The sequence below is a fragment of the Marinobacter sp. genome, assembly GCF_033722735.1.
Classification (GTDB): Bacteria; Pseudomonadota; Gammaproteobacteria; order Pseudomonadales; family Oleiphilaceae; genus Marinobacter.
In genome coordinates this window covers 173015-230685 of the sequence record NZ_JAWVYN010000001.1, presented here as the reverse complement: position 1 = coordinate 230685, position 57671 = coordinate 173015, and the positions used below count along the sequence as shown (strand labels likewise).

The following is a 57671-nucleotide window of genomic DNA, read 5'->3' as shown; positions in this document are numbered from 1 at the left end:
GCGCCACCCATTTCATGGCGATCTGGACCATCTGGAACCCCGTTTACTGGCACCAGGGCTTCGTAAAAGCCATCACCGCCGTGGCCTCCACGATCACCGCGGTGTTGCTGGTCCGGTTGATCCCAATGGCGTTACGCATCCCCAGCCCCAGCCAGTTCGCCGAGGCCAATGAGCAGTTGGTCGCAAAGAACAAGGAACTCGTGCAGGCCAAGGAACGCGCCGAGGTAGCGATTCGGGCGAAAGACGCGTTCCTGGCCAATATGAGCCATGAGCTTCGCACCCCGATGAATGCGGTCCTGGGGTTCTCGCAAATCCTGAAACAGGATTCCAACCTGACCAATGCACAGGTGGGCAAGCTCGACCACATTCTTCAAAGCGGCAACCACCTGCTGGACCTGATCAATGATGTACTCGACCTGGCCAAAATTGACGCCGACAAGCTGGAGTTGGCCCCCCAGGCCATCGATCTGCCCTCGTTCCTGAATCAACTCGTTGAGGTGGCCGCCGTCAAGGCGGGCGACAAACCGCTGTCGGTGGCGCTCGAAGCCAGCCCGGACCTACCCCAAGGCATCTTTGCGGATGAAAAGCGGTTACGACAGATCCTGCTGAACCTCCTTGGTAATGCGGTCAAGTTCACCGACCGGGGCAGCGTGGTTCTCAGGGTCTCCAGCCGGACCATCAAACCCGGCGAGGATGAAATCGATTTTGCCGTATCCGACACCGGCGTGGGTATTGCGAAGCAGGACCTGGCCAAAGTCTTCCAGTCCTTCGAGCAGGTGGGGGAAGTGAATCGACGAGACTCCGGCACTGGCCTGGGTCTTGCGATCAGCCAGCGTCTGGCCAGACTGATGGGCGGGGATATCACCGTCAGCAGTGTGCCGGGCGAAGGCAGTTGCTTCCAGTTCAGTATTCGCTTACCTGCCATGGAGGCCGGGGCCGCCTTGAACACGCCCGTCGATACCCTGCCACTCGGATACTCAGGTCCCCGTCGCCGGGTGTTGGTCGTGGATGACATCGAGCCCAACCGGGCGGTCCTCGAGGACCTGCTGACCGGCCTCGGTTTCGACGTAGAGTCAGCAGAAAACGGACAACAGGCCTTGGAGGTGGCGATGCAGGTCCAACCCGACCTGATCGTCATGGACCTGGTGATGCCGGTCATGGGGGGCATCGAGGCAACCCAATCCCTGCGTTCAACCCCCGGCCTGGAAGCCACGCCGGTCATCATGGCATCCGCCAGCGCCCGGCCGCAGGACGAGAGCGCATCCATTTCTGCGGGCGCCAATATCTTCATCACCAAACCCATCGACCTGGAACAGTTCCTGTCCCAGGTAGGCCGGCTTCTGGAGCTGACCTGGCGATACAACGCTGAAGCAGCAACGGGAGTTCCGGAGGCGGACGCCACCGACACGCTGGAACCACCACCGGCTGCGGAGCTTGCGATTCTCCATCAACTGGCCCTCATGGGGGACATGGGATCGATCCGCAAATACGCCGATCACCTGCTCTCCATTGGCACCCAATACGCCAACTTTGCCAGAACGGTCAAACGAATGGCCGGTGGCTCCGAGTCCGAGGCCATCGTAGGGCTGGTGGAACGCTACCTCGACCACGGCTCGAGCGCTTGAACGCCGATCCGAGGGGACGCTACTCCCGGGTACCGAGGTGAATCCCCAGTGACTCGAGCCGGGCGCTGGCCTGCCCCTTCATCAACCTGCGCAACTCTGTCCGCGCCTCTGCGCTCGTCAAGCCACGCCGTTGCAGAACCTGCAACAGTTCGTCGAACTGTGCCCGGCGTCGGGCGCCGCTGGCGGTCGTGCTGCGGCGGTCGGCGAAGAAATCCATCAACGTGGAGCCGCACACGCAATTACGGAACAGCATGACCACCGGCTGATCGTCATCGTCGAGGGATTTTTTCAGGCCGCTGCCGGAGGACACCGACTCGGATTGCGCAATGAAAGTCTCGGCCGAATCGAACCAACGGCCACAGTTATTGCACTTCTTCGGGAACGTACCGTCGGATAATGCCTGCAACCCCTCGTAGAGTGCTTGTTCGTCCTTGTCCATGGCATACCATTCCGTCTTTTGAAGCCACCACCTGAAGCATAGCAGTCCCCGGCCTCCCCTACCGGTTCGCCGGGGAAATGCGTCAAATCAATGCATCTTTCCCTCAGCAGGCGGATAATTGAATGGTTCCCTTACCCGGAAGGATATGCCATGCCCGAGGAGCAACCCAAACAGCCCTCATTCAATTGGGTCCTGCTGTGGATCGCCATCGTCCTTGGCTACGCGGCCGTTCAGATGCTGGATTCGGACGGGCAGTCCGAGGTCGCGCCAATTCCCTACAGCGACTTCAAGACCTATCTCAGCCAGGACGAAATCGCTTCCGTGACCTTGCAGGGCCAGGAGATAGTTGGCGAATTCCGCGCGCCCCAGTACCTCTCCTCACAAAACACCAGCCTCGGCCGGTTCGAAACACGCATGCCGGAAACCGGGGACGACCAATTATTGCAACGGCTGGAAGAGCAGGGTGTTCGTATCGAGGTGGAGGCCAGCGAGGATCGCTCGCTGACCACCATTCTTATCAGACTGCTGCCCTGGTTGCTGCTTCTGCTCTACTTTGTCTGGCTATCCCGGCGCACCCTGAGCCGCTACGGGGGCGGCGGCACGCCCTTCGATTTCAGCAGGCGCCTGGAGGCCAAGATCAGCGGTTACATTCCCGAGACCCGCTTTGACGACATCGCCGGCCAGGACAATGCCAAGCGGGAGGTCATGGAACTCATCGAATTCCTGCGGCACCCGGAGGCGTTCCGGCGCCTGGGAGCCGAGGTGCCCCGCGGCGTACTGCTGATGGGACCGCCCGGCACCGGCAAGACCCTGATGGCCCGGGCCCTGGCGGGCGAGGCCGAGGTACAGTTCTATTCCATCTCTGCCTCGGAATTCATCGAGGTGTTTGTGGGGGTGGGCGCTTCCCGGGTGCGGCAACTGTTTGAGACCGCCAAGAAGAACACCCCCAGCATCATTTTTATCGACGAACTGGACAGCATCGGACGTGCCCGCGGCACCGGCCTGGGGGGCGGTCACGACGAGCGGGAACAGACCCTGAACCAGATCCTGGCGGAGATGGATGGCTTCTCCGGCCACGAGGCGGTGATCGTGCTCGCCGCCACCAACCGGCCGGATGTATTGGACCCGGCCCTGTTGCGGCCGGGCCGGTTTGACCGTCACGTCACCCTGGATTTGCCGGACCAGCAAGGCCGGGTGGCCATCCTGCAGGTGCATACGAAAAAGATCCGGCTCGGCGCGGACGTGGCCCTGGAACAACTCGCCGCCGGCACACCGGGCTTTTCCGGGGCCGACCTCAAGAACCTGGTGAACGAGGCGGCCATGCTGGGCGCCCGGGAAAAAGCCGACGCGGTCACCATGGCCCACTTCGACGAAGCCCGGGACAAGATCATCATGGGGACGCCCAGGGCCCTGGCCATTTCGCCGACCGAGAAACGCCGCCTTGCCGTCCATGAATCCGGCCACACCCTGGCGGCACACTTCCTGCCCAATGCCGATCCGCTCTACAAGGTCTCCATTGTACCCCGGGGCCAGGCCCTGGGCGGCACCCACCAGTTACCCATCGAGGAGCGTCACACCTACGCGGAGGAATACCTCCGGGACCGCCTGACGGTGATGCTGGCCGGCCGGGCAGCCGAGAAGGAACTCCTGGGCAGCGTGAGTTCCGGCGCCGACGATGACATCAAGCAGGCGACCGCCCTGGCCCGGTCCATGGTGGGCCGCTGGGGCATGTCCGACGCCGTGGGGCCGGTGGACCTGCGGGACAGCGAAGGCCACCCCTTCCTTGGCCGGGAGATCGCCCAACCGCGCCACTACAGCGAACACGCCGCCGAGGCCGTGGACGAGGCGGTCCGCCAACTGCTGGAGCAGGCGCAATCGGTGGCGACGGAGCTGATTCGCAAACACCGGGACGGCATGGACCGGCTGGTGGAGCGCCTGATGGCCGAGGAAACCCTGCTTAAGGACGACATCGAACGCTGTCTGGCGCCATCCACCCACTCCCAGCTCAGTTACTTTCCAGGGCCCCGGGCAAACGGCGATAATAAGGATAGATCCTCTACCAAGGGAGATTAGGTCATGACCCGATTCCCTTACCCCCAATCGGAAGACATCACCATCGATGCCGGCAACGTCCCCCTGCAAGGCACCCTCACCCTGCCCGAAATGAGTTCCGCCCTAGTGGTGTTTGTCCACGGCAGTGGCAGCAGCCGCTTCAGTCCCCGCAATCGGTATGTAGCGGAGGTGCTCCAGGATGCGGGACTGGCCACCCTGCTGTTTGACCTGTTAACGCCCGATGAAGAAGTCATCGACGAGCGGACCCGCGCCCTACGGTTCGACATCGCTCTGCTCAGCGAACGCATGGTGGCCACCGTGGACTGGATACAGAGCCGGAACCGGCTGAAACCGTTTCCCCTGGGGTTGTTCGGTGCCAGCACCGGGGCCGCGGCCGCCCTCAATACCGCGGCGGTCCGGCCAGATCAGGTGAAGGCGGTGGTATCCCGGGGGGGCCGGCCAGACCTGGCCATGACCGCCCTGCCCGACGTGCAAGCGGCAACGCTGCTGCTGGTCGGCGGCAACGACACGGTGGTGATCGATCTGAACGAACAGGCGGCGCAGCGGCTCAACACGCGCCACGAGCTGACCATCGTGCCCGGCGCCACCCATCTGTTCGAGGAACCGGGCAAGCTGGAGAAAGTGGCGGAACTGGCCCGGGACTGGTTCCTCCGGGAGCTGGTCTAGGGCGCCTTAACGCCCGTTCGCCGTTTGTCAGCGCGCCAGGTAACCGCCATCCACCGCAATGGCCTGTCCGGTTACAAAACTGGCCTGGTCCGAACAAAGCCACAGCAATACATCGGCTACCTCATTGGGATGGCCCGCCCGCTCCATGGGCTGAAAGTGCTGGAACTGCGCCTGTACCTCCGGATCGTTATGGGTAATCCGCTCGATCATTTCGGTCTGGATCACTGCCGGACAAACGGCGTTGATCCGGACATTACGGGTCGCATACTCCAGAGCCGCCGCCCGGGTGAGCTGGATCACGCCCCCCTTGGACGCACAGTAGGCCGGTAGCGTGGGGAAGCCCACCTGTCCTGCCACCGACGCCATGTTGACGATCGCCCCGCCACCCTGTTTCAGCATCAGCGGGATCTCTTCTTTCAGGCAGAGGAAGACGCCGGTGAGGTTGATGGCGATGGTGCGGTTCCAGTTCTCCAGCGTGCAGTCTGCGGTCTCGTTCATCTCCCCTTCAATGCCGGCATTATTGAAGGCGTAATCGAGACGGCCGTGGATGTCGACGATGGTCTTGAGCAGATGGGCGACGTCCACCTCCCGGGAGACGTCCGCCTGCACGAACTGCGCTTGCCCCTCTTCATGGCAGATGTCGTCCGCCAGGGCCTCACCACGGGACCAGTCCCGGTCACAGATCACCACCGTATCGCCGCGCCGGGCAAACGCCCAGGCCGCCGCCTTGCCAATGCCGGCGCTGCCACCGGTGACCAGGGCTACCTTGTCGGTTGGCTGAATCATCACCTTGTCCTCCTGATTCATCCGCTCATACCAACATAGTCGTCGGTGGCTCATCCGCCGTGATCTGGATCAGTGCTGGCGCAGGCGGGACGCCCCGGGGCAACGATGGCTTTCCGCGTTTGGCTGACCTATATCAGGGCCTCAAACACGGCTGGATATATACTTCTCAGTGGGGGCAGGCAGAGGCCACAAGCTCTTAATCCGTGGGTTGACGGCTTCTGCTTTTGCCAGGTCGTGAAGCGGTTTCACCATCCCAGGAGAGGAGAGCAGATCATGTCCCTGTTAAAACGCAAATCGTTGAGCAACTTTCCCCAGCTCCCCCTCGCCTCTCAGCTGAGCGACGAGATGAACCGGCTGTTCGAGCGGGAATTTCCGCTACTCGGCCGTCAGTGGGAGACACTGGGAGGCCAATGGCAGCCCGATGTCGACATCGAGCAGAAAGCTGACCGGTACATCATCACCGCGGACATTCCCGGTGTGGACCCGAAGGACATCAACGTCTCAATGGACAATGGCATGTTGACCATTGAGGGCAAGCGGGAGAGCAAGGTGGAGGAGCAGAAGGAAAACTACCGTTGCATCGAACGGGAATACGGGTCTTTCTACCGCAGTTTCAGTCTGCCGGATGCCACCGATGCGGACAAGATCAAGGCCCACGTCCATCACGGCGTGTTGGAAGTGACCGTGCCCAAATCGGAATCTTCCCAGCAGAAGAAGATCCGGGTAGAGGTGGATTAACACCGAAGATCGTCGGCCAGCGGTGAGTAATCCCGTTGGCCAGGTCTTGGGGCGGGAGCCGGATCAGCCGGCAAAGGGGCAAAGGTTATGACAACTTGGGTACTGGTTGCTGACAGTGCCCGGGCGAGGTTCCTGCAAACGGAATCGCCGGCCCGGGAGCTGAAAGAAATGCAGGTGTTGGTGAATCCCAGTGCGCGCCTGAAGGAACAGGACCTGGTTGCGGATGCACCGGGCAGCCATGGTGATGGTGCCATGCCCGGGCGACATCGTATGCCGCAACGGCAGGACGCCAAATCGAAGGCCAGAAAGACGTTTGCCAAAGAGATCGATCACCAACTCAATACAGCATTTGGCCAGGGTCAGTTCGACAAACTCTGTCTGGTCGCTGCGCCGAATTTCCTGGGCGAACTGCGATCGGGACTGAGCAAAGAAGTCAGACAACGGATTTCGGGGGAGCTATCCCGGGATATCACCACCTTAAACGTCACGGATATCTACGCGGCCCTGAAGCCGTTTCTGTAGGCCATACAACGCCCGGCTCAGTCCGATGCCTCGATCAGGGCGGTATCCAGCACGGTATCAACACGATCGGCGAGGACAAACTGCATGCTGTCGCGCACCGATTCCGGCAAATCGTCCAGGTCTTTCTCGTTTCGCTTGGGCAGGATTACCGTGCGTAAGCCGGCACGGTGAGCCGCCAGTACCTTGTCCTTGATGCCGCCGACGGGCAACACCTGCCCCCGCAGCGTCATCTCTCCGGTCATCCCCACTTCATGATGAACCGGGCGCCGGGTCAGCAGGGACACCAGGGCGGTGACCAGGGCGACACCGGCCGAAGGGCCATCCTTGGGAATGGCGCCGGCAGGGATATGGATATGGATGTCCTGATCCTCGAAAAAGTGAGCGTCGATTCCCAACGACCCGGCCTGTGATCGCACGTAACTCAGGGCAGCCTGGGCCGACTCCCGCATCACGTCTCCCAGTTGCCCGGTGATGGTCAGCCCCTTCTTGCCAGGCATTGCGCTGGCTTCCACAAACAGGATATCGCCACCTACCGCCGTCACGGCCAGGCCAGTGGCCACTCCCGGCAGGCCCGTGCGCTCGGCCAGGTCATAGAAAAACATGGGCTTGCCCATCAGCGTCTTCAGCATGGGCAGGTCAACCACCAGTGATTCAGCCGTCCGCTCGGCAATGCGTACCACCGCCTTGCGACACAGGGCGCCAATGCGTCGGTCCAGGCTGCGGACACCCGCCTCACGGGTGTATTCCCGAATGAGCGTTAACAGGGCATCGTCCTCGATGCGCAGTTCTTCCTCTCTTAACGCGTTTTCCCGTCGCTGACGGGGCAACAGGTAGCGTTGGGCGATGTTGAGCTTTTCGTCATCGGTGTAGCCTGGCAGGGTGATGACTTCCAGGCGATCCCGCAAAGGACCGGGAATGTTGTCGAGCACGTTGGCGGTGGCGATGAACATCAGCGAACTGAGGTCAAAGGCCACGTCCAGGTAGCGGTCGCGGAAGTCCCGGTTCTGTTCCGGGTCCAGCACCTCCAGCAAGGCTGCCGCCGGATCTCCCTGCCAATCGGCGCCCAGCTTGTCAACTTCATCCAGTAACAGCACCGGGTTGCGCGACCCCACATCCCGCAAGGCCTTGATAAACCGCCCCGGCATGGCCCCCACGTAGGTTCGGCGATGGCCCCGGATTTCCGCCTCGTCCCGAATGCCGCCCAGACTGATGCGATGCAGTTTCCGGCCCAGGGCCCGGGCGATGGAATGCCCGAGCGAGGTCTTGCCAATGCCCGGCGGCCCCACGAAACAGAGGATGGCGCCCTGGCGTTCCGGCCGAACGCCCTGGCCAGGCTCAGCGTTTTCAGCCTGCTTGGCCCGCTGTTGACGCAGTTGACGCACCGCCAGGTATTCCAGGATCCGTCTTTTGATCTTCTCCAGGCCGTAATGGTCCTCATTGAGGATGGTTTCCGCCTGCCTGGTATCGAGAATTTCTTCGGTGGCCTGGCGCCAGGGCAACGTGACCAGCCAGTCCAGGTAGGTCAGGATGACCCCATACTCGGACGACGCCTCCGGCAACCGCTCCAGCCTGGCCAGTTCCCGGTTTGCCTGGGCCTGGGCCTCCTCCGTCATGCCACTGGCCTCGATCTTGCCACGATACTCCTCCACCCGGGCCTGGCTGCCGTCGTCCTCCCCCAGTTCCTGGCGGATCGCCCTGAGCTGCTGGCGCAACACGTACTCCCGTTGGGCCTTCTCCATCTCGCCCCGGGTCACCGCCTGGATCTTCTTGCCCAGTTCCATGACTTCCAGCTCGTGGTGGATTAACTCGATCAGCTTGAGCATCTTGGCCAGGACATCGTCCTCCTCCAGAACCGCCTGCGCCTCATGGACTTCCAGATGGGTGCTGGAACTCACCAGGTAGGTTAGCTGCCGGTAGTCTTTCGTTTGGGCGACGGCTTGCAACAGCTCGTCCGGCAGGTAGGACAACGTCTCCACCAGTTGGCTGAAGGTGACCACCAGATTGTTCCGCACCGCCTGCGCTTCGATATCCCCCTGCTCCGGTTCAATTTCGCTGAGCACCTCAATCCTGGCTCGCAGGTAGGGCTCGTGGCTCACCCAGTCTTCTATCCGCGCCTTTTCCAATCCCTGGAGGGTCACGTTCAGCTGTCCCTCCTTGCGACTGGAAGTTTGCAGGACCTGGGCAACACAGCCCACCGGGTAAAGCTCGTCCGGCCCGGGTTCCGGCGACTTCGGGTCCTTGCTGGCCACGATGACCACCAGGCTGTCATCATCGAGTACATCGTCCAACAGGCGCAACGACCTGGGCTGGCCAACCACGATGGAGGTCACCGCGTAGGGATAGATCACCATGTTTCGAACCGGCAGGACCGGCAGGGTGTCCGGAATCGACGGCTGCGTTCTCTCGTCCTGTTGAACCGGCACCGGGTCGGGTTCGTTACCGTTCTTGATTTCAATTTCCACCACCATCCCCCTTTTTATGCCCAGGGCCTTCTCAAAGGATAGCGCCCGCCAAGCCGACGGCTACTGACTTTGATCAGTCAAAGACCGCCCCGGGGCGGTCAACTGCCGAGCGCTTAACCCATTGACCCGTCCCCGTCCACCAACCATATTGTTAAGGAGCCTCTCAATCGAACTGGAAGGCAAGCCCCTCATGAACAGGACAGACCTTTGCCTATTTGCCCTGGACGAGGCTGACCCGCTGGGCCGGGACATTGCCCAACACCTCGGCCACCCCCTTTCCCGGCATGAAGAACGCCGGTTTGAGGACGGAGAACACAAATGTCGCCCCCTTGAGAGCGTGCGGGACAAAGATGTCTATGTCCTGCAGTCACTGGTGGCCGACCGGGAACTGAGTGTGAACGACCGGCTCTGCCGACTGCTGTTCTTTGTCGGAGCCCTGGCGGACGCCTCCGCTGCCCGCATCACGCTGGTGCTGCCTTACCTGTGTTACGGACGCAAGGACCGGCAGACCAAGGACCGGGACCCGGTCATCACCCGCTACGTGGCCCAATTACTGGAAACGGCCGGCGCCTCGCGGGTATTAACCCTCGATGCCCATAACCTGGCCGCCTACCACAATGCCTTTCGCTGTCCCCGTGAGCACCTGGAGAGCCGCCTGCTGATGGTCGACTACTTTGCCTCCATACTCGATGACGAAGCCGTGGCCGTGGTCTCCCCCGATGTGGGTGGCATCAAGCGGGCCGAGCGTTTCCGCCGGTCCCTCGCCAACCGCCTGGGGCAGGAGGTGGACAATGCGTTCGTCGAAAAATACCGGAGTGAGGGACAAATCACCGGGGGCACCCTGGCGGGCGACATTCAGGACAAGGCGGTGATTATCATCGATGACCTGATCAGTACCGGTGGCACTCTGCTTCGCGCCGCCGAGGTGTGCCAGCAGCAGGGCGCCCAGTCCATTTACGGCGCCGCCAGTCATGGCCTGTTCACCGGAGACACCAACGAACTCCTGGGTTCACCGCTGTTCGACCGGCTGGTGGTTACCGACAGCGTGCTGGCCAGTCGCCGGCCCGCCGCCCCCCAGGACAGGCTGGTCATCCTGAGCGTGGCGCCATTGCTGGCCGAGGCCGTCGAACGACTTCATGGCGGAGGCTCACTGTCGGAACTGGTGGGCTTGGACGATTAGTCAGTGAGCTTCTATCCCTCACCGGAATCCCCCACATGGCCACGGCCCTCGGGAACGAACAGCCAAACACGGAAAGTGGCGTTTGCCGGCTGCGAGCAAGTCCTGCCTACCCGGGGATTGACGGGGGCCGCCAACTCGCTCAATGTGGTCAATACAGCGTGGACGCGCGGTTGTCGGCAAAGGTTGGTCATCCATCCTTGCCAACCAATGATGCGCTCACGCTGACTCTTGGCCAAGCTGGAGGATGCTGGGTTATGGATCGGCATCTGCATAACAACTCCCCCTGCTCGAGGAGTGACACCCAGGGTATCTCCCTGAACCAGGCCTCCGGTACCCCGCTGGAGCACAACCACTGCCGGTTCTGCCGAGCCAAGCCCTACTGCTTGCCGGGACAGTGTCACCTGGATCAGAGCCTTCTCAACCTTGCCAGGCTGGTTCAGCGGCACAGGGTGTTACACGCCCACCAGCACCTGTTCAGGCAGCACGAACGAGCGGACTTTCTCATGGTGCTCTCATCCGGGGTGTGCAAAAGCTACTTCCTGGACGGCAAAATCCGGGAGCATGTTTGCGCGTTCTTCTACCCAGGAGACCTGATTGGCATCGACTCACTGGACCATGAGAGCTATCAGGCTAACGCCGTCATGCTGGAAACCGGCTGTGTCTGCTTCCTGCCCATTGCATCGATCCACCAGGCGCTGACAACCTCGCCGGAATTGCAGCAACAGATGATACGGATGTTAAGCCGGCAGCTGTGGCATGAGTACGCCAGGGCAGGCAGCTTCACCGCCGAGGAACGGGTGGTGCAATTCCTGTTGGAACTCAGCCACAAACAGAAACGTCTGGGCTATTCCGCGTCGGAGCTGCGGCTGTTCATGGGCCGGAGTGACATCGCCAGTTACCTCGGGCTTCGTGCCGAAACCGTCAGCCGAACCTTAACCCGCTTGCAAAAGGACAACTTGATCAGGGTACACCGGGAGACCGTCTGCCTGTGTGACGTTGACCGGCTGCGGACGCTCTCTGCCCTGAGCGAATGATCGGCCTGGCCCCGGTTCCTGGCTGCCATGCCCCTGCTTTTATCAGGGACGCCCTAAATCAACCCTGCATCCAGACCTGCAGCAACATACAACCCCAACTCCCGGCACTGCTCTTCAAACTCACCACGGTATTCGCCCCGACAGACCAACGGCTCCTGAATCAGCCGCCAACGCAATCCGGTAGTAATGGACTCGATGGCCCGGCGGGTGCCGGTACCGTCATGGCCGGCTCGGATGTAGAAGGCGAAGGGTAGTCCCTGGGTTTTCTCCAGGCAGGGGTAGTAGCTGCGGTCGAAGAAATCCTTGAGGGCACCGCTCATATAGCCGAGATTCTCGGTGGTGCCGAGGATGATGGCGTCACAGGCCAGCACGTCGTCCGGGCCAGCCTCCAGCGGCGCCAGTACCTTGACGTCCACGGACTCGATATCCGGATGGCGAGCACCGTCGACAACGGCGTTGCGCAGGGTCAGGGTGTTCGGGGATGGGGCGTGGGCAACAATCAGCAATCGCTTGCGGTCAGACATGACGGGCTCCTGCTGGGTGGTGCGGGTAACAGGGAGGCGTGGAACCTCCCAGGTCGGGAGCGGTATCGGCTACGAGCAGGCGAAGCCGATACCGGCGAGCAGTCTTAGATCAGCTCGCCATTGGTTTCCGCCGGCTGAGCGGCTTCGGCACCCTTGCTGACCGGCTTGGGCATCAGCTTGTCACGAACCTTGGCCTCAATCTCGTGGGCCATGTCCAGGTTCTCTTCCAGGAACTTGCAGGCATTGGCCTTGCCCTGGCCGATCTTGTCGCCATTGTAGGCATACCAGGCACCGGACTTGTCCACGAAGCCTTCCTTCACGCCCATGTCCAGCACTTCGGCCATGTGGTAGATGCCCTTGCCGTACATGATCTGGAATTCCGCCTGACGGAACGGCGGCGACACCTTGTTCTTCACCACCTTGACCCGGGTTTCGTTACCCACCACCTCGTCACCGTCCTTCACGGAACCGGTGCGGCGGATGTCCAGACGAACCGAGGAGTAGAACTTGAGGGCGTTGCCGCCGGTGGTGGTTTCCGGGGAACCGAACATGACACCGATCTTCATCCGGATCTGGTTGATGAACACCATCAGACAGTTGGCATTCTTGACGCTGCCAGTCAGCTTACGCAGGGCCTGGGACATCAGGCGGGCTTGCAGGCCTACATGGGAATCGCCCATCTCGCCTTCAATCTCCGCCTTCGGGGTCAGGGCCGCCACCGAGTCGACGATGATCACATCCACCGCGTTGGAGCGGACCAGCATGTCGGCAATTTCCAGGGCCTGTTCACCGGTATCCGGTTGGGACACCAGCAACTCGTCCACGTTGACGCCCAGCTTCTCGGCATAGACCGGGTCCAGGGCATGCTCGGCATCCACAAAGGCACAGGTCTTGCCCTGCTTCTGGGCTTCGGCGATTACCTGCAGGGTCAGCGTGGTCTTACCGGAACTTTCCGGACCGTAGATCTCGACAATCCGGCCATAGGGCAAACCGCCGATACCCAGTGCCACGTCCAGTCCCAGGGAGCCGGTGGACACCGCCGGGATCGCCTCCCGGGGCTGATCACCCATTTTCATGACGGCGCCCTTGCCGAATTGGCGCTCAATCTGGCTCAGAGCTGCACCGAGTGCTTTCTTGCGGTTGTCTTCCATTGCTGCCATGCCCTCTTGAATCTTGTCTGATTATCATCTGGCCTGTCTTTCACACAGGCCTCAACCTGTATATTTGACCAGTATTAAAACACATGCAAAGAACCAGACCAACCCCCTTGTTTTAAGGGACACTAGCCTCAGGATTCCAGAAAATCCCTAACCCCCTGTAATACGTAGAGAACCGACTGACGGCGCACCGCCTCCCGGTCTCCCTCAAAGTGCTGAACTGTGGTCACGGTCTCCCCGGCGCTGGTGCCCCAGGCAAACCAGACCGTACCTACCGGCTTGTCAGCGCTGCCGCCGCCGGGCCCTGCCACGCCACTTATGGCGACGGCCACGCTGGTGCCCGTCACATGCAGGGCGCCTGCGACCATGGCCCGGACCACCGGCTCGCTGACAGCCCCGTGCTCATGGAGTAACGTCGCCTTTACACCCAGCAGGGCCTGCTTGGCCCGGTTGCTGTAGGTGACCAGCCCGCAGTCCACATAAATGGACGAGCCGGCCCGGTCGGTCAGCACTTTTGCCACCCAACCGCCGGTGCAGCTTTCCGCGGTGGCAATGGTCAGCCCCCGGCGCTCCAGCAGCTCTCCCAGACGGGAACCGGCATCGGCCAACTGCTGATCAGAAACTGTCATATTTACCTCACCTGGTGTCAGAAAAACTTACATTGCAGAATGTTAATGTAACGTCTAAATAGGGGAATTACCGGAAATCAGTTGGTTAAAAACCTGGCCCGTATACTGCTTAACCTTGAGTACACGAAAATATTAACGAAATTTAAGCAATACCAGAACGTGCGAAGCAGAGTCCATACAACGAAAAGAAGCAGTTTCCAGCCTGGGAAAGGCGCGGTGTATCAACAACAATACAGCTGCACTACCACGCAGGTTGTCCGCCCAGGTTGGAGTCACCTTAGAGGCAGTCGTAATGGATTATCCTGGTTGTGTCGTTATTATCGTCAGGAATTTGGAAACGTGCTCCGCTAACCAATACACAGAAACATTAAAAGAACACCATTATCAAGTCAGGTACGTGGCAGAGGGGGAGGACCCCATTCCAGCCATCCAGCAACATGATCCGGTAGCGGTATGCTATCAGTTCGATTACCCGGACCAGTCCGGCCTGCTCGAGCTGCGTCAGACCAAGCAGGCCCTGCCCTCGGTCCCGCTGCTGATGATCACCCAGTCCCACTCCGAGCAGCTTGCGGTCTGGGCGTTCCGCTCCCACGTGTGGGATTACTTTGTCCAGCCGGTGGACACCGCCCGGTTTATCGATGTGGTGGATACCCTGAGCGCCATCCACCATGGCAAGCCGGCCGCGGCTGCCCGCGCCGCGCTGGATGCCAAGAACTCAATCCCGCCCGAAGCCCGTTTGCGCTGTGTGGGCGTGAGCGTAGACCGGTCCATCATGGACCAGATCCTCACCTACCTGAACGCCAACCTGCACAAGAAGATCGTCCAGGCCGAAGTGGCCGAGCGGTTCGGGCTCAGCCCCTTCCAGTTCAGCCGGCTGTTCAAGCGTCTCAGCGACATGACCTTCCAGAGCTACCTGTTAACCCGCCGGATCGAGGAGGCCAAGCGGCTGCTGGCCAACCCCAAGGTGTCGGTCACCGACATCTGCTTTACCGTGGGTTTCCACGACCTGTCCTACTTTACCCGGATTTTCCAGCGCCACGTGGGCTTGCCGCCCTCCCGCTACCGTGTGGCCCAGGCCGAGCAGGCCGCCGCGGCGGAAGCTGCAGCCAGCGTTGAGAAAAAGCACCGGTCGGTTGAACTCGTATCGGCGAAAAGCTAGCAAGCCACAACAAAAAAAGCCCGAAGCGCCTGCAGTCCAGGCGCTTCGGGCTTTTTGTTAGGCCGCATCCTTAAAGAACCCTCATACCACAGGTATAAGGGTTCAGTCTCACTGCACCAGCACCGGGTACTTCGCCAGCACCCCATAGTTTGGGCCACCGGTCTCCCCTGCCGGCTCGTGGTAGGAGCAGTCCGGGGCGAAGTAGATGGTCTTCTGGCGCCAGCCGTCGTTCTGTTCATCGTCGGTGTCGTAATAAGCCGGGTTACCGTCCGGTTTCTTCAAGTTGAAGTTGTCGACGAAGTCGTTCCAGCGGGGGCCACCCTCTGTACTGCTGTCACTCCAGGTTCCCGGCGACTCGCCGCCGCTGTCCTGGGGCGGCCGCTCCATTTCATAGGGCGCGTCTCCATCGATGTCGTTCTCTTTGTTGACAATCCACATTACGTTCACATTCACCGCGCCCACCAGCTCGTTGCTGGGGCTAATGCCCCCTCCGGGGCAGGCAACCACCGGCAGGGTCATGTTCCAGGGCTTGGTCCTGTCTTCCGTGTTGTCCACCCAGCAGTCATAGAGGGCGTCGAAAACCGACTGAACCTGGCCATTGCTGGTCTCTATATGCTCACCGTAGTGTAGGGTCTCCGGGTTGCCATCCCCGCAAATCACCTCTTTGATTTCATTGGCGCTGGCCCCACCATTGCTCTCACCTTGCTTGAAATTGGTCCAGCCACCGGTGTCGCCGTTGGCGGGGATAAACCGCCCGACCGAGCAATCGTATTCGCCGGAACCGTTCAGCAAGGCCTCCTCGCAAATGGCAATGGGCTGGTCCAGCTCCTCCGGATTAATCGTTCCGGCAAAGCCGATGTAGGCCACGGCCCGCGCTTGCACCTGGTAATCGTCCAGGCCCACGATGGTGCCAAAGAAGGCTTCCACCGGAGTCGCGCTTCGCTCGGTGATCACCTCCACCGCGTTGATGAAATTGGGGTCCACATCCAGATCATCTGCATCCTTTCCGGCCAGATCCACCACGGCTGTGCTGGTATTTTCCTGAAAGGTCTGCGTAGTAAAGCTCCAATGCCCGCGCCGAACCTGAACGATCTCAACCGGGTCGCCCTGACTGTAGTTGGCCAGGGCGGCGTTCCGGGCTACGTCATTGGCCCCCTCATTCACCATGCTGCCGTCATCCAGATAGAGCTCCCGCGCTCCCGCCAGCGCTCCCGCATCGGCGGCGTTCTGGAGTTCGTTCTTGGCCACATAGATATTGCCACCGTCCACTGCCAGGGCCGCAAACGCGAACAGCATGAGCAGCGCAATCGACATCAGCACAATGGAAATACCACGCTGGCGGTACGGGCCCGGGGGGACAGTGCGCAGCCGGCCGGGCCATTGTAAAGCTTTGGGGTCTGAAGCGTTCATGGTCACTCCGCACGCATTACGGTGGTTGCTGTCAGTTCCAGTTCGCCCCCCAAGGTCCCGATAAACTCGGACAGGATTAAGTATTGGTAGGGGTAGGTGATGGTGACAATCAGGTCATCCCCACGACCGAAGCCGTCGCCGTCGGGATCCTCTCGCACGATGCTCGTGGTCAAACTGGCCTCACCACCCAGGGAAATGAGGAAGTTCTCGTAGTTCTCTATCGCATCGGTGATGGCGGCGTCTGCCGCCGCTTCACTGGGAGGATTGCGATAGAGAATCCCCGCCCGGGCGCCTTCGCGGCTGGCATTGGTCAGCGTGGCCTTGTCGAACAGCGCCACGCTGAACTCGATGATGCCGAACAGGATCAGGAACAGCAGGGAGGCGGTGATGGCGAACTCCACCACCTCTGTGCCTTGTTGATACCGCAGTGATTTCATCTTCATGACACCTACCCCCTACCCTCACTGGACCGCGGCGTTACGCCGCATCATCCGTTCCACATTGCGCGCGTTTTCACTGGCGGTCACGTAATAGGCCGGCGACAGGTGCATGGCCTTGTTGAAGAAGGCCAGGGCCTGGTCGTACTCCCCCGCCATCATCGAGACGTAACCGACGTCGTTATAAGCCTCGGACTCCTCCCCGGTGCGACTCAAGGCCTCCAGTGCGGAGCGGTAGTTCTTCTCGCGGGCATGCACCAGGCCCAGGTTGCGCCAGGCAAGTTCATAGCCGGGATCAATCTTCAGCGCCTGCTGCAGGAACCGGCGGGCGCCGGCCCAGTCGCCGGCCAGATAGCGGGAGTAACCGAGGTTGTTGAGCACCTGCGGTGAGCTGGGATTGGCCGCCTGCGCCTGCAGGTAGTACTCCACCGCCTGGCCCGCCTGATCGTCCATATCCGCCAGGATGCCCAGGGCGTTATAGGCGCGCCAGGGTATCGGCTCGGGGGAGGTCAGTACCTTCTCCAGTTGCGCCTTGGCCGCTTCGTATTGGCGGGCGTCGAGGTACAGGATGCCCAGGCCGGTGCCCGCTTCGACATGGTCAGGGTTGATTTCCAGCACCCAGCGATAGGCCAGGCTCGCCAGCCGGACGTTGTCCCGGGCCTGGTGAATGCTGCCAATCTTGTACAACACCTCGGTGGGTGGCTCGTCCTCCAACCTCAGTCCGCGGATGTACTCATACAGGGCCCGGTCGTAGTCGCCGGTCTGGGCCGCCGAGTCGCCATTGCGATAGGCCTCCTCGGGGGTTTTGACCGGGAACGCGGTGGCGTAGGTGGCCTCGGACTCCCCTTCGTAAAACACCCCGAACTCGTCACCGCCACCGGTCGACGGTGTGGAAGCACACCCGGTCAGTAAGCTGCCGGCCAACAGCATCGGAAACAACGTCTTGCCTATGATCATGGGTCTTATCCCTCCGCAGGTTCCCACCGAATCGCTTTCCAGCTTCTTTCCTCTCACTTTCCCATCGCGACCATTGCACCGAGCAACGGTGGCCCAATGGACACCACGAAAAAGCTCGGCAGTACGCAAAACACCAGCGGGAAAAGCATCTTGGTACTGACTTTGGCGGCCTTTTCCTCGGCTTCCTGGCTCCGCTTGTCCCGCAGCTCCGCGGAGTAAATCCGCAGGGTGGAACCAATGCTGGTACCAAACCGCATGCTTTGGATGAGGCTGGTGACCAGCCCACGAATTTCTTCCACGCCGGTGCGCTGCTCCATATCCCGCAAGGCTGAACGCACGTCCATTCCCGCCCGAGTCTGCATGCCAAACAGCTTCAGTTCTTCGGACAGTTCCGGCTGACTGATCTCCAGATCCCGAGCCACCCGCTGGATGGCGGCAATCAGCCCCAAGCCGGCCTCGGTACAGACCACCAGCAAATCCAGGGTGTCCGGCAGGCCCCGACGCAAGCGGGTGGTTCGCTGCTGAACAGCCCGATTCAGCCAATAGGTGGGTAACAGGTAACCGGTGATGGCTGCAGCGACGGCCAGCAACATGACGGTTGCAAATGGTAGGCGCAGAAACTGCACCCCGAACAGAAACAGGGCAGGCAGCAACAGCGTCAAACCCAGTTTGGCACCGTAGAACGTGCTCAACGCCCCCGGCGCATAGATGCCGGCATGGCGCAGTTGCTCCTGGGTGCGGCTGAGAACCGCCTGGTCGCCGGGCATGAGCCGGTGTCCCATGGCGTCCGCCACACGCAAGGCGGTGTCCGTGGTCTTACCGGCATGGCCTTTCCCGCCAGCAGACGCCCCAGCACTCGCCGCCTGGGGACTCAACCTCTGGACTCGACGGCGGATGGGATCGCTTAGTCCCAGGTAGATCAGCAGCAAGGCCATCATCAAGGCGAAGGCGGCCGCACCAAGCAACACCATGAAACTCAGCTGGGCCATCTGTGGATTTTCGATCAACTCATGCAGTAACACCTGCAACTGGCTTAGGAACTCCATCTCGGCTCCCCCCTATACGTCGACGCGGACGATACGCCGCATCCAGAAAATACCGGCCACCGTCAGACAAAAAGCGACCCCTACCAGCTGGCGGCCAATGGGATTGTCTACCAACATGGGCAGAAATCCCGGAGCAATGACGGACAGCAGGGCTGCCATCGCGAACGGCAGCAATGACAGGATCCAGGCCGCGAGGCGGCCGGGTGCGGACAGAGTCCGAAGTTTGCGGTGGAACCGGAACCGGGCACGGATGATCGAAGCCAGGTTTTCCAGCAATTCGGCCAGATTGCCGCCGGTTTCCTTCTGGATCAGCACAGATGTCACAAACACCATGACCGTGACGCTCTGAACACGGCCCAGCAGGCCATTAAGCGCGGTACGTACACTTCCGCCGTAATTGATCTCCATGAAGGTGGTGCGGAATTCAGAGGCTATCGGGTCCGGCATTTCCTCCGACACCAGTTTCATGGCATCGACAAAGGGGTAACCGGCCTTCAGGGCCCGCGACATCACGACTAGCGCTTCCGGTAGCTGGTCTTCAAACTGGGCCAACCTTTGAGCTCGGGCCCGTCTCAACCGGAAATAGGGCAGCGTCATCACGGCGCCTCCCGCCATCACCCCTACCACCACAGACGGCAGCAAAATGCCTACCAGCAAGCCCACGAGACTCCCCATCAGGATAGTTCTGAGCACCAAGCGGTAGGCCAGCGTCTTAAGACCGGCCTGTTCAATCGACTGTTCCAGCCGCTCCATCCCGGGCAGGGATTCCAGGGCCCGCTCAACACCACTCAATTCCTGCAGGTGTTTGCGCCTCAGCAGCGATATTGCCTCGACCTGTTCTCCGTCCTGGGCCACTGACTGCAGCCGCTTCTTCAATCGCTTGTTGGCTTGGCGATTCTCACCAAAAACCGGAACGATGAAACTCTGTACCAGCAGGAACGCGGCCACAAAGACCATGCCAATAAATATGGTTTCGTCGGAGATATGCCAGTTCATCACCATCCCCCCCGATCCGCCTGAAAGATCTCAAGCCCAGGAGCCATGCCTCGGCGTTTGAGGTGGTCATAAAAGTTGGGCACCACACCGGTGGCGGAGAACCGGCCGATGATATTGCCTTCCTCGTCCACACTCTCGCGCCGGAAACTGAAGATTTCCGACATGGTGATGACATCCCCCTCCAGGCCGTTGATCTCCTGCACACTCACCAGCCGGCGCCGGCCATCCTCCTGCCGCTCCAGTTGCAGGACAATGTCGATGGCGGAGGCAATCTGGTTTCTCAGGGCGTTCAAAGGCAGGGTAAAGCCACTCATCGCCACCATGCTCTCGATTCGGGTCAGGGCGTCCCGGGGGCTGTTGGCGTGGATGGTGGTGAGCGAGCCATCGTGACCGGTGTTCATCGCCTGCAGCATGTCCAGGGCCTCACCACCACGCACCTCGCCAATGACGATCCGGTCCGGACGCATCCGCAGGCTGTTGCGCAGCAGGTCCCGCTGGGTAACCTCGCCCCGGCTCTCGATGTTGGGCGGACGGGTCTCCAGGCGCACCACGTGGGGCTGTTGCAGCTGGAGTTCCGCAGAATCCTCGATGGTCACAATGCGCTCGCTGTGGGGAATGAATCCGGACAGCACATTGAGCATGGTGGTCTTGCCGGCACCGGTACCGCCGGACACCACCACATTGAGCCGGGAGCGGACGGCGGCATCCAGCAGCCTGGCCACCTCTTCGGTGATCGCGCCATACTCCACCAGGTTTTCCGCGGTCAGCTTGTCCACGGAGAATCGACGGATGGACAGCATGGGGCCGTCAATGGCCAACGGTGGAATCACCGCATTGACCCTCGAACCATCCTTGAGGCGGGCATCGACCATCGGCGAGGATTCGTCCACCCGGCGTCCCACCCCGGAAACGATACGATCGATGATGGTTAACAGGTGTCGGTCGCTGCTGAAGCTCAGCTTGGTCTGTTCCAGCTTGCCAAACCGCTCGACATAGATGGGCTTGGTGCCATTGACCAGGATATCGGAGACGGTCCTGTCCGCCAGCAGGGCCTCCAGCGGCCCCAGCCCCAGCACTTCGTCCTGCAGATCGGCAATGATGCGCTGGCGCACGGCAGAGTTGAAGGTCAGGCTTTCCTCCCGCATCAAGGCCTCGCATACCTGCTGGATCTGGCTACGGGCTTCCCGATCCCCCAAACTGCCCAGCAGTGACAGGTCCAAGGTCTTGACCAGCCGCTCAAATAGGGACTCCTTGAACGCCTGCTCCTCGTCGGAGAGGTTTCCGTACTCCTCGGCGCTCCGCGCCACTGGTGCGGTCCAGCCCATGGCACTGGCATTGCCGTTGCCATTGGCACTACCCAATTTCGGACGTAGGTTCATGTTCTTGCTCCTCGGCTCTGCCGAACCCATTCAAGCGGATTCCAGCGGGAACCCACACTGGATGACTGCAGTTGCTCATTGCCCAGAGACTCGGCCAACTTGACCAGATCGCGGGTGATCGGTGCCTTGGGTGCGTATTCCAGCAATGGGCTACCGATATTGATGCTCTGGCTGACCCGGTCGTAGTCGTTGGGCAGGGTCAGGATGTTCAGGTCTGTCAGTGCATGGCGGATGTCTTTGAGTGACACCGGACTGCCCTTGGTAAACCGATTGACCACCACCGTGATCTGGGAATCGTCCAGTCCCAGGTCCCGTCTCAGGATGGAAACCAGGCGCTGGGCATCCCGAAGGTGGGCAACCCCAGGCTCCATGGTCACCAACACATGGTCGGCGTTTTCCAGGGTCATCGCGGTGGCGCCACTGACCCACCGGGGCAGGTCCACCACGATGTCGTCGTAGGCTTCTCCAAGAATCTTCAACAGCATCTCCATGCGCTCTTCCGGCACCTCCGAGATGGTCACCCGGTCCTCGGGGGTGGACGCCATCAGGTCCAGACCACTGGAGTGGGACAGCACATACCCCTCCAGCGCCATGAGGTCCAGGCTATCCACCAGCTCCAAGGCCCTCACCAGGCCATGTCGTGGGGTCAGGTTGAAATAGATGGGCAAGGCACCGAACTGCAGGTCCATGTCCACCAACACGGTGCGTTTGTTGAGAGATTCGGCCAGGATGTGCGACAGGTTAGCGGCCACCATGCTGGCGCCGGACCCGCCTTTGGCATTGATCACGGCCGTCAGGCGGGCGGCTTTCTGGCTGGACTCGGCGCATTTCTCCCGCAGACGCTCGCTGACGAAGCGTCCCACCTCCCCATCGTCCAGTGGTTGGGACAGGAAGTCCCGGGCACCGGCACGCAGGGCCTCTTTGATCAGCTCGGCATTGTCATTTTCCCCGATGACCAGCAGCGGCGGCCGGGCACTTGCGGGCCGGTCGATCAGGGCCTGCAATTCCGCCCGCCAGTTCTCGCTGGCAATCAGTACCAGGGCATCGGGCAACGGATACGTGTCGCTCAACGGATCGGTGGTACCGTTGACCATCAACCGCGTGGTCACGTTGACGTCACTGCGGCCTTCCAGCTGGGTCTTGAGGAACTCCAGGCCCTCCCTGGAACGGCCCGCCAGTTGTATTTCCAGTCGATAACGCATAGCTGCCCCCTGTTACTCACTCCGTAACCAAGATCGTGGTATCGGACATCGGTTTCGGCTCGGACGGACTCCGGTAGGCCTCCATTGCCCTGGCGGCCTGGTCGCCCCTCATGGGACGGACACTGTCCCCCTGGCGATAGGTCTGGGCGCCCATCGCGTGCCGAACGCTGGCGCCGTACGGCTCCAGGTCGTCGCCTGGTGATGAGGCACAGCCGGTAATCAGGGCCCCCGCGGCAACAATCAAAGCGATTCGTGAGGTGAACATAGGCTTTCTCCCACCTGTTAGCGTGTTAAAGGTCATGACCGAAACGTCCTTCGGTGCCGCCATCGTTACGGTTCAGCAACGGATCAACGGCCTCCTCCCTCGGCTGTTCGTCCGGCTCGCCGTGGAGACGGCCCAGCAGGTAGAATCCGATGTCGCTGGGTTCCACAAAGTTGCCGGTGGGCAGACGGATTTCCTCGGGGGTGATCGGTCGGGCCAGGCGGGCGGTGACGAAGATCACCAGCTCGGTCTGATCCTTGATGAACTCCTGGCTGCGGAAGAGCGCCCCCAGGATGGGGATGTCACCCAGGCCGGGGAACTTGTTGACGTTTTCCCGCAGGCTCTCGTTCAACATGCCGGCAATGGCAATGGTCTGGCCGTTGCCCAGCTCCAGGGTGGAGCTGGCACTGCGCTTGACCAGGGCCGGCACGAAAAACTGGGTCGAGACCTGCCCTTCCTCGCCAATGCCGACGGTGACACTGTTGTCGGCCACCAGATCGGACACCGCCACGTCCACCCGCAGGTTGATGGCCCCCGAGTCGAGCACGACCGGCAGGAAGCCCAGGCTGACCCCGAACTCCTTATGGTCAATGGTGATGCCCCCATCTCCCTGCGGCACCGGAATGGGGAATTCACCACCGGCCAGGAACTTGGCTTCCTCCCCGGTCAAGGTGGTGAGATTGGGTTCCGCCAGTATCTTGGCGACCCCTTCCCGGTTGGCGGCATCGATCACCGCGTTCAGCAGGTAATCACCGTTCTGGTAGCTGGCAAAGATGCCGGCGTCCTCGATGGACTTGGTGACCGGTGCGAACTCGTCGATCATCGGGCCAACAGGGGTGCGGGTCCCTGGCAGGGCGGGGATGCGCACATCGCCGCCCGGGCCCTGGAAGAAGGCGTCCGGAAACAGGGCGCCGCCCTTCACCGCCCCGACCTTAAGAGCGGAACTGGCCATGTTCAGGACATCGAACTGAACGTCCAGGCGCTTGACCAGGGAGCGGGACACTTCCGCCACCTTCACATCCAGCATGACCTGCTGAGCGCCCCCCACCTGCATCATGTTGAGAATCGGCATGCCCTGACTCTCATCACCGTAACCGGCAAAGCTGCTGGCCAGGCGCATGGCGGCGTCCACACTCGAGGCGCTGGTCACCTCACCGCTGAGCACGATGGTGTCGTTGGCGGAACGGACCTGGATCTTCTCCGATGGCAACAGTTCGTGCAGGTTGGCCTTCAGGGTTTGCAGGTCGTGGGTGACCGCGATGTTGAGGGTGCCCTGCAACTGGTCGTTGTTGTCCCACAGCATGACATTGGTAGTCCCCCGGGCCTTGCCCAACACATAGACCTGACGGGACCGCACCACCACCACATCGGCAATCTCGGGATTCCCCACCGACAGGCGTTTGATGGCGTTATCAAATTCCAGCACCTGTGACTGGTTGATCGGTACTTCAACGGATACCGGCTCCCCGGCGTAGGGCATGGCGAGCATGACGCCATCGCCCGACTGGGCAGCCGAATACTGTGGCCACCCCAGGCACAGCAGCGCGACAGAGACGCCGGCTAGCGTTTTCAACATGACCTTTTCCATAATCCTTCCCCGTTCTCGTTCTGGTTCGAGTTTGTGTCGCAATAAACTGGCTGATCGTCGTTGCGAGCTGCCCCTTTGCTCTTTTACTTGGTCACCGTGGTTGAACTCGTATCGGTACCCCGGATTACACTGACGCGAATAGGCTGGGGCCGGTATACCCGCCTTGGTGCCGGTGCCGGCTCCGGTTCCGCCGCCACCTCGACGGGTTCTTCTTCCACCTCTTCGAGGGGGTTTCGCAGCGTCAGCTGAACCTTGCCTTCCTGGGTCGCTTCCAGCAGCCGCTCCGCCTGCGGAGGCGTGACCGCCAGGGTCACCGCTCGCACGATGATTGGACGATCACGGTCCTGGGAGGCGTGCTGATCCACCGCCAACACAGTAATGCGGCGGAGGATGGTCTCGGACTCATAATCCAGGGCGTTACCGGTACGCTTGCTGGACACCACATCCACCTGGTTACCCGGCAGCAGGAAACCGGCCACGCCCGCCACGTCGTCCACCCGCACGGTGATCGCGCGCATCCCCGGCTCCAGCACCGCCGCCAGGGCGCTGCCGGCCATGTGCTCGGCCACCCGGCGCTGCAGGATCACTTCATCTTCATAGATGGTTTGGGAGGTAATCCGCCCCACCACCTGCTCGATGTCGTTAAAACTGCCCTTGGGCACCGCATGGGGCGGAAGCTCCATCAGCCTGACGTCGGTCGCCTCCACAGTGCGCCCAAACGGGATTTCCACCGCCGCTACAACGACGGCACTGGTTTCATCTTCACGCTCCACATCACCTATGCGGTCCTGAACCCAGTTGTTCGCCAGACCAGCTGCTCCAACGGCCAGCGCCAGCGACACACCGAGCATGGCGATAATCCCCTTCTTTCTCATGACTCACTCTCCTCGCCGGCATCGCCGGACTGTACGAAGTAGTTCTGCCAGGCCCGCTTCAGGGCCTCCTCGGTTAATTCGGTAATGCCCTGGTAGCGCAGATAATCCATGGCCAGTCCAATCAGGTCCCTTGGATGACAGGGCAGCAGGGGAATGCCGCGGGTGCCGTGCAGCTGTTCCAGCATGAACTCCACCAGGGCAGGATCGTCGGTAACCCCCTGTCGCTGACATTCCTGGCGCCAGATGTCCCGGTATTCGTCGGGAGTGAGGGGCTGGAAACGGATCTTGTAACCAATGCGCCGCAGGAAGGCCTCGTCAGCCAGTTCCAGGGGGTGGAGGTTGCTGGAAAACAGCAGCGCCACGTTGAAGGGCACTTCAAAATGCTGGCCGGTCGCCAGGCTGAGGAAGTCCTGGCCTTCCTCCATGGGCACAATCCAGCGGTTGAACAGCTCGTCCGGGCGCATGCGCTGACGGCCCAGATCATCGATCACCAGCATGCCGTTGTTGGCCCGCATCTGCGCCGGGGCATGGTGGATACGGGTAGCCGGATCAAACTGAACCTCCAGCATGTCCATGGTCAGTTCGCCACCGACCATCACCACCGGGCGTTTACAGAGTTCATATCGGGGATCATGGCCGCGATCCAGGAACAGGGAACTCTTCGACGCACCGGTGTCGATCCGTTCATGGACCTCCGGGTCAAAGAGTCGTACCGCCTTGTCGGCCACCAATACGGCATGGGGAATCAGCACTTCACCCAGCATTAACCGGGACAACTTGCGGGCGATATAGGTCTTGCCGGTACCGGAGTCGCCATGGATAAACAGGGCCCGCCCCGAGTGCATGGCCGGGCCGAGCTGATCGAGGATTTCGGGACGGATGGTGATGTCCCGGAAGGCGGCATGGACTTGCTCACGGCTCAACTTCTGGGACCGCATCCCCTGACGGGCCACCATCCGGGTGTATTGCTCCAGGGGAACCGGCGCGGGGCCAATATAGCCATCGCGGACCAGCGCTTCCTGGGCCGCCACTCGCCCGCGGTCGGTCAGGGCATAACGCAGCAATCCGTGCTGGCTGGCGCCCCGGATCTCGGCGCGCCCTTCCTCGCGGAGGAAACAGAAGACCCGCTCGACCTGGTGGCCAGGCAACGCGGTGCAGCGGGTGAGCTGCTGGAGGTCCAGCACACCGCGCTCAAAAAGATGTTTGGAAATCAGGTCTGCAACGTACACTTCCGTCAGGCCGGAATCCTCCAGGGTATGGGGACGGGGTTCCGGGGTAATGGCCCCTGCCACAACGCCGTCAGGATCGCTCGTGCGCGTTGGCTCGGTCTCCGGGTTGAGATTCGACAAGGTGCCGGAATAGATCAGATCGTTGTTCATCTTGCTGCCATCCTGCGGCGGACCGCTGTTGTCAGGAGATCACTCAGATCAGGGGTGACTGCCAGGCCAACCAGATCAGCAGTGAGCTGGTGCCAACGGCAATGGACACCGCGAAAGGAAACTTGCGGCCCATCACCTCGCCCTCAGCGGGCGCCAGGTAAATCGGCCGACCAGTAGCGAATAAGGTCTTTAGCATCAGCCCATAGCGCGACCAGGGCGCGGCTGAACCGGAGGAAAGTCCGGCCACCAGCAGAAAGCCCAAGGCGATGACGCCACCCACCGCGATGCTCGCCAGACCGGCGAGCAAGGCGTAATAGGGCCCTAAGAAGGTGCCGACTGCCGCCATGAGCTTGACGTCGCCGGCCCCTGTGGTACCAACCAGATAACCGGGCATCAGGATGGCCAGCCCTACTCCCAACCCCGCCAGGGAATCCAACAAGCCACCCATTCCACCAAGTCCCCACTGGACTGCCATGCCCACGACCACACCGGCCAGCACCAGCTTGTTGGGGATGCGCCGGTGGCGCAGGTCCCAGCAGGCGGCGGCCCAGATCAGGACAAACACCGTGAGGCTTAGGGGGAAGACTTCGGGGCTCATTGGATACAACTCCCTGGGTTGGGGAAAACACCGAGCAGGCCCGGCGCACCTACTAACCGGTTGCTTCAGATTACCCGCCTGTGCTACCGGGATTTGCTTTGGCCACTTCAGTAGAGAGAGTTTCCAGTGCGCCTTTCGTATCTGTGCCAATGACCGAGAAAATTGCTGCACCAACAGCAACAAGCAATCCACCGACCAGTGCCCACTCAACAATTTCTGTACCTTCTTCTTCACACAGAAAACGCTTTACAGCTTCTTGAAACTTTTTCATGGTTCTTTCTCCATCGTGTTTTACGAAGCAGGGCTACTCTCACTGCCCCCGGGATCGGATCCCAGGTTCAGCATGGTCCTCGGCAGGGGGTAATTCTTGGATTCTGTTGCAGGGCTATAGGATTTTCTTGCAGTGGCACTGGCAGGCAATTCAGAGAAATTCGCTAGACCCCTGGCAGCATTAACTTTTCTGGACGAAACCCGGGGTCCACCGCACCTTTCACGTTTCTTCCTAATTGGATTTTTTTTACAATTCACTCCCCCGAACCCAGCCACCAACTCCGGATACCTCCATGTCAGCAGCCCAGAAAGACCTTCCCAAGCACACGCCGATGATGCAGCAGTACCTGAAGATCAAGGGCGAGCACCCCAATGAGCTGGTGTTCTACCGCATGGGGGACTTTTACGAGCTGTTCTACGACGACGCCAAGAAGGCGGCCGACCTACTCGACATCACCCTGACTGCCCGCGGCCAGTCCGGCGGCCAGCCGATCCCCATGGCCGGTATCCCCTACCACGCCGCCGAGAACTACATCGCCCGGCTGGTGCGCACCGGCCAGTCCATTGCCATCTGCGAACAGATCGGCGACCCGGCCACCAGCAAGGGCCCGGTGGAGCGGCAGGTGGTGCGGATCGTCACGCCGGGCACGCTGAGCGACGAGGCCTTCCTGGAAGACCGGCGGGACAACCTGCTGTCGGCCATCTACAGCCACAAGGAGCGGTTCGGCTTTGCCTCCCTGGACATTTCCAGCGGCCGGTTTGCGGTCTCCGAGCTGGATGACCTGGAGGACCTGCGTAGCGAACTCCAGCGGTTGCGCCCGGCGGAAATCCTGATCAGTGAAGACTTCCCCTACGAAGAAGTGCTGGAGGGCTTTACCGGTATCCGCCGTCAGGGCCCCTGGCTGTTCGAGTCGGATACCGCCCTGCGCACCCTGACCCAGCAATTGCAGGTGCGGGACCTTACCGGTTTTGGCTGCGAAGACCTGCAACTGGCCATCTGCGCCGCCGGGTGCCTGCTGCAGTACGCCCGCGAGACCCAGCGCACCGCCCTGCCCCACATCCGCAAGCTGACCCGGGAAAGCCGGGACGAGGCGGTGATCCTCGATGCCACCAGCCGCCGCAACCTGGAGATCGACACCAACCTGATGGGCGGCCACCAGCACACCCTGGCCTGGGTGATGGACCGCACCGCCACCGCCATGGGCGGCCGCCTGCTGCGACGCTGGCTCAACCGCCCGCTGCGGGACGTACACACGGTGGAGCAACGCCAGCACGCCGTCTCCGCCCTGCTGGATGGCTTCCACTACGAGCCGGTGCACGACGCCCTGAAGGCTGTCGGTGACATGGAACGGATCCTCGCCCGGGTGGCCCTGCGCTCCGCCCGCCCCCGGGACCTGGCCCGGCTGCGGGACGCCTTCCTGGCCCTGCCGGAGCTGCAGCAGACCCTGGGGCCGGTGAATTCCCACCACATCGTCAAGTTGGCCACCACCATTGGCGAGTACCCGGAGCTGGCGGACCTGCTGGAGCGGGCCATCATCGACAATCCGCCGGTGGTGATCCGGGATGGCGGCGTGATCCGGGAAGGTTTTGACGAGGAGCTGGACGAGCTGCGCAACATCAGCGAGAACGCCGGCCAGTTCCTGCTGGATGTGGAGACCCGGGAGCGGGAGCGTACCGGCATCACCACCCTCAAGGTGGGCTACAACCGGGTGCATGGCTACTACATCGAGATCAGCCGGGCCCAGTCGGACCAGGCGCCGGTGGACTACATCCGCCGCCAGACCCTGAAGAACGCCGAGCGCTTCATCACCCCGGAACTGAAGGAGTTTGAAGACAAGGCCCTGAGCGCCAAGAGCCGTGCCCTAGCCCGGGAAAAGGCCCTGTACGACCAGGTGCTGGAGACCCTGGCGGACAACCTGGCCAAACTGCAGGACACTGCCCAGGCCCTGGCGGAGCTGGATGTGCTGGGCAATTTCGCCGAGCGCGCCACCAGCCTGCGGTTCTGCGCCCCGGAATTCCGTAACGAGCCGGGCTTTGACGTGGAGGAAGGCCGCCACCCGGTGGTGGAACAGTTGCTCAGCGAGCCCTACGTGCCCAACGACCTGCTGATGGATACCCAGCGCCGCATGCTGGTGATCACCGGCCCCAACATGGGCGGTAAGTCCACCTACATGCGCCAGGCCGCACTGATTGCCCTGCTGGCCTACACCGGCTCCTTCGTCCCCGCCAACCGGGCGGTGCTGGGGCCGGTGGACCGGATCTTCACCCGCATGGGGTCATCCGACGACATCGCCGGCGGCCGTTCCACCTTCATGGTGGAGATGACCGAAACCGCCAACATTCTCCACAACGCCACCGAGCACTCCCTGGTGCTGATGGACGAGGTGGGCCGGGGCACCAGCACCTTCGACGGCCTGTCCCTGGCCTGGGCCACCGCTGAGCACCTGGCACGGGAGATCCGCTGCTACACCCTGTTCGCCACCCATTACTTCGAGCTGACCCAGCTCGCCGAGCAGCTGGAGCACGCGGTGAACGTCCACCTGACTGCCACTGAACACGACGACAGCATCGTCTTCCTGCACAACGTCCATGACGGTCCTGCCAGCCAGAGCTACGGGCTGCAGGTGGCCAAGCTGGCCGGCGTGCCCCAGGGCGTGATCAGCAACGCCAAGACCCAGCTCGGCCAGTTGGAAGGTTCTGCCACGCCAGTCACGCCCCACATTAGCGACGCACCGACGGCCGCCCACCAGCCCCAGCAACCGGAGGTCCAGGTGGTTCAGCAAGGCGATATGTTCGCCAGCCTGGAACCCAGCGAGGTGGAACAGGTCCTACAGGCACTGGAGTTGGACGATCTGACACCGAGGGACGCGCTGAACCAGCTCTATGAGCTGAAAAAGTTGATCTAGGTATATGGTTATAGCGGCCCAATGCTTGCGACAGCACGGGCCGCTCCCTACAATATCGCGCTACAAATATTAGGAGTGACGACTTTTTCGTTCGGATGCGCTCTGTCAGCCCTGAACCTGCTCGACCTCCATACTGATGAGAACGACCACCGACCCAGGAATCCAACTATGACATTTGTCGTTACTGATAACTGCATCAAGTGTAAATACACCGACTGTGTTGAAGTATGTCCGGTGGACTGCTTTTACGAGGGCCCCAATTTTCTGGTGATCGACCCGGACGAATGCATCGACTGCGCCCTGTGCGAGCCAGAATGTCCGGCGGAAGCCATTTTCTCGGAAGATGAACTACCTGCCGGTCAGGAGCAGTTTATCGAGATAAACGCCGAGCTGGCCGCCAAGTGGGACAACATCACCGAGAAGAAAGACCCGCTGCCAGACGCTGAAGAGTGGGATGGTAAGCCGGACAAGCTTCAGTACCTGGAGCGCTAAGGTAAAGAAAGAGCAACTAAAAAGGGGTCAGAACTGAAGTTCTGACCCCTTTTTAGTTGCCCCCTTTTTGTTTCTACTCCGTTCTCATTCAAGCCTGCGTCAGCGCCACCTTGGCCCCCAGCCCGACAAACACGCCACCCGTTATGCCATGCTGTGCCCGCCTGAGCCAGGCCGGTGCGCCCAGCCGCCGGGAGCGGGCCACCACCACCGCCACCCCGCATTGCCAAACCATCGCCAACAGGAAGTGAATCGCCGCCAACAGCATGGACTGCAGGATCACGTTACCGGCCGGATCGACGAACTGTGGCAGGAAGGCCATATAGAACAGCGCCGTCTTGGGGTTGAACACATTGGACAGCAGGCCCTCCCGGAAATCCCGCCGGAACCTGGACGGGACTCTCGGACCGCCGGGGCTGGAGGCTGCGCCACGGTGGCCGTCGCAGGCCTGGCGCAGGCTGACCAGCCCCAACCACAGCAGGTAACCGGCGCCCGCCCATTTCAGCAGGGTGAAGGCCCAGGCGGTTTGCACCAGGATCAGCGAGATACCCACCGCGGACAGGGTGGCGTGGATAAACAGGCCACTGCAGATGCCGAGACTGGTCACCGAGCCGGCTCGAACACCGGACCGTGCGGTGTTACGGACCACCAGCAGGGTGTCCACCCCCGGGGTAACGGTCAGTAATACAACGGCAAGGAGGTACGCTGAAAACAGCTCAATGGAAGGCATGACGTCCCCAGGTTGGCACTGCCGACCACCCGGGAACCGTCGGGTTGGGTTCTCAGGCGTCCGGCTGGAGGATTTTCTTGACCGCCGCGGACTTGTAGAAGGCGGACAGTCGGCGCCGCAACGCCTCTTCAAGATACCCCTCCTCCCGCAACACGTCCACAATCGGCAGGGCCAGGGCTTCGACTTCGGCCATCACCATGCCCTGATCGACGCCGACATCTCCTAACAACTCGGACAGCGGCTGGTCTCCGTACTTGGCAAACAGGTGATCCACCACCGCCTGGCAGCAACCGTCGAAATACTCGGTTTCCCGGAAACTCAGCCAGAACTCGTAGCCCAGCACCACGAATTCCTGCAACTGGATGTCGCCCAACCCTTCCTGCAACTCGGCGATGGTGCGGTCTTCCAGGGTCACCCAGGCGGCCATCACCGTATCGCGCAGTTCGTCATCGGTCAGCGCCTGGTGCAGGAACTTTTCGCTGCGGCTGATCAGGCCCGGCAGGCTGTCCGACAGCCAGGCCTTGATACGGCGCTCGAAGGTTTCATCCAGCCCCGGCACGGCCTTGTTGGCCATCCGCTTGCCGAATTTCATCATCGAGCCCACGGCGGGCACGGACTTGGTGATCAGGTTGTCCTCGTACAGGTAGCTCACCAGCCCCTGATACACCACATTGGCCACCAATTCCTGATAGACCGGATGGGACATGATGCTGCTGATCACCCGCTCCCGGTGGTGTTTCAGTTCCAGGGCCTCCTCCAGGAAAGCCGTGGCCTGTTCGCGACTGAGCACCTCCTTGAGCGGGGTGTTGGATTGCACATCGGCGTTCAGCACCTCGGTGGCCATTTCTCCGGCCAGCTCCGGAATACCAGCGTCCAGGTCCATGTCCACCACCAGGCGCCGGATCACCCCCATGATCTGTTCCGTGGAACAGACGCGGTTCAGGGTCAGCGTCTCGGCGTACCTGAACAACTCCTCCACCTCACGTGCGACAGCCTTCCGGAGCTTGGCCCCCTTGAGGGCGGCCATTTCGTGTTTGACGTGCTGTTCCAGCAGTGCGGATGCCAGATCTGGGGAAGTCTTTGCCATAGGTGGTGATCCTGAGCGGTATAGGGGCCATTGTTATTGCGACCTTAACCGGTTGGTTCAGGCCTTATACCCGCGAGGCTAACATGCTGGTGCCTGTCCGGCGTTTGCCCCAGACACACACGCCCGGGCGCCCGTCGGCCAAGCGCCAGGACCATGGCAACTACTGGAAATCCCGGAACGAATGCGGTTCCGCTCCCAGCGCCAGACACAAGCTGCCCGGCCCGATATAGATGCTGCTGGTAATGCCCATCTGCGAGAGCAGCAGTTCCACGCCATGGCGCTCACAGCAATCCCGCAGGCGATTGAGGCCGGGCAGCTCCTCGATCTCCGTCCAGGACATGCCGCAGGAAAGACTGACGTACGGTGTCAGCAATCCGGCCTCTATCCGGCCAATAGCGTAGTTCATGACCTTTTCCACCGCCACATCGAAACGCATGGTCTTGGCCACAGGCTGGCCTTCGGCGCCCTGCCCAAAGATGACGGGGGTGATGTTCAGCGCCTTGCCCAGGAAGGCCACCAGCGCCGACACGCTGTTGTCCCCACGGCGACGGGCTCGCTCGCGGATATAGTGCAGGTCCCGGGGAATCACGCAGGTGTGGATCTTGTCGGTAAAACTCTCTACCTCGTGGCGAAGGGCATTCTTCGACAGCTTCTGGTCGATCAGCTTGAGGGTATGTGCCGCCAGCAGCCCCTGACCGGCAAAAATCTGCTTGCTGTCGATCACCCGCATGGAGAACTTTCCGCTGCGGCCAGCCGCTTCACGGGCTTGTTGGTAGTGCGCCATAACGCTGTTCATGGCCAACGTGGCATTGTCGAAGATCTTGGAGCGGGACCGGGTCACAGTCTCGCAGATGGCCACGTCAAACTGGGTCACGATCTTTTCCATGAACAGATCGTGGATCTGCCGGGCACTGAACGCTTCCGTCTCTGCGTGGTGGCCCTTCTGGAGCAGGCCGCTCTGATAGAACTCCTGGGTGAGTACCGGATCGTGAACGTCGGTGTAGGTTCGCTGATCGATGTGCGCCGTCACCGGCAGAATGAAGAGGTCGTGTTTACGGGAAAATTCGTACGGCAAATCACAGGCTGAGTCTACGATCAGACCAACTCGCATGGGGTGCCTCCGGGATGCTTGAGCCGTTCGTCTCGGCTGCTGTTATTATGATTGTTGTTCGGTCAACACTTTTAGCACAGATTGTGAAACAATTCACATCATCACGATTTTTCGGTCGACTCGTCGACTCCCCCATGCTCTCAACTGGCCTTGTCATACCCGGCTGAGTTTACCTCCAGTTCTGCCAGTTGGCGCTGCAACAGCTGACGGTTGTCTTGCTGCCAGGGCTGAAACCCCTTCCTGAAATAAGCCAGAAAATCCGGCAGACAACGGCGAATCACTCCCGGCTTGCCCCACAGGAAGTTCAGACCGCCGAGCCAGGTTCTCAGGCTCCAGAGCTTGCCGTCCGCCTTCAGCAGGCTGCAGGTGTTGAGGAAGGTGAACTTGAAGAAGTTGTAGGTCACGTACAAAAACACGACGCGCCGTAGCCGTTCGTCGCCAATGCAGTGGCGATAGACGTCGAAGGCGACGGACTTGTGCTCGGTTTCCTCGATGGCGTGCCAGCGCCACAGCTCCTTCATCGCCGGCGTTGCCCCCTCCATCCATTCCGGGTGGGCCAGGATGGCATTGGCCAGTACCGCGGTGTAATGCTCCGCGCCGCAGGTACCCGCCAACCGGCGGCTGGCCGGCAGCTTGCCCACCCAGGCAATGTGTCGGTGGAAGCGGTCATCGATGGCGTCGATGTCATAGCCGCGGGCCTTCAAGCCGTCGTTGTAGTCCCGGTGTTCGCGACTGTGCAGCCCTTCCTGACCGATAAAACCGCGAATCTCCTGCTTCAGCTTGGGGTCGTCGATGCGGTCCCGATAATGGCGAACGGCATCGATGAACTGTTGCTCGCCCTCGGGAAACTGCAGTGACAGGGCGTTGAAGAACGCGGTGCGAAAGGCATCGTTGCTGTGCCAGTCGGTCTTCAGGTCCTCCGACACATCAAACTTAAGGTGCCGGGGCGTAACGGAGACACCCTCGGGGGTGGAACTGATGGTCATCACTGCCTCCTGCCTTATTTTCGTTGTCACAGAAATGCATGTGCTTAACACAAATTAAAGCACCCGCTTCAACTTGTACACCAATTGATCAGCATTCGTCCCAATCTAGCAGACGCCCCCCTTTCACCAGGGGGCCTCGGACAATGTTCTGGCACTAAAAAGGGGAGCCGACCGAAGTCAGGCTCCCCAAGGCACACCCAGTTAATCGAGGGCAAGGCAGGGATCAGTTTTCCTCAGCAGCCCTCACGCCCGGCGCCTCCGGATCCGGCGTAAAGCCCAGCAGCTTGCTGCGTTCGATCAGCAGGTAGAGGATAGCCCCAGTGGCCAGGCCCCAGCCCGCGCCATACACCGCCAGGACCACGCCCATGGTACCGGCAATGCCGCGCTCGGTGTTGTTCTCCAGCTGTTCCAGCCCCACCATCAGGCAGATGTAGCCGGTGAGCAGCAACGTCAGCGACAGGGCAATCGGCAGCACCGGCTGGAAGAAGCTCACCAGCGGCAGGACGAACAGGGCAATGAAGCCGGTAATCCAGAAGGTGCCGCCGCCACTGTAAATGGAGTCCATCGCCTTGCGGCCATACTTGTAGCGCTCCGCCATGGTGGCGGTAACCGCCGTCCAGATAGGGCCGGCCAGCCCGGGGTACGGCGCGAAGAAGGCGTGCATGCCGTTGCGGATGGCGGTAACCAGGTGAACCCGGTCCACGCTGCTGTCGATGTCTTCATCCTTGCGCAGGTGATCCACCCGATCCATCAGTGACTTGCCCACGATGATGTCGCCGAAGGCGATGATGTAGGCGATGACCGCGGTGGGAATGGCGAGCATGAACACCGAGGCATCCGGAAAACCGACGGTGAATGGCAGGTAGTTCCAGAGTTGACCGAACGCCGGCTGGGTAATGCCCCACTGCACCTCGGGTACGTTGTACTCACCGGTGGCAAAGCCCACCAGGATGGCCACCACCATGCCCGGCACCATGCCGTAGTTGGCAATCTTGCGGGCGATGGGGTTGCTCTCGACAAAGCCCTTGAACGACACCGAGAACATCAGGTACAGGCACACCAGCCCACCCAGGATCAGCGAGATTGGCGTTTCCGCCAGCCGGCCGCCGGCCTCGATTTCCCCCATCAACGCGGCGATCCCGGCGCCGATGATGATACCGCCCTTCATCGAGCGGGGAATCAGTTGCACCAGTTTGCTGCCCATGCCGGTCAGCCCCAGCACCAGGAAGATCAAAAACACCAGGAACTGCAGGGCGAACAACGCCTGGATGGCTTCCGGCCCCGGCGTAAAGTCTCCCAGGAACAGCAGCACCACCGGAATGCCCGGTGTGATCCAGCCCGGCACCAACGGCACCCCCAACAGGGCCGGCAGCATGAAACCGATGCCGCACACCACCACATAGGCCAGGGCGACGTCGTAGGGAACCCCCAGGTATTTCTCCAGCAGCGGAATCATCGCCAGGCTGACCACAAACATGATCAGAGCCTGGACCATTTCCGCCACTTCCCAGCGATAATGAATGAACGGCAGACGGATCTTGAACGGCCCGGCCGCCCAGAACGGCTGCTCCTGGCCTTCGTTACGGTGATACATTTGCATAAAGGAACCTCCTGGCAGCTCCGGCTGGAGCGCCTGATGTTGTTTTTGTCAGGGTTGAGGGGGATTACCGCCAGGCCTGGACCGGGACGTGCCCCGGTCCAGGGAACTCAGCCGAGTTCCCGTGCCTGGTCACGCAACACGAATTTCTGGATCTTGCCCGTGGACGTCTTGGGCAGGTTGGTAAAGACCACGGTCTTGGGTACCTTGAAGCGGGCCAACCGCTCCCGGCAGAAGGCGATCAGGTCGTCCTCGGTCAGTGCGTCCGCCTCCGGCTTGAGGGTAACGAAGGCACAGGGGGTCTCGCCCCACTTCTCATCCGGACGGGCCACCACTGCGGCCTCCAGCACAGCAGGATGGCGGTACAGGACGTCCTCCACCTCGATGGTGGAAATGTTCTCGCCGCCGGAAATGATGATGTCCTTGAGGCGGTCCTTGATCTCCGCATAGCCGTCCTCGTGCCACACCGCCAGGTCGCCGGTATGGAACCAGCCGCCGCGGAAGGCTTCCTCGGTGGCGGTCGGGTTCTTCAGGTATCCCTTCATCACGGTGTTACCCCTCAGAAAAATCTCGCCAATGGTCTTGCCGTCCCTGGGCACCGGCTCCATGGTGTTGGGATCGCCCACCATCATCCCCGCCAGGGTGGGATAGCGCACCCCCTGCCGGGCCTTGATCACTGCCCGCTCTTCCAGCGGCAACTCGTCCCACTCCGACTTCCAGGCGCAGACTGTGACCGGGCCGTACACTTCCGTCAGACCGTAGACGTGGGTGATGCGGAATCCCATCTCTTCGATGGAGCTGATCACCTGGGCCGGGGGCGCGGCACCGGCGGTCATGGCGTTAACCGTGTGATCGATGCCGCCCTTGGCGGACTCCGGCACGTTCAGCAGGGCATTAAGCACAATCGGTGCGCCGCACAGGTGGGTCACCCGATGCTCCCGAATCAGCTGCAGAATCCGCTCCGGATCCACCCGCCGCAGGCAAACATGGGTGCCGGCCATGGCCGTCACCGTCCAGGGGAAACACCAGCCATTGCAGTGGAACATCGGCAGGGTCCACAGGTACACGGGGTGCTGCCCCATGCCCCACACCGCCTGACTGCCCAGGGCGTTCTCGTAGGCGCCACGGTGGTGGTACACCACACCCTTGGGATTGCCCGTGGTGCCGGAGGTGTAGTTGAGGGAGATGGCATCCCACTCGTCGGCGGGCAGCTGCCAGGCAAACGCCGGGTCCCCTTCCTGCAGGAAGGCCTCGTAGTCCAGGTCACTGACCGCGGAACCCTCGCCATATTCCGGGTCCTCCACGTCAATCACCAGCGGCGCCTGCTCCAGGCGTTTGACCGCCTCGCGGATGACTCCGCCGAATTCCCGGTCGGCAATGACCACCTTGGCCTCACCGTGCTCCAGCATGAAGGCGATGGCTTCGGCATCCAGGCGGACGTTGAGGGCGTTCAGTACCGCGCCGACCATCGGCACCCCAAAGTGGCATTCCACCATCGCCGGGATGTTGGGCAGCATGACCGCCACGGTATCGCCCTTGCCGATCCCCCGGCCAGCCAGGGCCGAGGCCAGACGGCGGCAGCGGTCGTAGGTCTCGCGCCAGGAATAACGGATGGCGCCGTGGATGACCGCCGGGTAGTCGGGGTAGACACTGGCGGTGCGGGCAATGAAATCGATCGGTGACAGGACGGAATGGTTGGCGGCAACCGGCTCCAGGCCGGTATCAAAGATGGAGGTCATGGTCGATATCCTCTCCAGCAGGGCGTTGTTATTGTGACGGCTTCTGAGAGACTGCTAATACAGCTATACTCTTCACTGACAGAAATACTATTATCACCCAATAAATACGGCAATTGACCTGTAGTATTATAGTATAACTACCATATTAGCCTGACCATGGACCAGAAACTCCCAGATTCCCAGCCTGCCCTGCTCGACCACGACCCGGACGCCTGCTTTCTGGCGGAGGCCGATGCCCGGCTCTGCGCCAGCAACCCGGCAGCCCGAAAACTGGGTGAACGTCTGCTCCTGGACGGCCTTGAGGAGCTGCTGCCGGTCAATCATGCGGCGCTGATCAGGGCCTGCCTGACCCAACAACGGGCGATTGGCGATGTGGAGCGCCGGATTGGCGACCTCATTCTGCTGTGGACCTTCATTCCGGACCTTCAACGGCAACGGGTGCTTATCCGGGGCCGGGACGCCACGTCGACCATCGCCAGGCTGGATGAGGCCACCCGGTCCAACCGGCTGTACCGGCTGATTACCGAAAACTCCACCGACCTGATTTCCCGCCATGCCCCCGATGGCCGGTTTCTCGACGCCTCACCCGCCTCATGGCGCCTGCTGGGCTACTGGCCGGAGCAGCTAAGGGGCAAACGCCTTGACGACATCATTGCACCGGGCACTCTCGACGAGCAGATGGAAGAGGCCCGCACCCAGTTACGGGATACCGGCTACGCCACCCTGACCCTGCAGGTCCTGCATCGGGAAGGCAGCAAGCGCTGGTTCGAGATCGCCAGCCGGGCCATTCGCGAAACCTACACCGGCACAGTGATCGAAGTGATCAGCGTGTCCCGAGACATCACCGCCCGGGTGCAATCCGAGGAAGAGAACCGCCGCCTGGCGGACGAACTGGCCCACGCCGCCCGGCTGGCGACCCTGGGGGAACTGGCTTCCGGCATCGCCCATGAGATGAACCAGCCCCTGGCCACCATCGTCAACTACGCCAGCGCCAGCCAACGGTACCTGAACCAGGCCCGGGACAACCCGGACATGCTGGCCCGGGTTCAGGATGGCCTCGGGCGCATTACCCAGCACGCCAACCATGCCTCGGAAGTGATCAAGCGGCTGCGGGCTTTTCTGCGCAAGGGCCAGAAGCGCAGCGCCACGATCAACGTGAACAACACGGTCAAGACCGCGATCCGGTTGTGTCAGTGGGAGGCGGACAAACACCGGGTGACCATCATCCAAACGCTGTCCGAGCGCGAACCGACCCTCACCGCCGACCCGGTACTGCTGGAACAGGTGCTGATCAACCTGATTCGCAACGCCATCGACGCCAACCGGGAACACCATTGCGATCAGCAGCCGTCACAGGTCACCATCGCGACCCGCCAGGAGGGCTCCGGGCACGACAATGCGCAGATCTTCATTGAAGTTGTCGATCAGGGGCCGGGCCTGGATGAGGAGGGCCTGAAACAGATGTTCACCCCCTTCTATACCCGTAAATCCCACGGCCTGGGGCTGGGGCTATCGATGAGCCGCTCCATTGTTGAGGGCTTTGGCGGGTTCCTCGACGCCAGCCCCGACAGCAGCGGCGGACTGCGCCTGACCTGTCGGTTCCCCCTGACGCCTGCGCCGCGACAGCCCCATCAAACCCATCAACCCCAGCAGCAGAGAGCCAGTCAATGACAGACGCCCCCACCCCCATGGTTTACGTTGTGGATGACGACAGTGGCATGCTCGAATCCACCCAGTGGTTGCTCGAGTCCGTCGGCATGACCGTCCGGGGCTACGCGGACGGTCGCCAGTTTCTGGACGCGGTGGGTCCGGATGCCACCGGCTGTGTGGTGCTGGATGTCCGCATGCCCGGACTGGGCGGTCTGAACGTGCAGGAGGAGATGCAACGACGCGGCCTGAATCTGCCGATCATTTTCGTGTCCGGTCATGCGGATGTGCCCATCGTGGTGCGGGCCTTCAAGTCCGGCGCCTTCGACTTTATTGAAAAGCCGTTCAACGAACAGCTGCTGCTGGACAGCGTACAACAGGCCCTGCAGAAGCGGCCGCAGGATACGGCCCCGCCCATCCAGGACCCCGACGCCCTGGCGTTGCTGGACAGCCTGACCCCCAGGGAGCGGGACGTCTTCCTCCCCCTGGCCCAGGGCTACACCAGCCGGGAGATTGCCGAGCAACTGGAAATCAGCGTCAAGACCATCGACCTGTACCGGGCCCGGGTGATGAAACGGCTGGGGGCGGAACGGCTGCCGGATGTGACCGGCCTGGCGATTGCCGTCGGCCTGGTCAACCCGCTCAGCCTGCGGGAATCCGGCTAATCGGTCCCGGATTCCCCCGCCACCTGCTCCACCAGCGCCCCCAGACGCTGGATCGCCCACTCGACGCGGTCACTCCAGGGGTTGGCGCCATTGAGTCGCAGGCAGTTCTCATACTTGTCGGTGGTGGAAAACATCCGCCCCGGCGCCACGTTGATGGCTTCCTCCCGGGCCAGCTGGTAGACCCGGGTTCCCGAGGTTTTACCGGGCAACTGAACCCACAACACGAAGCCGCCTTGGGGCCGGCTGACGGCGGTGCCCTCCGGAAACGCGCGCCCAACCGCCCCCCGCATCCGCTCCACGGCGTCCCGATAGCACTGCCGGGCCTGTCGCAGGTAACGGTCGTATCCACCCTGTTCCAGAAACCGGGCCACCGCCAGTTGCGGCACGGTGGCGGTGGCCAGGTTGCTGAAATACTTCTGCTGTCGCGCCTCAGCGTGGTAACGGCCGGGAATCATCCAGCCCAACCGAAGGCCGGGGGAAATGGTCTTGGAAAACGAGCTGCAATAGATCACGTTGCCCGTGCGGTCGAAGGCCTTTGCCGGGCGAGGGCGTTCGCCGTCGAAATACAGGTCACCGTAGATATCGTCTTCGATCAGAGGCACCCGGGCCCGCTCCAGCATGGCCACCAGCGCCTGCTTGCGTTCGTCGGGCAGCCGGGCGCCCATCGGGTTACTGTGGTTGGTGACCACCACGCAGGCCTTGATCGGCCACTGTTCCAGGGCCAGCTCCAGACCTTCGAGACTGAGCCCGTCGGTAGGATGGGTGGGGATCTCGATCACCCGCAGCCCCACCACATCCAGCGCCTGCAGAATCCCCGGGAACGACGGCGACTCCACCGCCACAATGTCTCCCGGTTCAGTCACCGCCCGCAGGGCCAGGATGATCGCCTCCTGGGCACCGTTGGTGGCGAGGATGTCATCCGGCGTCAGCAGGCACCCGAGTGCGGTCATGCGCTGGGCGACCTGTCGGCGAAACACCGACTTGCCGGGGAACGCGTAGTCGAGGGTCTCGTAGCCGTGACGGGCCGCCCAGAGCGTGGCTTGCTGGATCTGGCGTACCGGCAGGAAATCAGGATGGGGAATGGCCGCCGCCAGAGGCACCATGCGCTTCTGGTCGTCGCTGCACAACTCCAGCGCCATGTCCCGGGCACTCACTGGGGATGGCTCGGAGCGAGGCTGGCTCATGGCCGGCTCCGGCGTGTCCAGCTTGGGCAACCGGACAAAATGGCCGCTGCGCTCCCGCGCTTCCAGGTAACCCCGTCCCTCCAGGGTCTGGTGGGCCTGCAAAATGGTGGACACGCTGACGCCAAACTGGCGACTCAACACCCTCACGCCGGGCAAGCGTTCCCCTTCCCGATAGACACCTTCGTCGATCAGGGTTTGTAACTGGTCGGCCACGCGACTGTAGAGAATACCCATCGTTCCATCCTGCCAGATTCCGCCACCCAGAGAGCAGCACAGATGCCCGACAATTCGGGCAGTACAGAGGCTTTATTAAAGCACCTGTACCGGGTCAAAACCACAGAGCCTGAATCTGTGCTGATTGGCGGGACAGCGTGACAATGGAAGCTCGATCCACGGACCAGGAGTGACCGCCATGACCGTGTTTGAAACAGAGCTCCACCATGGCAACCGCCAACGCCACCCGGTTTCCCGCAAGGACGTCCTGGGACTTGCGGGGGGGAGCCCCTTGGGGCACCCTAACGCGGCAACAGACCTCCAGAAGCTTGATCGGCTGGGGTTTAAAGTCACGGAAATGGCGCCACAACATTGGCTAATACGCCCTTCTGGCAAGCGGCTGGAAATACACCTGTACGGGGCGGATGAACTGGCCCGGTTCCTTGCCCTGCGGGCGGACGGCTATGCACGCCAACCCGGACGACACACACAGGAGCCTTCATGACCACATTACCGATCTACCAGGTAGACGCCTTCACCAGTGAGGTTTTCGGTGGCAATCCCGCGGCGGTGATGCCCCTGGAGCACTGGCTGCCCGATGAGCTGTTGCAGAAGATGGCCCTTGAGAACCACCTGTCGGAAACCGCTTTCCTGGTACCGGAACCGGCGGGCAGCGACGCCGATTTCCACATCCGCTGGTTTACCCCCGGCGCCGAAGTCCCCCTGTGTGGCCACGCCACCCTGGCCACGGCCTGGGTGCTGTTCTACAAGCTCGACTTCGCCCAGGACACCGTCCGGTTTCGCTCGAAAAGCGGTCCCCTTGGGGTAACCCGTCGCGAAGGCGGTTGGCTGGAGCTGGATTTCCCCAACCTGGCCTACCAGGAGCAGGCTACGCCGGAGCTGTTGCGCCAGGCCCTGCCTCTGGCCGGGGAATGGGTCTACTTCACCCCTAACGACGCCAACTATATGGTGGTACTGGAGAACGAGGCCGCCGTCCGGGCTGCGGAACCGGATCTGGGGTTGTTGAAAAAACTCGGCAGTCAGGGGGTGATCATTACCGCCCCGGGTGAACAGTGCGATTTTGTCAGCCGCTACTTCGTGCCCTCGGTGGGCATTGATGAAGACCCGGTGACCGGTTCCATCCACAGCGTATTGACACCCTACTGGGCCGGTCGACTGGGGCGCGACCGGTTATCGGCCCGCCAGCTGTCGGCCCGCGGTGGTGTTCTGGAATGTCGGCTGGACGGGGACCGGGTGCGGATCGCCGGCCAGGCGGCCTTTTATATGGAAGGCCAGGTCCGCCTGGACAGCGTTTCCTGAGATCCGGTCACCAGGGTACCTCAGCGGGAGTCCGGTCCTCCGCCACCACTTGGTTTCGACCGTTGTGCTTGGCCTGGTAGAGCCGCTTGTCGGCCAGGCTGAGCAAGCGGTCGAACAGCTTCTCATCCAGGGGCAGCTCGCAACCCGGCTCCCAGGTGGCACAGCCGATGCTCACCGACACCCGGCCAATGGGCGAACCCTCATGAACCAGGTTGGCGTCATACAGCGTCTGGCGGAGTTTTTCCGCCAGTTCCTGGGTTTCCTGCATCCTCTGCCCCGGTAACAGCAGGGCAAATTCCTCTCCCCCCAACCTGACCGCCAGTTCCCCGGCCCGTCGACAGTGTTCCCGCATTACCTGCGCCAGCCGCACCAGGCAGCGATCGCCCTTGGCGTGTCCGTAGCGGTCGTTGTAGGCCTTGAAGTAATCCACGTCGATCATCACCAGCGAAATCGGCGTGCCCTGGCGTCGGGCCCGTCGCTCCTCCAGCCGTTTGGCGTCGTCGAAGTAGCGTCGGTTAGCCAGACCGGTGAGCGGATCGGTGCGGGTCATGCGGATCAGCTCACGGCGGTGTTCCTCCAGCTCCGCCGTGCGCTCCTGTACTCGCGCCTCCAACTGGTCCCGCTCCCGCGCCAGAGCCGCCATCGCCTTGTCCCGTTCGGCGCTGTAGCGGCCAATGGTTCCCCGCAGGGTCTCAAAGCCCTCCGACACCAGGTCGATTTCATCCCGCCAGGGCCGCTCCGGGCGCTGGATCTTCAGTGGCGGATTGTCCCGATTCGGAGACAGGCGCTGACTGTAGCGGGCAATCTGGCGCAACGGTTTTTTCAGCCGCGAGACGATCACCCGATAGACCACCACACTGATGAACAGAATGAACAGACTCAGCTTCGCGGTGGCCATGGCCACTGAGATCAGGATATTGCGCCGGACCTGTTGCCAGTTGTAGGCCACCGACAGTTCCCCGAGCGGTTGCATACGCCCCTGGGGATGGGGAATGGGGGTAACGAAGTCCGCCGTGCCACTTGCATCACCCAGCCCCACCTGGAAGGTCATGCCGGTCATAGTGGTCAGCCGGACGGAGCCGATTTCCGGGTGGGCGGCGATCATCGCGACTTGGCGCCGGGCCGCCTCCGGTTCGATATCCCACAACGCCACGGTGAGCAACGGCACATGGCTGCCCGCCAGGGTGGCCACCAGGGCATCGACCCGCTCGATCTCGCTGCGATACTGGACCCAGCACTGCACCACACTGACCAACAGGACAAACATCGATGCCAGGAACACGATGCGACGGAGGATGTCCCGGGTGATGGACTGGATGGGGCGCTCGTCATCCTGCACGATCATGGCTCCAGCAACTGCCCGAAATCGAAACGGTAACGTCTCAGACCCGGATTCCGGTGCTTGCTGTAACGGGTGAAGTCGATCTGTGGTACCGGTTCGGCGAAGCGTTCCAGATAACGGCTGGCCAGCTCCGGGGTAAACAGGGAAAACATGGGACGTTCCAGTTCCAGCCCTTCGCTGTCGGCAAAATCGATACCGTGGTGATAGTCATACAGCAGGACCAGCGACCAGGCGCCGGCCATGAAATGCCCGCCGGCCAAGGCGGACAGTTCGCCGTTGATCAATCGGTTCATTGCTTCTTTGGAGGTGTTCACGCCGGACACCAGAACCTCGACGCCGGGGCGCAGTTGTCGCTCCCGCACCGCTTCGATGGCACCAAAGGCAATCAGATCGTTGCCACACCAGATCAGGGACACCTCGGGGTAGCGGTCCATCAGCCTGGCGGCCTTGAGTCTGCCCTTGTCCTGCCGCCAGTCCGCGTGCACCAGCTGGTGCAATACCAGGTCGTCATTGGCTTCTACCACCGATTGCATACCGCGGTTGCGACGGATGGAACTGTCGGTGGAGCGGTCCCCAGAGATGGCGATCATGTGAATCTTGCCATCGGCGCCATACAGCCCACGTTGACGAGCCTCCAGCAGCAGGGCCATGGCGGTCAGTTGACCAGCCGATTCCGCCACCGGGATCAGCGACCCCAGCAGGCCGCTGAACTGCTCCCGCGGGCCACCGAAACGGGACCGCTCCGCCGGTAACAGGCCATTATAGGCGAGGAACACCCGGATGCCGGCAGCATCGGCAATGCGCATCTGTTCGGCGAAGGTCCCTTTCTCCACTGAAAACATCAAGTAGTCCGGCCGATGCGCCGCAGAGCGGGCCGCCACCTCCCGGGTCAGTTCGATCTGGCGGAGTGGGTCCCGCCCGGCAAACAGGATCTCCAGCTCGATATCCAGGCTGCGGGCAGCGGCCTTCATACCGTTGGCAGCATCCAGCCAATAGGGCTCGTCATGCTTGCCGGGATTGATGAAAGTAACGGAGAAGGCCCAGCAAAACGTGGGTAATAAAAGCAGCAGGGCCGTCAAACAGATTCGGGACACGTCTCTTTCCAGACAGGTATGGGTGTGCGGAGATGACTCAGGGGTTATTCAATGGCTCCCTGAAAGCGTGCATATTCTAACCAATCTGGACGCCATAGGCCATGTAAAAGCGCCGCTCTGTCGTTATACTGCCGGGCCATCCGTTGCAACTGAAACGACATGACTCCAACAAGCCCGCTCCGAAACGCCCAACACTTCGACGTCATCGTCATCGGCGCCGGTGCCGCCGGCCTGATGTGTGCCGCCACCGCCGGCTACCGGGGGCGTCGGGTGCTGGTGGTGGATCACGCCAACAAGGCCGGCAAGAAGATCCTGATGTCCGGTGGTGGCCGCTGCAACTTCACCAACCTCAACAGCACCCCGGCCAATTTCCTGTCGGACAATCCGCACTTCTGCATCTCCGCCCTCAAGCGTTACACCCCGCAGCACTTCCTCGAGCTGGTGGAGCGCCACGGCATCGAACACGTCGAGAAGGCCGCCGGTCAGCTGTTCTGCCGGGACAGCAGCAAAGACATTCTCAATCTCCTGCTCACCGAGTGTGACTGGGCCGGGGCCGAGGTTCGCCTGAAGACCGAGGTGCGCGCCGTCGAGGAAGCCGGTGACGGCTACCGCCTGGACACCAGTGGCGGTACGCTGGCCTGTGAGTCCCTGGTAGTGGCCTGCGGCGGGCTGTCGATCCCGACGTTGGGCGCCAGTGGGTTCGGCTACGACCTTGCCCGCCAGTTCGGCCTGGAGGTCCTGCCCACCCGGGCCGGGTTGGTGCCGTTCACCCTGCAGCCGGACCTGAAGGAACAGTTGGCGCCCCTGTCCGGCGTCAGTTGCCCTGTGGAAGTGACCTGCAATGGCATGAGTTTCCGCGAGCCCATGCTGGTGACCCACCGCGGCCTGAGTGGCCCCTCCATGCTGCAGATTTCCAGCTTCTGGCGGCCAGGCGACCCACTGTCGATCAACCTGCTGCCCGGCCACGCCGTACAGCAAGAACTATTCGCCCTGCGCAAGGAGCAGCCCCAGGGCACCCTGGCCAAATACCTCAACCAGCAATTGCCCAAACGCTTCGCCCAGGCCTTCAACGACCTGCAGGGCTGGCAGGGCCCGCTCCAAGGCTATAAGAACCAGGCCCTGGAGGCCGCCGCCGACACCCTGCAGCACTGTACCATCAAGCCGTCAGGCACCGAAGGATACCGAACCGCCGAGGTCACCCTGGGCGGTGTCGACACCCGCCAGCTGTCCTCCAAGACCATGGCGGTCAGTGATCGCCCCAATCTCTTCTTCATCGGTGAGGTGGTGGATGTCACCGGTCACCTGGGCGGGCATAACTTCCAGTGGGCGTGGGCGTCAGGGGTGGCGGCAGGGAATGTGGTCTAGTCTGTTTCCCCACAACACCGATCCATAAAACGGCGCATCAGCCGAAGGTACTCCCCCTGATGCAGGTGCATGGCGTGATTGCCCGGGAACCAGTGGATCTGGCTCCCACGCCAGTGTTCGTGCAGTTTCTGGACGAACTGCGGTAAGGTAAACCGGTCCCCAGCCCCGCCAATCACCAGCAGCCGATCTGGCGAGATAACCGGCTGCCAGGTCAAGGGGCAGTGCACCGCAGTGACATGGCGAAACTCCGACACATCGAAGTTGAACCGGGCCATTTGCCGGTAGAGGATCCAGTTGAGGGGCTGCAACGCCAGCGCCGTATCGACCAGCATCACGGCGGGGGCATTGGGTATGGCAAAGGCGAGCCGGGCATCCACCGAAGCAGCCAGTGCGCTAACGTATCCCCCCAGACTCAGACCCGACACGCCGATGGCGGGCGCCCCCTGCTGTTGCAGATAATCGATCCAGATTCGCAGGTCATACACCGTCTGAAGGAACACTTCGTTCAGGTGTGACAGGCCGTGGGCAACAATGCCGATACCACTGAAAAGGTCATAGCGATCGCTGCGGTAGCCATGGAATGGCATGGTGTATAGCAGGATGTCGTAACCCTTTTTGTAGAACCAGCGCAGGGAGAACATGGTGCTGTTGAACCAGAAGCTGTCGGCGAAGTAACCGTGCAGGAAGATCAGCGTCGGTCGGGCGCCGTCCGGGTGCCGCCAGTACTGCGCCACCACTTCATGGCTGTAGTCATGCCGGGCATAAGCCTCCCGGACCTCCGGGTTCAGCGCGACGTAGGGGCTTTGAAAACCGAGCAACTCGAAATCGACACCTTTGGGCCTGTAGCCGAACAATCTCGGTTTCCGGGGCGTCACCTCCACGTCCCTGGGAGGCCGGGGAAACACTTCATTGATATCCGCGCGATCCGCGCAGCCCTTGTAGAACTGCACCACTTCCAGATCCCGCTCAAGCTTTCGACGGGACACCAGATTGGCGGAAATGGCCAGAGCCACCATGGAGGCCAAGCCGGTACGCATAAGCAGGTCGACCGCCGCGGCCGCCTTGATCTTGACGGCGTAACGGTTGTCAATGCTGGTCACATACGGATTCTGGTTGAAATCCTGTGGCAGCGTTGTCCACCAGGGGTTTTCGTTCATCGCGGCATTCCGGTCCAGGGACCATTCGATCGGTCAAATAAGCCGACATCTCAGTTTCCCTGGCCATCACGCCTGGTATTCATTCCACCCAGTCCGTGGCTCTATACGGGTAATTGTAGATTAAGTCTGCGATTCGGCCATTCCTGTTGCCGCTGTGCCCCGCCCGTGACCCCATCACGGGGCCACGGGGCGCCGCAGAATGGCCTGCTGCCACCCACTCGCCGCAGGTACGCTATCCTTAGGACAACAGGGTCGCGAATCCAACGGCAGGAACCACCCCGGAATGGACGAAGTTACCACCCAATTCCTCACCAACAACCAAACCACCTTTGATCTGGCCCTCGCCCTGTTGTTGGGCGCCCTGATCGGCCTGCAGCGAGGCTGGAAGGCCCGGGAGCGCAAGTCGGGGGAACGCATTGCGGGGATTCGCACCTATGCCCTGGTGGGGCTGCTGGGGGGCATTGCCGCCCTGTTGGCCAACGAGGTGACGGCCTGGGCGTTTCCGGTAATTCTGATCAGCCTGCTGGGCGTGACCCTGATCGCCTTTTACCAGCGTCTGCAGGAAACCCGGAATTTCAGCATCACCGGTACCATCGGGCTGATCCTCACCTTCTGTTTCGGCGCCATTGCCGTGGCGGTGGACCCGGTGCCCGCCGTGGCCGCCGCCGTGGTAACGGCCATCCTGCTGGACAACAAGACCGAGATCCACGCCCTGATTCGCAAGCTCGAGGCCCACGAATTGGACGCCGGCCTCAAGCTCCTGCTAATCACCGCGGTCATGCTGCCGCTGCTGCCGAACACCGATATGGGGCCAGGTGGGCTGCTCAATCCCTACGAGATCTGGTGGCTGGTGGTACTGATCGCCTCGGTGTCCTTCGTAGGCTACTTTGCCATCCGCATGGCCGGGCCGGCCAAAGGTATCCTGTTCACCAGCCTGTTCGCCGGCTTGAGCTCGTCCACCGCGCTCACCCTGCACTTCGCCCGCCAGTCCCAGCAGGCGCCGGAGCTTAGCCCCCAGTTTGCCTCCGGCATCCTGATCGCCTGCGGCACCATGTTTCCCCGCATCCTGGTGTACTGCCTGCTGATCAACCGGCAACTGCTGCCGTCCCTGGTCTGGCCGGTGGTGGCTATGACGGTGGCCCTGTACCTGCCGGCCCTGGTGATCTGGCACTTCAACCGGGCCGCCCTGGCGGTCAAGCGGCCTTTGTTGGGCAAGAACCCGCTTGACCTGAAAACGGCGCTGGCCTTCGGCGCACTGCTGACCGCCATCCTGTTTGTCGGTGAACTGCTGAAGGACTGGTTTGGCAATACCGGCATCTACGTGCTGTCGGCCACCTCTGCCATTGCCGATGTGGATGCCATCACCCTCTCCCTCACCCGCATGTCGCACGGCTCGATCAGCGCGGATACCGCCGTGCTCGGCATCATCATCGCCGCAGCGGTGAACAACCTGGTGAAAACCGGGCTGGCCACGTCCATTGGCAGCGCTCCCCTGGGAGTACGGGTCGCCGGGCCAATGGTGCTTTCCATGTTTGCGGGCCTGCTAGCCATCTGGTTGCAGTAAGCGCCCACTTCTCCTGTAGAGCCTCTGATCAGCTCCCTAAGCCCCAGATAACGATAACTTGTGCACAACTTGGCAACATGCCTTCAGTCCCGACAGGCAAAGCGTGACCCAGATCGCCTTTTACCTTACGGGAAGTTAATAGCATAGATCGTGGCGAACCAGATCCATGAGTTTTCAAAATAATGAGCAGTCGGGGAGCCCAAAAACGAATAAAACAAAAGGGAAGTCACATGAACGGCCTGAAGAAACGGATCTATCCCCTGGCGTTGTCACCTGTGCTGCTGTTGCCGGTGATGGCCCACGCCCAGTTCAAGCCATTGACGGATGATTTGATGGGCAACGTGACCGGACAATCCGGAATTTCCATCGACATGAGCGCCAGGCTAAGTATTGGCGAACTGCGCTATCAGGACGACGGCAGCCTCGCGATTCGCAATATCCGCCTGGGGGGCGCCAACAAAACCGAGTATTTCGGTTCCAACTGGGGCGCCGCCACCCACTCCGGCGACCGTCTCGATCACCTGCAACTCAATATCGACGTGCTCTCAGACGGCGACCTGGTGCTGTTCGCCAAGCCCGAGCCGGGCTTCGGTCAGGCCGTCGACTTTCGCCTGAGTACCGATGAATGGGTGCTGCAAAAATCCACCGGTGGCGACGGCACCCGCCTGCTCAACTACCTGGACATGACCGGCCTGGCGCTGGACCTGCGTATGAAAGTGGACAACGACAGCGGCCATCTGTTGGTGGAAAGCACCTTCGGCATCGATGACCTGGATACCGAAATCGGTTTCCTCGGCATTGGTATCCAGGACATGAAAATCACCGGCATGAGTTACTTCGAGTCGCTGGGAGAATGGGGCAACGTGGGTCTGCCGGACATCGGCGCCGAACTGAAGCTGGACATACACACCCAGGACACCCTGGCCCAGCCCAACGCCCTGGCCATCGATATCGTGCAGTTCGAGTCTGACATCGACATGCCGATCATTACCCTGGGCAACGGCCCGTCGATTGGCGCGGTGACCATCAATGACCTGCGACTCAACAACACCTCCATGGTGATCTACGGCCACGATTGAGGCCGCTGCCGGTTCAATCGGCCCGACGCAGGGTCAGGTTGAACCGGCACTCGCCGGTGAGTGGGTGCTGGCCCGGCTTCAGCGCCAGCACGCCGTGATAGCGCAGCCGCGACGGCCCACCCCAGACCACCACATCGCCGTGTTCCAGCAGCACCCGCTGGGGCCGGTCGTTACGCCGCAGGCCGCCAAACTGGAACACCACGGGTAGCCCCAGGGAAACAGAGACGATAGGTTGGCCAAAATCCCGTTCGTTCTTGTCCTGGTGCAGCGACATACGTGCGCCCGGGCGGTAACGGTTGATCAGGCAGGCGTCGGGGGCAAATTCGTCGAACCCCGCTGCACAGGCGGCATCACCGGCCAGCCGGCTGAACAGCGCGGGCATCGCTGGCCAGGGTTCTCCGGATTGCGGGTCGGTGGACTGATAGCGATAACCGGTGCGGTCGGTGACCCAGCCCAGGCGACCGCAGTTGGTCATGGCCGCAGACATGGTGTACCCACCGGGAGTCTTCATCTGGCGAAAGGCCGCCTGGCTCTGCACCGTCTCGATATGACGCACCAACGCCTCTGCCCGGCCTAGAGCGAAACGGCGCAACACCACCGCCCCATCGGCCAACGCCAGCACCGCCGCAACCGCCGAGTTCTGGTCAAAAAGATCCGGCGTCAGCAAATCGTGTTGTTTCACCTCGCCCTCCTGTCTTGGCCCCAGGGGAGTAACTTCCTTGGGCGACCCCGCTGTATGCGGAAACTCCCAGTGTCTTCTACAGTTAGAACTATTGTAGAGCGAGGCCTTGGGTTTCGGCCATGATCGCGACCGAACCCTGCCAGTTGCTCGCCCGCATACATGACATAAGGAATTCGACTTGGTCTCCCGCTACCGCCAGTCTGCCCAGATTTCCCTCGCCCTGCTGATTGCCACCACCATTACCGTGGGCATGCTGTTGCTCACCCTGGTGCTGGTGGGGCAGAGCTATCGCGGGCTGGAATCCGCCAAACTGGCCGCCGCCCGGGACTCGGCCACGCAGCTATCAGTGAATGTTAACGACCGCATCCGTGCCATTACCAATCCCCCGTCCCTGGCCCTGACCCTGCTCAGCCAGGACCCATTGCGGGAAGCCGGCACCCTGGAGCCGCGCCTGCGGCGCCTGCCGGTGGTCGCCAGCATTCTAAGCCAAAGCGATATTGTCAGTGCGGTCTATGCAGGCTACGACAACGGCGAATTCTTCCTGCTCCGCAAGGTGGAGAGTTCCGGTCGCCAGCAGTTTCCCGATGCGCCCCTGGCGGCCAAGTACCTGCTGCAAACGGTGACCCGCACCGCTAAGGGTGAGATGGTCGGCGAATGGCACTTCTACGATGCCGCGCTCAACCTGCTGAGCCGCACCGTGCGGCCCGGCTACCGATTCGATCCCCGCACCCGGCCCTGGTACCGATCAGCCACCGACCTGGCCGACACCGCCCTGACCTCCCCCTACATTTTTTTCACCACCCGGGAGGTGGGGCTCACCCTGTCCCGCCCCTTCCACGCCAATGGCGGAGTGATGGGCATCGACGTCACGGTCACGGACCTCAGCCGCCAGTTGCAGCAATTGCGACTGACCCCAAGCACCCAGATTGCCATCGTGGACAGTCAGGATTCGGTGATTGCCCTATCCAACCCGGACGATCTGCTGGGCGACAATCCCGAACAGCAGGAGCTGGTGACCCTGGACCAGTTGCCAGACCCGACGCTGGGCCGCCTCGCCCAGTTGACTCCGGAAGCGGGCATGGTCCCTTTCGACAGTCAGGGCGAGGAGTACTACGGCCTGAGCGTGGCGTTGGACTCGCTCAGCGCCAACGAACTGAGGATTGTGCTGGCGATCCCGGCGGATGAACTGCTTGCGGATGTCTGGGCCTCGCTGTCACGGCAGACCAAGATTGCAGCCGCCATTGCCCTGCTGTTGCTGATCCTCGGCTGGTTCCTGGGCAACCGGGTGGGCAAGCCACTGGAAAACCTGACCAACCGGGTAAGCGCCCTGTCCCGTTTCCGTTTCGACACCTCGGTGCGAGTCGACTCCCACATTCGCGAGGCCCACCGGCTGAGCACCGCCCTGGACGACATGGCCAAGACCATCCGCAGTTTCCAGAACATCTCCCTCACCCTGAATCGGGGCAAGAACCTGGATGAACTGCTGCAGGACGTGCTGGAGCAGATCGTCCACATCGTCGGCCAGCGACGTGGGGCGATCTACCTGTACAGCCGAACCCAGCAACGGCTGAACCTGGCGGTGAACGAAAGGCTGCAGCTGTCGGAACACATTGAAAACATTGGTCCGGATGCCGACGATAACGACGTCCTTCGCCAACTGCGTCGCGAAATCACCGGCCATCCGATTTTCGCCATCCTGCGCAATCGCCGGCAGGATCTGGTGGGGGCCCTGGTGATAGAAATGGAGGTGGGTGAGCAGACGCACCTCAGTGACGACCTGATTGTGTTCGTCAATGAGATTGCCGGCTCAGCAGCGGTGGCCATCGAAACCCGGGAGCTGATCGAGAGCCAGCAGGCGCTGCTGGACGGCATCATTCGCCTGGTGGCCAATGCCATCGACACCAAGTCGCCTTACACCAGCGGCCACTGCAACCGGGTGCCGGAACTGGCCAAGATGCTGGTGGACGAAGCGGCCCGCAGCCAGCAGGAGCCATTCCGCCACTTTCACCTCAACGACGACGAAGCCTACGAATTCCACCTGGCGGCCTGGCTCCATGACTGCGGCAAGATCACCAGCCCGGAGTATGTGGTGGACAAGGCCACCAAGCTGGAGACCATCTACAACCGCATTCACGAAGTCCGGACCCGGTTCGAGGTCCTGCACCGGGATGCAGAAATCCAATACCTGCGCGATCTGCAGGCAGGCGCGGAGCCAACGGACGCCCAACGGCGCCGTGACGACACCCAGGCAGCGTTGCAGGAGGAGTTCGCGTTGGTGGCCAGGGCCAACATCGGCGGCGAGTTCATGTCGCAGGCCGACATCGACCGGGTCCACACCATCGGCCAACGCACCTGGCTGCGGCACTTCAGTGACCGCATTGGGTTGAGCCGAGACGAACTCGAACGACTGGCCGGTCAGCCCGCCCCCCCGCTGCCGGCCAAGGAATCACTGCTGGCCGACAAACCCGGTCACCTGGAACCCTGGGGCGATCGCATCCCCCCGGTTACCCGGGACGATCCGCGCAACCGCTGGGGCTTTGATATGGCGCTGCCGGAACATGCCTTCAATCGCGGCGAACTCTACAACCTCTCCATCGAACGGGGCACCCTGACCCCCGAGGAACGGTTCAAGATCAATGAACACATCGTCCAGACCATTGTCATGCTCGACGCCCTGCCGTTGCCGGACAAGCTCTCCCGGGTTCCCCACCTGGCGGGCACCCACCACGAACGCATGGACGGTGAGGGCTATCCCTGCCGGCTGGGCGAAGCCGAGCTGGGCATTCCGGAGAAGGTAATGGCGATTGCCGACATCTTCGAGGCCCTCACCGCCCGCGATCGCCCCTACAAGGAAGGCAAGCCCCTGACCGAGGCCCTGGGCATCATGACGCGAATGGTGAACGACGGACACATCGATGCCGAAGTGTTCCGGTTGTTCATCCGCTCCCGGGTGTATCGGCGCTATGCCGAGACTTATCTCAGCACCGCCCAGATCGACACTGTGGACGAAGAGGCTCTGCTGGCCCAGCTGGCTCAGGCGCCACACTGATCGTTGTAGCGCTGGCGCATACGCACACGGTAGGCGTCGCCTTCGGCATCGCTGAGGAACACCCGTTCGCCCCGTTCGTCCAGCCGGTAAAAGACGGAGATGGAGTCCATGTGGTGCAAGCGGGCTGCCAGTCGCTGACAGCTCTCCTGCGCCTTTGTCTCAATACGGTGCTGTTCGGCCCGGTTCTGTTCGCGGACCAACCGCTCCTGTTCCAGTCTGTCAGCAAATGAACGGATCCGGTCACTCTGGCCTGGGTTGCGGGCGCTATCGTCGGATCCCAATGAAGCCGGAGGTACAACGGCAATGGGTTCCGCCTCCGCCGACGCGGGCGGCCGATCGCCAAAGTGCACCCGGCCATCGGCATCGGTCCACTTGTAGACGCCGGCATGGACCAATACGGCACTTCCCCACACCAGCAATACGGCTACGACTTTGGCCCCGTATCCACAGCAATTCATAGCGAACTCCCCTGTTCTGACCTGTTTCCCTGCCCAAAAACCGTATACTCTGCCGCATACGAACAAGGTAAGGATAGCAACATGTTGTTTCCGATCATCATTGGCGGCCTGATTGGCTACCAGTTCGGCCGATTTCCCGGCTTTTTGATTGGCGCCGTCGCCGGCGTACTGCTCGCCCAATATCTCAAGGGCCGTGTGCGGTCCCGCCTGGCCGACCTCCAGTCCGCCTTCATCGAACCGATGTTTGCGGTCATGGGCGCCCTGTGCAAGGCCGATGGCGTGGTCACGCGGGACGAAATCCAGGTGGCCGAGCAGTTTTTCAATCGCTTTCGGCTGTCACAACAGCAGCGAGAAGTTGCCAAGGCCGCCTTCAACCGGGGTAAGGCACCAGAGTTTGACCTGGACGCCGAACTCGACCGTTTCCTGCGCGCCAGCCGGGGCCAGCCCATGCTGCTGCAACTGTTCCTGCAACTGCAAGTCTCCGCAGTGGCCGCCGACGGTCAGGTGCACCCGGAAGAGCACGCCATGCTGGTGCGGATTGCCCGCAAGCTGGGCCTGCCGGAATCCCAGGTGGACCAATTGGAAGCCATGCTGCGCGGCGCTCATGCCGATACCGCCGGCACCAGCTCCAGCCAACAGCTGGACGATGCCTATAAGGTGCTGGGGGTGTCAGCCGACGCCAGTGACCAGGAGGTAAAACGAGCCTACCGCAAGCTGATGAGCGAGAACCACCCGGACAAGCTGGCGGGTCGGGGCCTACCTGAGAGCATGCGTGAGATGGCGGAGGAAAAGACCCGCGAGATCAGCCATGCCTACGACATCGTAACCAATGCCCGCAAAGCCACTCAATGAATGGCCCCCAGGATACCCCAACCATCATGACCGCTCAGCAGCGCCCCGAATCGATCCACGCCTTTGGTGACGACGCCCTCGCCAGCCACGATGCCACCGCCCTGGCCCAGTTGATACGGGCCGGCAAGCTGAGCATCGAGGAGGTGCAGGCGGCCGCTCTGGCGCGGGAGTCCCGGGTAGCTCCCTTGCTCAATGGCGCGGTTCGAACCGGCCAGGAGGTGCCTCCCCCGGTCCAGCGCACGGCGAATTCCGGCAGCTTCGCCGGCGTCCCCACGTACCTCAAGGACAACACCGATGTGCGGGGTTATCCCACCGGACACGGTACCGCAGCCTTTACACCCGCAACCTGCCGCCGGGACAGCCCGTTTAGCCGCCAGTACCTGGCGCAGGGGTTTGTCTGCCTCGGCAAGAGCGCGCTGCCAGAGTTCGGTTTCAACGCCAGTACCGAGCCTGCCCATGGCGAACCCACCCGCAATCCCTGGAATCCAGACTATTCCGCCGGTGCCTCGTCCGGTGGTTCGGCGGCCCTGGTGGCCGCCGGCGTGGTGCCCATTGCCCACGCCAATGACGGCGGTGGCTCCATCCGGATACCGGCAGCCTGCTGCGGACTGGTAGGTCTGAAACCCAGCCGGGGACGTCTGGTGGACAACCCGGCGGCACGGGCCCTGCCGGTGAACATTGTCAGTGAAGGGGTGGTTACCCGCACGGTTCGGGACACCGCAAACTTCTATGCCGAAGCGGAAGCCTACTACCATAACCGCAAACTGCCGCTCTTGGGCCGGGTCACTGGACCGGGTCAAACGCCCTTACGCATTGGCCTGGTCACGGATTCGGTGAACGGATACCGTACCGATACCGAGACCCGGGCAGCGGTGGAGGCAACCGGCAAACTGCTGCAATCGCTTGGGCACGAGGTTACCCCCATCCCCGTCCCCATTGGCGCGCAATTCGCCGAAGACTTTGCCCTGTACTGGGGGATGCTGGCCGCATTGGTGCAAGGGTCCGGTCCCTGGCTGTTCGATGGCGATTTCGACCGGCAGCAAGTGGACGGACTGACCGCGGGGCTGAGCCGCATGTTCCGCCAGCAGGCGTTTCGGTTACCCGGCGCCCTCTGGCGCCTGCGCCGGTCCAGCCAGACGTTCGCCCGGGGCATCTCCGGCTACGACGCGGTCCTGATGCCGGTGGTGGGTCATACCACACCCCGTCTCGGTCACCTAAGCCCTTTGGCGCCTTTCGATACCCTGTTTGAACGCCTGACGTACTACGTCGGTTTTACGCCCCTGGCCAATGCCACCGGGGCACCCGCCATCGCCCTGCCCATGGCAATGACAAATGAAGGCTTGCCGGTGGCGGTGCAGTTGATGGCCCCCTACGGCCAGGATCGAACCCTGTTGGAACTCGCCTTTGCCCTCGAGGAGGCTGCCCCCTTCGCCAGCTTGGCCCGGTAGCAGCCGTCACGGCTCAGGAATGCTGGCTCCCCTCCTCCAGGGAATTAACCGGGTGGTTGACCACCACCCGGTTACGCCCTTGCTCCTTGGCCTGGTACAGGGCACTGTCGGCCGACTCGAACAGCGCCTTGGTCTGGTCTGGCTGGCGAGGCGTCAGGGTGGATACCCCAACACTGACCGTAAGCTGAATTGACGCCTCCGAGACCCGGAAGGCGACCCGCTCGATATCCTCACGAATGCGCTCGGCCACCCGTTCCGCTCCCTCTTCAGGCGTCTCCGGCAACAGCACCACAAATTCCTCGCCACCGTAACGGGCAGCCAGGTCCTGGGGACGGGTGACGTGGTCGCGGATTTTCTTTGCCACCATCTGCAGACAATCGTCCCCCACCAGGTGACCATAGGTGTCGTTGAACCGCTTGAAATGATCGATATCGATCACCAGCAGCGACAACGGCTGGTCAAAACGATAGGCTCGTACGCAGGCCGACTGGAAAGCCCTGTCGAAGAAGGCCCG

The 57671-nt window shown here is 61.8% G+C and carries 52 protein-coding genes (2 of these 52 running past the window's edge); 20 read left to right on the top strand and 32 right to left on the bottom strand.

Annotated features, from left to right (window positions below; translation table 11 throughout):
• On the top strand, positions 1–1625 hold the 3' portion of the coding sequence (locus tag R3175_RS01035) for an ATP-binding protein (protein ID WP_318941677.1). The gene continues 220 nt to the left of window position 1, outside the view; 1625 of the gene's 1845 nt are visible here — the last part of the coding sequence; its start codon lies beyond the left edge, outside the window; the stop codon is at positions 1623–1625.
• A gap of 19 nt (positions 1626–1644) precedes the next feature.
• Here the strand turns inward: R3175_RS01035 and R3175_RS01030 are convergent, their stop codons facing one another.
• Positions 1645–2064, bottom strand: coding sequence for a hypothetical protein (locus R3175_RS01030; RefSeq protein WP_318941676.1), 420 nt, complete (start codon positions 2062–2064; stop codon positions 1645–1647).
• Between the two features lie 150 nt (positions 2065–2214).
• Between R3175_RS01030 and ftsH the strand changes: the two genes are divergently transcribed.
• Entirely contained in the window at positions 2215–4137 is a 1923-nt protein-coding gene (ftsH, locus tag R3175_RS01025) for an ATP-dependent zinc metalloprotease FtsH (protein ID WP_318941675.1), read from the top strand.
• A 3-nt stretch (positions 4138–4140) separates the two neighbouring features.
• Entirely contained in the window at positions 4141–4803 is a 663-nt protein-coding gene (locus tag R3175_RS01020; protein ID WP_413231697.1) for a dienelactone hydrolase family protein, read from the top strand.
• A 27-nt stretch (positions 4804–4830) separates the two neighbouring features.
• Here the strand turns inward: R3175_RS01020 and R3175_RS01015 are convergent, their stop codons facing one another.
• The gene (locus tag R3175_RS01015; protein ID WP_318941674.1) at positions 4831–5589 is read right to left on the bottom strand and encodes a glucose 1-dehydrogenase; all 759 of its coding nucleotides are present in this window, start codon (positions 5587–5589) and stop codon (positions 4831–4833) included.
• A 273-nt stretch (positions 5590–5862) separates the two neighbouring features.
• Here R3175_RS01015 and R3175_RS01010 point away from each other — a divergent pair, with 273 nt between their 5' ends.
• Together R3175_RS01010 and R3175_RS01005 are read left to right on the top strand one after the other, a co-directional pair.
• On the top strand, positions 5863–6327 hold the full coding sequence (locus R3175_RS01010) for an Hsp20/alpha crystallin family protein (protein ID WP_318941673.1): 465 nt from the start codon (positions 5863–5865) through the stop codon (positions 6325–6327).
• Between the two features lie 87 nt (positions 6328–6414).
• Positions 6415–6849: a host attachment protein gene (locus R3175_RS01005; protein WP_318941672.1), complete on the top strand. Its 435-nt coding sequence runs from the start codon at positions 6415–6417 to the stop codon at positions 6847–6849.
• A 17-nt stretch (positions 6850–6866) separates the two neighbouring features.
• Here the strand turns inward: R3175_RS01005 and lon are convergent, their stop codons facing one another.
• Positions 6867–9311, bottom strand: coding sequence for an endopeptidase La (gene lon / locus R3175_RS01000; RefSeq protein WP_318941670.1), 2445 nt, complete (start codon positions 9309–9311; stop codon positions 6867–6869).
• 190 nt (positions 9312–9501) lie between these two features.
• Here lon and R3175_RS00995 point away from each other — a divergent pair, with 190 nt between their 5' ends.
• Both R3175_RS00995 and R3175_RS00990 read left to right on the top strand, forming a co-directional pair.
• Positions 9502–10491 (top strand): ribose-phosphate pyrophosphokinase, encoded by a 990-nt coding sequence (locus R3175_RS00995; protein ID WP_318941669.1) that lies wholly within the window; start codon positions 9502–9504, stop codon positions 10489–10491.
• A gap of 254 nt (positions 10492–10745) precedes the next feature.
• Positions 10746–11525, top strand: coding sequence for a Crp/Fnr family transcriptional regulator (locus tag R3175_RS00990; protein ID WP_318941667.1), 780 nt, complete (start codon positions 10746–10748; stop codon positions 11523–11525).
• Positions 11526–11578: 53 nt separating this feature from the next.
• On the opposite strand, the gene R3175_RS00985 is transcribed toward R3175_RS00990, so the two are convergent.
• The 3 genes from R3175_RS00985 to pncC all read right to left on the bottom strand — a co-directional run bounded on the left by R3175_RS00985 (position 11579) and on the right by pncC (position 13835).
• Positions 11579–12049, bottom strand: a complete 471-nt coding sequence (locus R3175_RS00985; protein WP_318941665.1) for a flavodoxin family protein — start codon at positions 12047–12049, stop codon at positions 11579–11581.
• A 104-nt stretch (positions 12050–12153) separates the two neighbouring features.
• Positions 12154–13200 (bottom strand): recombinase RecA, encoded by a 1047-nt coding sequence (gene recA / locus R3175_RS00980; protein ID WP_318941924.1) that lies wholly within the window; start codon positions 13198–13200, stop codon positions 12154–12156.
• Positions 13201–13337: 137 nt separating this feature from the next.
• Entirely contained in the window at positions 13338–13835 is a 498-nt protein-coding gene (gene pncC / locus R3175_RS00975; protein WP_318941664.1) for a nicotinamide-nucleotide amidase, read from the bottom strand.
• A gap of 292 nt (positions 13836–14127) precedes the next feature.
• Between pncC and R3175_RS00970 the strand changes: the two genes are divergently transcribed.
• A complete protein-coding gene (locus R3175_RS00970; protein WP_413231696.1) occupies positions 14128–14994 on the top strand; it encodes a helix-turn-helix domain-containing protein in 867 nt (288 codons plus the stop codon).
• A 108-nt stretch (positions 14995–15102) separates the two neighbouring features.
• Here R3175_RS00970 and R3175_RS00965 read toward each other — a convergent pair whose 3' ends face one another.
• From R3175_RS00965 to R3175_RS00905, 13 genes are all read right to left on the bottom strand, one after another.
• Positions 15103–16404 carry a pilus assembly protein TadG-related protein gene (locus R3175_RS00965; RefSeq protein WP_318941662.1) on the bottom strand — a complete coding sequence of 434 codons (1302 nt, stop codon included), beginning with the start codon at positions 16402–16404 and terminating at the stop codon, positions 15103–15105.
• A 2-nt stretch (positions 16405–16406) separates the two neighbouring features.
• Positions 16407–16847 (bottom strand): TadE family protein, encoded by a 441-nt coding sequence (locus R3175_RS00960; RefSeq protein WP_318941660.1) that lies wholly within the window; start codon positions 16845–16847, stop codon positions 16407–16409.
• Between the two features lie 18 nt (positions 16848–16865).
• The gene (locus R3175_RS00955; RefSeq protein WP_318941659.1) at positions 16866–17798 is read right to left on the bottom strand and encodes a tetratricopeptide repeat protein; all 933 of its coding nucleotides are present in this window, start codon (positions 17796–17798) and stop codon (positions 16866–16868) included.
• A 53-nt stretch (positions 17799–17851) separates the two neighbouring features.
• Positions 17852–18844, bottom strand: a complete 993-nt coding sequence (locus R3175_RS00950; RefSeq protein ID WP_318941657.1) for a type II secretion system F family protein — start codon at positions 18842–18844, stop codon at positions 17852–17854.
• Between the two features lie 12 nt (positions 18845–18856).
• Entirely contained in the window at positions 18857–19840 is a 984-nt protein-coding gene (locus tag R3175_RS00945; protein WP_318941654.1) for a type II secretion system F family protein, read from the bottom strand.
• Complete coding sequence (locus tag R3175_RS00940) at positions 19840–21165, bottom strand: CpaF family protein (protein ID WP_413231705.1); 1326 nt, start codon at positions 21163–21165, stop codon at positions 19840–19842. Before R3175_RS00940 ends, R3175_RS00945 begins: the two co-directional genes overlap by 1 nt.
• A gap of 50 nt (positions 21166–21215) precedes the next feature.
• The gene (locus tag R3175_RS00935) at positions 21216–22421 is read right to left on the bottom strand and encodes an AAA family ATPase (RefSeq protein WP_318941649.1); all 1206 of its coding nucleotides are present in this window, start codon (positions 22419–22421) and stop codon (positions 21216–21218) included.
• A 16-nt stretch (positions 22422–22437) separates the two neighbouring features.
• A complete protein-coding gene (locus R3175_RS00930; protein WP_318941647.1) occupies positions 22438–22686 on the bottom strand; it encodes a hypothetical protein in 249 nt (82 codons plus the stop codon).
• 25 nt (positions 22687–22711) lie between these two features.
• Complete coding sequence (locus R3175_RS00925; protein WP_318941645.1) at positions 22712–24259, bottom strand: type II and III secretion system protein family protein; 1548 nt, start codon at positions 24257–24259, stop codon at positions 22712–22714.
• Between the two features lie 95 nt (positions 24260–24354).
• Complete coding sequence (gene cpaB, locus R3175_RS00920) at positions 24355–25146, bottom strand: Flp pilus assembly protein CpaB (protein WP_318941643.1); 792 nt, start codon at positions 25144–25146, stop codon at positions 24355–24357.
• Positions 25143–26525 carry an AAA family ATPase gene (locus R3175_RS00915; protein ID WP_318941642.1) on the bottom strand — a complete coding sequence of 461 codons (1383 nt, stop codon included), beginning with the start codon at positions 26523–26525 and terminating at the stop codon, positions 25143–25145. The genes cpaB and R3175_RS00915 overlap by 4 nt, the downstream gene beginning before the upstream one ends.
• Positions 26526–26568: 43 nt before the next feature.
• Positions 26569–27123, bottom strand: a complete 555-nt coding sequence (locus R3175_RS00910; protein ID WP_318941641.1) for a prepilin peptidase — start codon at positions 27121–27123, stop codon at positions 26569–26571.
• A gap of 70 nt (positions 27124–27193) precedes the next feature.
• A complete protein-coding gene (locus R3175_RS00905; RefSeq protein ID WP_318941639.1) occupies positions 27194–27394 on the bottom strand; it encodes a hypothetical protein in 201 nt (66 codons plus the stop codon).
• 292 nt (positions 27395–27686) lie between these two features.
• On the opposite strand from R3175_RS00905, the gene mutS reads away from it, so the two are divergent.
• Positions 27687–30299, top strand: coding sequence for a DNA mismatch repair protein MutS (gene mutS, locus R3175_RS00900; RefSeq protein WP_318941637.1), 2613 nt, complete (start codon positions 27687–27689; stop codon positions 30297–30299).
• A 168-nt stretch (positions 30300–30467) separates the two neighbouring features.
• Positions 30468–30791, top strand: a complete 324-nt coding sequence (gene fdxA, locus R3175_RS00895) for a ferredoxin FdxA (RefSeq protein ID WP_318941636.1) — start codon at positions 30468–30470, stop codon at positions 30789–30791.
• 88 nt (positions 30792–30879) lie between these two features.
• On the opposite strand, the gene R3175_RS00890 is transcribed toward fdxA, so the two are convergent.
• From R3175_RS00890 to R3175_RS00865, 6 genes are all read right to left on the bottom strand, one after another.
• The gene (locus R3175_RS00890; RefSeq protein ID WP_318941634.1) at positions 30880–31518 is read right to left on the bottom strand and encodes a LysE family translocator; all 639 of its coding nucleotides are present in this window, start codon (positions 31516–31518) and stop codon (positions 30880–30882) included.
• 52 nt (positions 31519–31570) lie between these two features.
• A complete protein-coding gene (locus tag R3175_RS00885) occupies positions 31571–32605 on the bottom strand; it encodes a hypothetical protein (protein WP_318941632.1) in 1035 nt (344 codons plus the stop codon).
• Positions 32606–32765: 160 nt separating this feature from the next.
• Complete coding sequence (locus R3175_RS00880; RefSeq protein WP_318941630.1) at positions 32766–33716, bottom strand: DegV family protein; 951 nt, start codon at positions 33714–33716, stop codon at positions 32766–32768.
• A 140-nt stretch (positions 33717–33856) separates the two neighbouring features.
• Positions 33857–34702 (bottom strand): metal-dependent hydrolase, encoded by an 846-nt coding sequence (locus R3175_RS00875; protein WP_318941629.1) that lies wholly within the window; start codon positions 34700–34702, stop codon positions 33857–33859.
• A 223-nt stretch (positions 34703–34925) separates the two neighbouring features.
• Positions 34926–36302, bottom strand: coding sequence for a solute carrier family 23 protein (locus tag R3175_RS00870; protein ID WP_318941628.1), 1377 nt, complete (start codon positions 36300–36302; stop codon positions 34926–34928).
• 107 nt (positions 36303–36409) lie between these two features.
• Positions 36410–38038 carry an acyl-CoA synthetase gene (locus R3175_RS00865; protein WP_318941627.1) on the bottom strand — a complete coding sequence of 543 codons (1629 nt, stop codon included), beginning with the start codon at positions 38036–38038 and terminating at the stop codon, positions 36410–36412.
• Positions 38039–38194: 156 nt separating this feature from the next.
• Between R3175_RS00865 and R3175_RS00860 the strand changes: the two genes are divergently transcribed.
• Positions 38195–39709, top strand: a complete 1515-nt coding sequence (locus tag R3175_RS00860) for an ATP-binding protein (protein ID WP_318941626.1) — start codon at positions 38195–38197, stop codon at positions 39707–39709.
• Entirely contained in the window at positions 39706–40350 is a 645-nt protein-coding gene (locus tag R3175_RS00855) for a response regulator transcription factor (RefSeq protein WP_318941625.1), read from the top strand. Before R3175_RS00860 ends, R3175_RS00855 begins: the two co-directional genes overlap by 4 nt.
• On the opposite strand, the gene R3175_RS00850 is transcribed toward R3175_RS00855, so the two are convergent.
• Positions 40347–41768: a PLP-dependent aminotransferase family protein gene (locus R3175_RS00850; protein WP_318941623.1), complete on the bottom strand. Its 1422-nt coding sequence runs from the start codon at positions 41766–41768 to the stop codon at positions 40347–40349. The genes R3175_RS00855 and R3175_RS00850 overlap by 4 nt on opposite strands.
• A gap of 178 nt (positions 41769–41946) precedes the next feature.
• Here R3175_RS00850 and R3175_RS00845 point away from each other — a divergent pair, with 178 nt between their 5' ends.
• Positions 41947–42252: a hypothetical protein gene (locus tag R3175_RS00845; protein ID WP_318941622.1), complete on the top strand. Its 306-nt coding sequence runs from the start codon at positions 41947–41949 to the stop codon at positions 42250–42252.
• A complete protein-coding gene (locus R3175_RS00840) occupies positions 42249–43067 on the top strand; it encodes a PhzF family phenazine biosynthesis protein (RefSeq protein ID WP_318941620.1) in 819 nt (272 codons plus the stop codon). Before R3175_RS00845 ends, R3175_RS00840 begins: the two co-directional genes overlap by 4 nt.
• A 7-nt stretch (positions 43068–43074) precedes the next feature.
• Here the strand turns inward: R3175_RS00840 and R3175_RS00835 are convergent, their stop codons facing one another.
• On the bottom strand, positions 43075–44406 hold the full coding sequence (locus R3175_RS00835) for a diguanylate cyclase (RefSeq protein ID WP_318941618.1): 1332 nt from the start codon (positions 44404–44406) through the stop codon (positions 43075–43077).
• 2 nt (positions 44407–44408) lie between these two features.
• Entirely contained in the window at positions 44409–45503 is a 1095-nt protein-coding gene (locus R3175_RS00830; protein WP_318941613.1) for an ABC transporter substrate-binding protein, read from the bottom strand.
• Positions 45504–45662: 159 nt separating this feature from the next.
• Between R3175_RS00830 and R3175_RS00825 the strand changes: the two genes are divergently transcribed.
• The gene (locus R3175_RS00825) at positions 45663–46868 is read left to right on the top strand and encodes an NAD(P)/FAD-dependent oxidoreductase (RefSeq protein ID WP_318941612.1); all 1206 of its coding nucleotides are present in this window, start codon (positions 45663–45665) and stop codon (positions 46866–46868) included.
• Here the strand turns inward: R3175_RS00825 and R3175_RS00820 are convergent.
• Entirely contained in the window at positions 46865–48025 is a 1161-nt protein-coding gene (locus R3175_RS00820; RefSeq protein ID WP_318941610.1) for an alpha/beta hydrolase, read from the bottom strand. The two genes, R3175_RS00825 and R3175_RS00820, sit on opposite strands and share 4 nt — an antisense overlap.
• Before the next feature lie 283 nt (positions 48026–48308).
• Here R3175_RS00820 and R3175_RS00815 point away from each other — a divergent pair, with 283 nt between their 5' ends.
• Both R3175_RS00815 and R3175_RS00810 read left to right on the top strand, forming a co-directional pair.
• Positions 48309–49589 (top strand): MgtC/SapB family protein, encoded by a 1281-nt coding sequence (locus R3175_RS00815; protein ID WP_318941608.1) that lies wholly within the window; start codon positions 48309–48311, stop codon positions 49587–49589.
• Positions 49590–49819: 230 nt separating this feature from the next.
• Positions 49820–50668, top strand: coding sequence for a DUF6160 family protein (locus R3175_RS00810; RefSeq protein WP_318941607.1), 849 nt, complete (start codon positions 49820–49822; stop codon positions 50666–50668).
• A gap of 13 nt (positions 50669–50681) precedes the next feature.
• Here R3175_RS00810 and alkB read toward each other — a convergent pair whose 3' ends face one another.
• Positions 50682–51332, bottom strand: a complete 651-nt coding sequence (alkB, locus tag R3175_RS00805) for a DNA oxidative demethylase AlkB (protein WP_318941922.1) — start codon at positions 51330–51332, stop codon at positions 50682–50684.
• A 196-nt stretch (positions 51333–51528) separates the two neighbouring features.
• On the opposite strand from alkB, the gene R3175_RS00800 reads away from it, so the two are divergent.
• A complete protein-coding gene (locus tag R3175_RS00800; RefSeq protein WP_318941605.1) occupies positions 51529–54399 on the top strand; it encodes an HD domain-containing phosphohydrolase in 2871 nt (956 codons plus the stop codon).
• Here the strand turns inward: R3175_RS00800 and R3175_RS00795 are convergent.
• A complete protein-coding gene (locus R3175_RS00795) occupies positions 54384–54857 on the bottom strand; it encodes a DUF4124 domain-containing protein (protein ID WP_318941604.1) in 474 nt (157 codons plus the stop codon). The two genes, R3175_RS00800 and R3175_RS00795, sit on opposite strands and share 16 nt — an antisense overlap.
• An 81-nt stretch (positions 54858–54938) precedes the next feature.
• Between R3175_RS00795 and djlA the strand changes: the two genes are divergently transcribed.
• On the top strand, positions 54939–55709 hold the full coding sequence (gene djlA / locus R3175_RS00790; RefSeq protein ID WP_318941602.1) for a co-chaperone DjlA: 771 nt from the start codon (positions 54939–54941) through the stop codon (positions 55707–55709).
• Positions 55710–55735: 26 nt separating this feature from the next.
• Positions 55736–57157: an amidase gene (locus tag R3175_RS00785; protein WP_318941601.1), complete on the top strand. Its 1422-nt coding sequence runs from the start codon at positions 55736–55738 to the stop codon at positions 57155–57157.
• Between the two features lie 13 nt (positions 57158–57170).
• Here R3175_RS00785 and R3175_RS00780 read toward each other — a convergent pair whose 3' ends face one another.
• On the bottom strand, positions 57171–57671 hold the end of the coding sequence (locus R3175_RS00780; RefSeq protein WP_318941600.1) for a diguanylate cyclase. The gene runs 1308 nt beyond the window's last position; only the last 501 of its 1809 coding nucleotides appear in the window; its start codon lies beyond the right edge, outside the window; it ends in the stop codon at positions 57171–57173.

Coding starts and splice junctions, on each gene's coding strand:
- R3175_RS01030 (WP_318941676.1), bottom strand. CDS start 2,064: ATGGACAAGGACGAACAAGCACTCTACGAGGGGTTGCAGGCATTATCC.
- ftsH (WP_318941675.1), top strand. CDS start 2,215: ATGCCCGAGGAGCAACCCAAACAGCCCTCATTCAATTGGGTCCTGCTG.
- R3175_RS01020 (WP_413231697.1), top strand. CDS start 4,141: ATGACCCGATTCCCTTACCCCCAATCGGAAGACATCACCATCGATGCC.
- R3175_RS01015 (WP_318941674.1), bottom strand. CDS start 5,589: ATGATTCAGCCAACCGACAAGGTAGCCCTGGTCACCGGTGGCAGCGCC.
- R3175_RS01010 (WP_318941673.1), top strand. CDS start 5,863: ATGTCCCTGTTAAAACGCAAATCGTTGAGCAACTTTCCCCAGCTCCCC.
- R3175_RS01005 (WP_318941672.1), top strand. CDS start 6,415: ATGACAACTTGGGTACTGGTTGCTGACAGTGCCCGGGCGAGGTTCCTG.
- R3175_RS00995 (WP_318941669.1), top strand. CDS start 9,502: ATGAACAGGACAGACCTTTGCCTATTTGCCCTGGACGAGGCTGACCCG.
- R3175_RS00990 (WP_318941667.1), top strand. CDS start 10,746: ATGGATCGGCATCTGCATAACAACTCCCCCTGCTCGAGGAGTGACACC.
- R3175_RS00985 (WP_318941665.1), bottom strand. CDS start 12,049: ATGTCTGACCGCAAGCGATTGCTGATTGTTGCCCACGCCCCATCCCCG.
- recA (WP_318941924.1), bottom strand. CDS start 13,200: ATGGAAGACAACCGCAAGAAAGCACTCGGTGCAGCTCTGAGCCAGATT.
- pncC (WP_318941664.1), bottom strand. CDS start 13,835: ATGACAGTTTCTGATCAGCAGTTGGCCGATGCCGGTTCCCGTCTGGGA.
- R3175_RS00970 (WP_413231696.1), top strand. CDS start 14,128: ATGGATTATCCTGGTTGTGTCGTTATTATCGTCAGGAATTTGGAAACG.
- R3175_RS00965 (WP_318941662.1), bottom strand. CDS start 16,404: ATGAACGCTTCAGACCCCAAAGCTTTACAATGGCCCGGCCGGCTGCGC.
- R3175_RS00960 (WP_318941660.1), bottom strand. CDS start 16,847: ATGAAGATGAAATCACTGCGGTATCAACAAGGCACAGAGGTGGTGGAG.
- R3175_RS00955 (WP_318941659.1), bottom strand. CDS start 17,798: ATGATCATAGGCAAGACGTTGTTTCCGATGCTGTTGGCCGGCAGCTTA.
- R3175_RS00950 (WP_318941657.1), bottom strand. CDS start 18,844: ATGGAGTTCCTAAGCCAGTTGCAGGTGTTACTGCATGAGTTGATCGAA.
- R3175_RS00945 (WP_318941654.1), bottom strand. CDS start 19,840: ATGAACTGGCATATCTCCGACGAAACCATATTTATTGGCATGGTCTTT.
- R3175_RS00940 (WP_413231705.1), bottom strand. CDS start 21,165: ATGGGCTGGACCGCACCAGTGGCGCGGAGCGCCGAGGAGTACGGAAAC.
- R3175_RS00935 (WP_318941649.1), bottom strand. CDS start 22,421: ATGCGTTATCGACTGGAAATACAACTGGCGGGCCGTTCCAGGGAGGGC.
- R3175_RS00930 (WP_318941647.1), bottom strand. CDS start 22,686: ATGTTCACCTCACGAATCGCTTTGATTGTTGCCGCGGGGGCCCTGATT.
- R3175_RS00925 (WP_318941645.1), bottom strand. CDS start 24,259: ATGTTGAAAACGCTAGCCGGCGTCTCTGTCGCGCTGCTGTGCCTGGGG.
- cpaB (WP_318941643.1), bottom strand. CDS start 25,146: ATGAGAAAGAAGGGGATTATCGCCATGCTCGGTGTGTCGCTGGCGCTG.
- R3175_RS00915 (WP_318941642.1), bottom strand. CDS start 26,525: ATGAACAACGATCTGATCTATTCCGGCACCTTGTCGAATCTCAACCCG.
- R3175_RS00910 (WP_318941641.1), bottom strand. CDS start 27,123: ATGAGCCCCGAAGTCTTCCCCCTAAGCCTCACGGTGTTTGTCCTGATC.
- R3175_RS00905 (WP_318941639.1), bottom strand. CDS start 27,394: ATGAAAAAGTTTCAAGAAGCTGTAAAGCGTTTTCTGTGTGAAGAAGAA.
- mutS (WP_318941637.1), top strand. CDS start 27,687: ATGTCAGCAGCCCAGAAAGACCTTCCCAAGCACACGCCGATGATGCAG.
- fdxA (WP_318941636.1), top strand. CDS start 30,468: ATGACATTTGTCGTTACTGATAACTGCATCAAGTGTAAATACACCGAC.
- R3175_RS00890 (WP_318941634.1), bottom strand. CDS start 31,518: ATGCCTTCCATTGAGCTGTTTTCAGCGTACCTCCTTGCCGTTGTATTA.
- R3175_RS00885 (WP_318941632.1), bottom strand. CDS start 32,605: ATGGCAAAGACTTCCCCAGATCTGGCATCCGCACTGCTGGAACAGCAC.
- R3175_RS00880 (WP_318941630.1), bottom strand. CDS start 33,716: ATGCGAGTTGGTCTGATCGTAGACTCAGCCTGTGATTTGCCGTACGAA.
- R3175_RS00875 (WP_318941629.1), bottom strand. CDS start 34,702: ATGACCATCAGTTCCACCCCCGAGGGTGTCTCCGTTACGCCCCGGCAC.
- R3175_RS00870 (WP_318941628.1), bottom strand. CDS start 36,302: ATGCAAATGTATCACCGTAACGAAGGCCAGGAGCAGCCGTTCTGGGCG.
- R3175_RS00865 (WP_318941627.1), bottom strand. CDS start 38,038: ATGACCTCCATCTTTGATACCGGCCTGGAGCCGGTTGCCGCCAACCAT.
- R3175_RS00860 (WP_318941626.1), top strand. CDS start 38,195: ATGGACCAGAAACTCCCAGATTCCCAGCCTGCCCTGCTCGACCACGAC.
- R3175_RS00855 (WP_318941625.1), top strand. CDS start 39,706: ATGACAGACGCCCCCACCCCCATGGTTTACGTTGTGGATGACGACAGT.
- R3175_RS00850 (WP_318941623.1), bottom strand. CDS start 41,768: ATGGGTATTCTCTACAGTCGCGTGGCCGACCAGTTACAAACCCTGATC.
- R3175_RS00845 (WP_318941622.1), top strand. CDS start 41,947: ATGACCGTGTTTGAAACAGAGCTCCACCATGGCAACCGCCAACGCCAC.
- R3175_RS00840 (WP_318941620.1), top strand. CDS start 42,249: ATGACCACATTACCGATCTACCAGGTAGACGCCTTCACCAGTGAGGTT.
- R3175_RS00825 (WP_318941612.1), top strand. CDS start 45,663: ATGACTCCAACAAGCCCGCTCCGAAACGCCCAACACTTCGACGTCATC.
- R3175_RS00820 (WP_318941610.1), bottom strand. CDS start 48,025: ATGAACGAAAACCCCTGGTGGACAACGCTGCCACAGGATTTCAACCAG.
- R3175_RS00815 (WP_318941608.1), top strand. CDS start 48,309: ATGGACGAAGTTACCACCCAATTCCTCACCAACAACCAAACCACCTTT.
- R3175_RS00810 (WP_318941607.1), top strand. CDS start 49,820: ATGAACGGCCTGAAGAAACGGATCTATCCCCTGGCGTTGTCACCTGTG.
- R3175_RS00795 (WP_318941604.1), bottom strand. CDS start 54,857: ATGAATTGCTGTGGATACGGGGCCAAAGTCGTAGCCGTATTGCTGGTG.
- djlA (WP_318941602.1), top strand. CDS start 54,939: ATGTTGTTTCCGATCATCATTGGCGGCCTGATTGGCTACCAGTTCGGC.
- R3175_RS00785 (WP_318941601.1), top strand. CDS start 55,736: ATGACCGCTCAGCAGCGCCCCGAATCGATCCACGCCTTTGGTGACGAC.